Annotated in this window: 48 protein-coding genes and 1 pseudogene; 16 read left to right on the top strand and 33 right to left on the bottom strand. The window is 41.0% G+C overall.

Features of this window, described 5'->3' with window-relative positions; all coding sequences use genetic code 11:
• Nucleotides 1-294: 294 nt before the first annotated feature.
• A complete protein-coding gene (locus tag RMY00_RS31520) occupies nt 295-1125 on the bottom strand; it encodes a peptidoglycan-binding domain-containing protein (RefSeq protein ID WP_322651295.1) in 831 nt (276 codons plus the stop codon).
• A gap of 320 nt (nt 1126-1445) precedes the next feature.
• On the opposite strand from RMY00_RS31520, the gene RMY00_RS31515 reads away from it, so the two are divergent.
• Nucleotides 1446-1982 carry a Uma2 family endonuclease gene (locus RMY00_RS31515; protein ID WP_322651294.1) on the top strand — a complete coding sequence of 179 codons (537 nt, stop codon included), beginning with the start codon at nt 1446-1448 and terminating at the stop codon, nt 1980-1982.
• Nucleotides 1983-2014: 32 nt separating this feature from the next.
• Here the strand turns inward: RMY00_RS31515 and RMY00_RS31510 are convergent, their stop codons facing one another.
• The 3 genes from RMY00_RS31510 to RMY00_RS31500 form a co-directional block, all read right to left on the bottom strand.
• The gene (locus tag RMY00_RS31510) at nt 2015-2563 is read right to left on the bottom strand and encodes a 2'-5' RNA ligase family protein (RefSeq protein WP_322651293.1); all 549 of its coding nucleotides are present in this window, start codon (nt 2561-2563) and stop codon (nt 2015-2017) included.
• Nucleotides 2564-2579: 16 nt separating this feature from the next.
• Complete coding sequence (locus tag RMY00_RS31505) at nt 2580-3059, bottom strand: hypothetical protein (RefSeq protein WP_322651292.1); 480 nt, start codon at nt 3057-3059, stop codon at nt 2580-2582.
• A gap of 607 nt (nt 3060-3666) precedes the next feature.
• Nucleotides 3667-4626 (bottom strand): aldo/keto reductase, encoded by a 960-nt coding sequence (locus RMY00_RS31500; protein WP_322651291.1) that lies wholly within the window; start codon nt 4624-4626, stop codon nt 3667-3669.
• Nucleotides 4627-4715: 89 nt separating this feature from the next.
• Here RMY00_RS31500 and RMY00_RS31495 point away from each other — a divergent pair, with 89 nt between their 5' ends.
• Entirely contained in the window at nt 4716-5306 is a 591-nt protein-coding gene (locus RMY00_RS31495) for a DUF1802 family protein (RefSeq protein WP_322651290.1), read from the top strand.
• Nucleotides 5307-5448: 142 nt separating this feature from the next.
• Here the strand turns inward: RMY00_RS31495 and RMY00_RS31490 are convergent, their stop codons facing one another.
• A complete protein-coding gene (locus tag RMY00_RS31490; RefSeq protein ID WP_322651289.1) occupies nt 5449-6135 on the bottom strand; it encodes a hypothetical protein in 687 nt (228 codons plus the stop codon).
• Between the two features lie 558 nt (nt 6136-6693).
• Here RMY00_RS31490 and RMY00_RS31485 point away from each other — a divergent pair.
• Nucleotides 6694-6957 (top strand): hypothetical protein, encoded by a 264-nt coding sequence (locus tag RMY00_RS31485; RefSeq protein WP_109010888.1) that lies wholly within the window; start codon nt 6694-6696, stop codon nt 6955-6957.
• 55 nt (nt 6958-7012) lie between these two features.
• Here the strand turns inward: RMY00_RS31485 and ggt are convergent, their stop codons facing one another.
• Entirely contained in the window at nt 7013-8821 is a 1809-nt protein-coding gene (gene ggt / locus RMY00_RS31480) for a gamma-glutamyltransferase (RefSeq protein WP_322651288.1), read from the bottom strand.
• A gap of 100 nt (nt 8822-8921) precedes the next feature.
• On the opposite strand from ggt, the gene RMY00_RS31475 reads away from it, so the two are divergent.
• Together RMY00_RS31475 and RMY00_RS31470 are read left to right on the top strand one after the other, a co-directional pair.
• Nucleotides 8922-9653, top strand: a complete 732-nt coding sequence (locus tag RMY00_RS31475) for a phytochelatin synthase family protein (RefSeq protein ID WP_322651287.1) — start codon at nt 8922-8924, stop codon at nt 9651-9653.
• Between the two features lie 72 nt (nt 9654-9725).
• Nucleotides 9726-10355 carry a Uma2 family endonuclease gene (locus tag RMY00_RS31470; RefSeq protein ID WP_322651286.1) on the top strand — a complete coding sequence of 210 codons (630 nt, stop codon included), beginning with the start codon at nt 9726-9728 and terminating at the stop codon, nt 10353-10355.
• Between the two features lie 652 nt (nt 10356-11007).
• Here the strand turns inward: RMY00_RS31470 and RMY00_RS31465 are convergent.
• Nucleotides 11008-12657, bottom strand: a complete 1650-nt coding sequence (locus RMY00_RS31465; RefSeq protein ID WP_322651285.1) for a Ppx/GppA phosphatase family protein — start codon at nt 12655-12657, stop codon at nt 11008-11010.
• Nucleotides 12658-13150: 493 nt separating this feature from the next.
• Here RMY00_RS31465 and RMY00_RS31460 point away from each other — a divergent pair, with 493 nt between their 5' ends.
• Together RMY00_RS31460 and RMY00_RS31455 are read left to right on the top strand one after the other, a co-directional pair.
• A complete protein-coding gene (locus RMY00_RS31460; protein WP_322651284.1) occupies nt 13151-14032 on the top strand; it encodes a 4-hydroxybenzoate solanesyltransferase in 882 nt (293 codons plus the stop codon).
• Between the two features lie 173 nt (nt 14033-14205).
• Nucleotides 14206-14973 carry a DsbA family protein gene (locus RMY00_RS31455; protein ID WP_322651283.1) on the top strand — a complete coding sequence of 256 codons (768 nt, stop codon included), beginning with the start codon at nt 14206-14208 and terminating at the stop codon, nt 14971-14973.
• Between the two features lie 376 nt (nt 14974-15349).
• Here the strand turns inward: RMY00_RS31455 and RMY00_RS31450 are convergent, their stop codons facing one another.
• Nucleotides 15350-15799 carry a thioesterase family protein gene (locus tag RMY00_RS31450; RefSeq protein ID WP_322651282.1) on the bottom strand — a complete coding sequence of 150 codons (450 nt, stop codon included), beginning with the start codon at nt 15797-15799 and terminating at the stop codon, nt 15350-15352.
• A 13-nt stretch (nt 15800-15812) separates the two neighbouring features.
• Nucleotides 15813-16418 carry a TetR/AcrR family transcriptional regulator gene (locus tag RMY00_RS31445; RefSeq protein WP_322651281.1) on the bottom strand — a complete coding sequence of 202 codons (606 nt, stop codon included), beginning with the start codon at nt 16416-16418 and terminating at the stop codon, nt 15813-15815.
• 825 nt (nt 16419-17243) lie between these two features.
• Here RMY00_RS31445 and RMY00_RS31440 point away from each other — a divergent pair.
• Complete coding sequence (locus RMY00_RS31440) at nt 17244-18041, top strand: sulfite exporter TauE/SafE family protein (protein WP_322651280.1); 798 nt, start codon at nt 17244-17246, stop codon at nt 18039-18041.
• 50 nt (nt 18042-18091) lie between these two features.
• Here RMY00_RS31440 and RMY00_RS31435 read toward each other — a convergent pair whose 3' ends face one another.
• Nucleotides 18092-18754: a cadmium resistance transporter gene (locus RMY00_RS31435; RefSeq protein WP_322651279.1), complete on the bottom strand. Its 663-nt coding sequence runs from the start codon at nt 18752-18754 to the stop codon at nt 18092-18094.
• Between the two features lie 211 nt (nt 18755-18965).
• Between RMY00_RS31435 and RMY00_RS31430 the strand changes: the two genes are divergently transcribed.
• Together RMY00_RS31430 and RMY00_RS31425 are read left to right on the top strand one after the other, a co-directional pair.
• Nucleotides 18966-20783, top strand: coding sequence for a hypothetical protein (locus tag RMY00_RS31430; protein WP_322651278.1), 1818 nt, complete (start codon nt 18966-18968; stop codon nt 20781-20783).
• A 167-nt stretch (nt 20784-20950) separates the two neighbouring features.
• Nucleotides 20951-21658, top strand: coding sequence for a cadmium resistance transporter (locus RMY00_RS31425; RefSeq protein WP_322651277.1), 708 nt, complete (start codon nt 20951-20953; stop codon nt 21656-21658).
• 470 nt (nt 21659-22128) lie between these two features.
• Here RMY00_RS31425 and pruA read toward each other — a convergent pair whose 3' ends face one another.
• Entirely contained in the window at nt 22129-25131 is a 3003-nt protein-coding gene (pruA, locus tag RMY00_RS31420; protein WP_322651276.1) for an L-glutamate gamma-semialdehyde dehydrogenase, read from the bottom strand.
• Between the two features lie 331 nt (nt 25132-25462).
• Here pruA and RMY00_RS31415 point away from each other — a divergent pair, with 331 nt between their 5' ends.
• The gene (locus tag RMY00_RS31415; RefSeq protein WP_322651318.1) at nt 25463-26125 is read left to right on the top strand and encodes a hypothetical protein; all 663 of its coding nucleotides are present in this window, start codon (nt 25463-25465) and stop codon (nt 26123-26125) included.
• A gap of 95 nt (nt 26126-26220) precedes the next feature.
• Here RMY00_RS31415 and RMY00_RS31410 read toward each other — a convergent pair whose 3' ends face one another.
• The 10 genes and pseudogenes from RMY00_RS31410 to RMY00_RS31365 form a co-directional block, all read right to left on the bottom strand.
• A complete protein-coding gene (locus tag RMY00_RS31410; RefSeq protein ID WP_322651275.1) occupies nt 26221-26949 on the bottom strand; it encodes a HEAT repeat domain-containing protein in 729 nt (242 codons plus the stop codon).
• A 170-nt stretch (nt 26950-27119) separates the two neighbouring features.
• The gene (locus RMY00_RS31405) at nt 27120-27962 is read right to left on the bottom strand and encodes a HEAT repeat domain-containing protein (protein ID WP_322651274.1); all 843 of its coding nucleotides are present in this window, start codon (nt 27960-27962) and stop codon (nt 27120-27122) included.
• 25 nt (nt 27963-27987) lie between these two features.
• A pseudogene (locus RMY00_RS31400) lies at nt 27988-28200 on the bottom strand (phycobilisome linker polypeptide); the annotation flags it as partial.
• An 82-nt stretch (nt 28201-28282) separates the two neighbouring features.
• Complete coding sequence (locus tag RMY00_RS31395; protein WP_322651273.1) at nt 28283-29152, bottom strand: phycobilisome linker polypeptide; 870 nt, start codon at nt 29150-29152, stop codon at nt 28283-28285.
• A 157-nt stretch (nt 29153-29309) separates the two neighbouring features.
• Nucleotides 29310-30122 (bottom strand): phycobilisome linker polypeptide, encoded by an 813-nt coding sequence (locus RMY00_RS31390; RefSeq protein WP_322651272.1) that lies wholly within the window; start codon nt 30120-30122, stop codon nt 29310-29312.
• A 591-nt stretch (nt 30123-30713) separates the two neighbouring features.
• A complete protein-coding gene (gene cpcA, locus RMY00_RS31385) occupies nt 30714-31202 on the bottom strand; it encodes a phycocyanin subunit alpha (protein WP_322651271.1) in 489 nt (162 codons plus the stop codon).
• A gap of 89 nt (nt 31203-31291) precedes the next feature.
• A complete protein-coding gene (locus RMY00_RS31380) occupies nt 31292-31813 on the bottom strand; it encodes a phycocyanin subunit beta (protein WP_229461616.1) in 522 nt (173 codons plus the stop codon).
• A 710-nt stretch (nt 31814-32523) separates the two neighbouring features.
• Nucleotides 32524-33663: a glutamate--cysteine ligase gene (gshA, locus tag RMY00_RS31375; protein WP_322651270.1), complete on the bottom strand. Its 1140-nt coding sequence runs from the start codon at nt 33661-33663 to the stop codon at nt 32524-32526.
• A gap of 311 nt (nt 33664-33974) precedes the next feature.
• Complete coding sequence (locus tag RMY00_RS31370) at nt 33975-35807, bottom strand: hypothetical protein (protein ID WP_322651269.1); 1833 nt, start codon at nt 35805-35807, stop codon at nt 33975-33977.
• Between the two features lie 420 nt (nt 35808-36227).
• Nucleotides 36228-36425, bottom strand: a complete 198-nt coding sequence (locus RMY00_RS31365) for a hypothetical protein (RefSeq protein ID WP_322651268.1) — start codon at nt 36423-36425, stop codon at nt 36228-36230.
• A gap of 422 nt (nt 36426-36847) precedes the next feature.
• On the opposite strand from RMY00_RS31365, the gene RMY00_RS31360 reads away from it, so the two are divergent.
• Nucleotides 36848-38401, top strand: a complete 1554-nt coding sequence (locus RMY00_RS31360; RefSeq protein ID WP_322651267.1) for a sodium:proton antiporter — start codon at nt 36848-36850, stop codon at nt 38399-38401.
• A 202-nt stretch (nt 38402-38603) separates the two neighbouring features.
• Here the strand turns inward: RMY00_RS31360 and RMY00_RS31355 are convergent, their stop codons facing one another.
• From RMY00_RS31355 to RMY00_RS31310, 10 genes are all read right to left on the bottom strand, one after another.
• Nucleotides 38604-39167: a DUF3124 domain-containing protein gene (locus tag RMY00_RS31355; protein WP_322651266.1), complete on the bottom strand. Its 564-nt coding sequence runs from the start codon at nt 39165-39167 to the stop codon at nt 38604-38606.
• 160 nt (nt 39168-39327) lie between these two features.
• Entirely contained in the window at nt 39328-40005 is a 678-nt protein-coding gene (locus RMY00_RS31350; protein ID WP_322651265.1) for a TrkA family potassium uptake protein, read from the bottom strand.
• 45 nt (nt 40006-40050) lie between these two features.
• On the bottom strand, nt 40051-40254 hold the full coding sequence (locus tag RMY00_RS31345; RefSeq protein WP_322651319.1) for a hypothetical protein: 204 nt from the start codon (nt 40252-40254) through the stop codon (nt 40051-40053).
• An 86-nt stretch (nt 40255-40340) separates the two neighbouring features.
• On the bottom strand, nt 40341-40937 hold the full coding sequence (locus tag RMY00_RS31340) for a Uma2 family endonuclease (protein ID WP_322651264.1): 597 nt from the start codon (nt 40935-40937) through the stop codon (nt 40341-40343).
• 156 nt (nt 40938-41093) lie between these two features.
• The gene (locus RMY00_RS31335) at nt 41094-45569 is read right to left on the bottom strand and encodes a translation initiation factor IF-2 N-terminal domain-containing protein (protein WP_322651263.1); all 4476 of its coding nucleotides are present in this window, start codon (nt 45567-45569) and stop codon (nt 41094-41096) included.
• Between the two features lie 165 nt (nt 45570-45734).
• Nucleotides 45735-46652: a histone deacetylase gene (locus tag RMY00_RS31330; protein WP_322651262.1), complete on the bottom strand. Its 918-nt coding sequence runs from the start codon at nt 46650-46652 to the stop codon at nt 45735-45737.
• A gap of 276 nt (nt 46653-46928) precedes the next feature.
• The gene (locus RMY00_RS31325; protein ID WP_322651261.1) at nt 46929-47783 is read right to left on the bottom strand and encodes a metal ABC transporter permease; all 855 of its coding nucleotides are present in this window, start codon (nt 47781-47783) and stop codon (nt 46929-46931) included.
• A gap of 11 nt (nt 47784-47794) precedes the next feature.
• The gene (locus RMY00_RS31320) at nt 47795-48631 is read right to left on the bottom strand and encodes a metal ABC transporter ATP-binding protein (RefSeq protein ID WP_322651260.1); all 837 of its coding nucleotides are present in this window, start codon (nt 48629-48631) and stop codon (nt 47795-47797) included.
• 18 nt (nt 48632-48649) lie between these two features.
• Nucleotides 48650-49630 carry a metal ABC transporter substrate-binding protein gene (locus tag RMY00_RS31315; protein WP_322651259.1) on the bottom strand — a complete coding sequence of 327 codons (981 nt, stop codon included), beginning with the start codon at nt 49628-49630 and terminating at the stop codon, nt 48650-48652.
• A 353-nt stretch (nt 49631-49983) separates the two neighbouring features.
• A complete protein-coding gene (locus RMY00_RS31310; RefSeq protein WP_322651258.1) occupies nt 49984-50763 on the bottom strand; it encodes an MBL fold metallo-hydrolase in 780 nt (259 codons plus the stop codon).
• A gap of 111 nt (nt 50764-50874) precedes the next feature.
• Between RMY00_RS31310 and RMY00_RS31305 the strand changes: the two genes are divergently transcribed.
• The 3 genes from RMY00_RS31305 to RMY00_RS31295 all read left to right on the top strand — a co-directional run bounded on the left by RMY00_RS31305 (nt 50875) and on the right by RMY00_RS31295 (nt 53659).
• A complete protein-coding gene (locus RMY00_RS31305; protein WP_322651257.1) occupies nt 50875-51318 on the top strand; it encodes a VOC family protein in 444 nt (147 codons plus the stop codon).
• A 58-nt stretch (nt 51319-51376) separates the two neighbouring features.
• Nucleotides 51377-52270 carry an alpha/beta fold hydrolase gene (locus RMY00_RS31300; RefSeq protein WP_322651256.1) on the top strand — a complete coding sequence of 298 codons (894 nt, stop codon included), beginning with the start codon at nt 51377-51379 and terminating at the stop codon, nt 52268-52270.
• Nucleotides 52271-52600: 330 nt separating this feature from the next.
• Complete coding sequence (locus tag RMY00_RS31295) at nt 52601-53659, top strand: serine/threonine-protein kinase (protein WP_322651255.1); 1059 nt, start codon at nt 52601-52603, stop codon at nt 53657-53659.
• A gap of 33 nt (nt 53660-53692) precedes the next feature.
• Here RMY00_RS31295 and rimM read toward each other — a convergent pair whose 3' ends face one another.
• Nucleotides 53693-54418 (bottom strand): ribosome maturation factor RimM, encoded by a 726-nt coding sequence (gene rimM / locus RMY00_RS31290; protein WP_322651317.1) that lies wholly within the window; start codon nt 54416-54418, stop codon nt 53693-53695.
• A 121-nt stretch (nt 54419-54539) separates the two neighbouring features.
• Entirely contained in the window at nt 54540-55823 is a 1284-nt protein-coding gene (locus RMY00_RS31285) for a valine--pyruvate transaminase (RefSeq protein WP_322651254.1), read from the bottom strand.
• Between the two features lie 460 nt (nt 55824-56283).
• Between RMY00_RS31285 and RMY00_RS31280 the strand changes: the two genes are divergently transcribed.
• On the top strand, nt 56284-57393 hold the full coding sequence (locus RMY00_RS31280; protein WP_322651316.1) for an S-(hydroxymethyl)glutathione dehydrogenase/class III alcohol dehydrogenase: 1110 nt from the start codon (nt 56284-56286) through the stop codon (nt 57391-57393).
• Nucleotides 57394-57671 lie beyond the last annotated feature (278 nt).

The raw sequence follows: 57671 nt of genomic DNA, 5'->3' as shown, positions 1-57671 counted from the left end.
GAGGCGTGAACAGTTTGAATAGCTTAACTGAAGGCTTGACTCACCCACCTAGAACTTTAGTTCCAGGCGGGACATGACCAGAAGAGGCAGGGGAGCAGGGAGCAGGGAGCAAGGGGGAAAGATTCTAAGTTCTCCTGCTAAGAGGGATTCAGAATAAATAAATTTATTTCGAGGCACGCTGTTCGTGTGAAATAATACGTCCTTGTTCCAGCAGCCCTACATTTATGTATGGGGTTTTCCCCTCGGCCCCCTGCTCCCTGCCTATTTTCCTCTTCATTGACTTTTAGGGTTAGTTTATTTCTTATTCCAGAGATTAATAAATTCTTTATAGATAGCTGGGGTGATCTGACTTTGTAAGTGATTTAGTGCATCACGATGGTTTTGATTATTGTTATCATAATAAGTAAATAGATTTGTCAGCTTGACAATCTCAGGATTTTGATCGTTTGTCCCCCTCCATTTGTTAGTAACTTTGTGCAAAACGTCTTTGGGTAGATTTTGTTGTAAGTTATTTAGAGCTGTACTGTAAGAAGGATTTTGAGGATTCTTTTTGAATTGAGCCAATAAATCTATCAGCTTAATCTGTGATTGTGGCTGCGATTGCGGCTTGTTTGTTAGAGTAGGTTGCTGTAGAATTTGACGCTGTTCAATAGTGGCAATACCATTTTCAGTTAAACCTTGAGATTTCTGAAATTTCTTGACTGCTGTATAAGTGGCTGGCCCATAAAAAGGCTTATCTGAAGGAATTTCGGCATTGGTGGCAAAACCGTGAAACTTCAATCTATTCTGAAGTCCGATGACTGTTTCTTCCATTACACTTCGAGTTGGGGCGTCAGCGTTACCATTAACCTCAAGTTTTTGTGGATACTGTTTCTGAAACTTTTTAATCGCTTCTTCAGTAGGATCATCTGTCAAGGAGTTGTTATTGCGCTTCCAGGGAGCAAATTTAGTCAGATCCGGTTTAGGGTCTATTTCAGGAGCTAAATATCCCAGTCCAATCAATATATGACGGATGACTTCAGGACTACTAACAGCCATACTTTTTGGTTCCTTTGCTACTAAACTACCATTTAATGTATCTTGGTTTACAAAAATTATGTAAGTAGAAATAAAGAAATCTAACATGTTTGTTTACAAATCGTTCCAAACTTTAAGCGATGCGTGACCCAAGGTGCAAGTCTTTGAAGCGTTTAGCTTTGATGAGCGATCGCTTAGGGTTGTTTCTAAATAGCGATCGCATATATTACATGCCATTATAAATTAGGCAGCAATAAGCCGTAAGATCGTCATTTTGGTAGTTTAAGTAGCGCGATCGCACTTGTAGAATTAGTGGTTTGCATATATCGCTGAAGTCTTAAACTTGATAGTAGTGCGATATATTACTAAGTTGAAACTAGTTTAATATTAAATTACGGCAAGAATCTATGCTCTCATAAGTGGTCAAAATGAAGTCAGTTGCAAAGATCCCTTTAGCCGAGTTTCTCTCTCAACCCAACATTGAGGCTTCGCCCGCATGGGAGTTAATTAACGGGCAAGCACTGGAAAAACCAATGCCAACCCTTTTTCACTCACGGCTACAACGCAATTTAGTGAATTACATAAATCGTCATACTGAGCGGTTTGAAGCCGTGCAAGAACTGCGTTGTATCGTACCTCCTTACTCCCCAGTACCAGATATTTCCGTTATAGCTTGCGATCGCCTTGACGATAAAGATGGCCCTCTAGAGGGAGCGCCTGACTGGTTAATTGAAATTCGCTCTCCTGACCAAAGTACCCTAGACTTGCAAAACAAAATTCTCCATTGTCTTAGCAACGGAACGCAATTGGCTTGGCTAATAGATATAACTCGTCAACAGATTTGGGTATGGCTTGGAGATGATCTGCCACTGGTTTGTTCCGCAGAAGACATTTTACCAACTTTGGGGGATTTGCCGGAGCTTATGGTTAACGTGGTGATGGCTATGACTCGCAGGCAAAGCTAAAGTAAAAGTAATGTAACTATACACTTTAGAAGTTACTCATTGCTGAGAAAACCAAACTCCGATTTAATATTCCATCGCTTACCGTCGTGAAGCAGTAATGTTAATTTGTCGGCAGTAAACTCAAAATGCAACTGACGCTTTTCAAATTCTGGCCAAGCAACTCTAAAGTTTTGCTTTGTTAAATCTCGAAATGCAACCGTTATATGGGGAGCAAAAGGGCGAGTTTTAGAAACCTTGTCAACGATTCCCAAGTTGCTTTCTGTATAAGTCATTAAATCAGCTTGCAAAGTCAAAAGCTCTTGGCTTTTAACTACATTAATGTATATAACACGAGGTACAAAGGCATCAAATCCCTTGAGGGTAATTGCTACTGGCTGTTGTCTACTAGCAAATTCCTTCAAAGATGCTTCTAGTAGTGGCAAGTTATCATCTGCCCATTCAAAAGGTGGTTGCAGGGTAATATGAGGCGGAGATTTTAGCGCCCCGCTACTAGCATAGCGATCGGCGAAGTATTGCTTAATCTGACTGGCGTAGTCTTGAATGTCTTGTGGTGGTAAAAGGGCGACAAAAAAACGGCTCATTTAGCTTATCTCCAAATTACAACCAATTCCCAATCAACATATAAGTTCGTTGATCTTCAATGAGTATTCCCAAGTAATTTAGTTGCGCTTGGACTAGTGTTGCTGCCAGTCTGATACTCTCCCCTTGCTGCTTATATACTTTAACAGCCTGTTGTAACAGTTCTACCGCCTTGGTAAAGTTTCCGCTATTGTATAAAACTTTGCCCTGCTCTATTAGTGAGGCTGGGTCAGTGACTACAGCCAGCGACGTAAGATTATGAATTGGTAGTTGAGATGATAAATTAATTGAGCTAGGAACTCTTGCTAGTACGAGTGAACCAAGAATCCATAGCAGAGCTATTAGGAAGTACAAAGGCAAGCGGAAAAACTGAGCCAGTGTGGTTTTTTGCCAATGCCCTGGATGCTTTTGCTTTTTAGCTTTTACAGAATTCGCGCCAAAAACGCTAGTTTTTATAGCCATAAGCATGACAGAGGTAACTAATAACCAGGAACGCACAGGATTAACTGTAGGTATTTAGACTACCAGGGTAATGTTACCATTTGTACCATTTCACTAAAATCCTGATACAAATTCTTTCCCCTCTGCTCCCTTGCTCGCCTAAATGTATAAACCTTAAAGTGAAACGGTATTGCATCCATTGCTCATGCCGTAGCTCTGACAATAAAATGCCAAAAACCTGGTCGAGGTTGACCAGGTTTTATCGAGTTTACAGGGTTCAAATTGTTAAACTAAGTTAAGTAATTGAAACTTAATAACTAAGGTTGACTAAACGACGAACAAACTCAGCATTATTGCCTTTTTCCGCTATAGGATTTGGGTTTGCCTTCTATATTCGGCTTTTTACCACTTCATTTGATATGCTGAAATTTGCTTGGGTTGATGACAGGGGACACTAAGTCATTTACCCTTTGAGTTTGGTTTTTTCTTTTCGTGTCCTAGTATTTAATTTATCACTTAATTTGTGAGTTGCAACCCCTAGTTTACTAAAGTTGACGTTTTGTTAGATTTTGCAATTTAGCTTTAGAGATTTGATCCCCGACTATCTTTTTAAGAGATTTGAGGGGATCTTGGAGAGATAAGCATGACTAACCAAACTGCATTGTTACCAATTCCACATAATTGGACTGTTATCCAGATTGTCGGTAACAATACGTCCAATGGCATCAATTTCTGCCAATTGGGCGGCGGAAAGCTTAATTTGAGCGGCTAATGCGTTGTCTTGTGCTTGTTCGGGATAACGCGCCCCGGCAATAGCATTTGTTTGAGGTTGAGCAATTAACCAGGCTAAAGCTAACTGAGCAAGTGTACAATTATGAAGAAGGGCTATGGGACGAAGTTGTTGTAGCGCCTGTTGAGCACGTTCAAAGTTTTCGCCTTGAAACAGTTTATTTTTAGCACGGTTATCTGCTGGGTCAAATTTATGACCATGAGCAAATTTACCTGTTAACAACCCCTGTGCTAAAGACGAATAAGCAAGGATAGAAATATTATTTTCGATACAATAGGGCAATACATCTTGTTCTACCTGTCTCCAGAATAAAGAATAGGGTGGTTGTAAACTATCAATACGTCCATAACTTGCTGCTTCTGCCAACTGGGCGTGGGAAAAATTGGAAACACCAATAGCTCGAATTTTACCTTGTTCTTTGAGCAGGTTAAGAGCGCTCATAGTTTCCTCAATAGGTACTATTTCACTATTGAAAGCACCGGAGGGCCAATGTATTTGGTAAAGATCAATGTAATCAGTTTTCAGGTTCGTTAAGGAATGATCGCAAGCTTCAATGACTTGTTCATACTTTAGATGGTTAGCAAAAACTTTTGTGGCATACTCCACACGATCGCGTACATCAGATAAAGCTTCAGCGACAATTTGCTCAGAGTGTCCTTGACCATAAGCTTCAGCAGTATCAATTGTCGTTATACCAGCTTCATAAGCGGCTCGAATCGTTTTAATTGAGTCAGCATCTTCAACTCCCACCCACATTCTTTTACCAGCTTGCCAAGTTCCCATAAGGATGGGTGTGATTTGGACTTCAGAAGTACCTAGTGTTCGCTTTTCCATAACTGCTTGCTTTCTAATTCATTCCCCTAGATAGTTTCACACGTTATCGGTCTTAGCTTGAAATTAAACCAGAGTTACAGTAGATACTGATGGAATTGACTACAACTTTTCATGCTCTCAAAGAATGGGCAGTCGCCATAAATGCCTTGGAAAGTGGCGAAACAATTATGTTGCTTCGCAAAGGCGGTATCCATGAACGAAATGGACATTTCCAAGTTGCCCACAAGCAAATTTTGCTTTACCCTACTTATGAACATCAACAAGCTTTCATGCTGAAAGCTGAGTATGCTAATCGTGTTTATCCAGTTACATCAGGTTGGCATCCAGAGAAAGTACCCATCGGTAGTTGGGCTGAAATTACAGATATTTTGCCAGTTAGCGATGAGTCTATTGTCAACACATTGCTTCCCTTCCATATTTGGAACGAGCATTTTATTAGCGATCGCCTCAAATGGAAAGCACGCCAGCCGCTTTATATTCTCCTCTTACGGACATATAAACTACCCCAACAAGAAATTCCCTATCACCCTAAATACGGCGGTTGCAAGTCATGGATTGATTTAGATCAACCAATTAACTTGCAAGGAGCAAAACCAGTTTTATCTGACTTTGCATATACTCAACTAGTAGAGACAATTCGCCAGATTGTCGGCGATAAGTTGTATGCTCCCTCTTTCTGATAACCCAAATTACATGTTATCAAAGACCAATTTCTTATTGAATGCGAAGGTACACTAGGAGATAGCGGTTGCGCTAGGCGCAACTGCAACTCCGGTTTAATGAAAAGTCCTCTTGTCGGTAGCAAAAGTTCTAAATTACTTATTAACTTAACAAAGCTTTAACCTGGCTTTGTTTGCTCAATAAAAGCTTAAAGCCATCAAACATAATTGTGAAAGCTTGATACACACGGTTAACGATGCCACAAATTTTTTCTTCTTCATCTTCAGAAAGATGAATACTATTTAAAAATTTTTGCATTTCCTGCTCAAAAAGTTCGTGATTCTTTTCAACATCTAAATGATGTATTGAGAAGTACTTGAGTTTATTAGAATAACCGACTTGTTTCACCAAGCTTGCAGTGTACTGAAAAAAGATGTGACCTGTAGACTCAAGACTCATTATCAGAGCAACTCTTTCAACATCACTACTTGCTCGAAAAACCTCCGATATTATGGCATAAGTTGCATCACGGGTGAAAACATAATCCCGGCTATATAGCAGTTTAAGATTCGGCTCTTCAACTTTCATCTCTTGAAGATCGCTTAAAAACCATTGCTCGTGCCCCATGTCCTCGACTAAATGATGATGAGCAATTTTACGGATTTTACTATCAGTAATTTGCATCTCGTTTATTCGGATTATGTCTTGAAAAGACATAACCCAGAAGCTCAAGTATTGAGCCAACAATCTCATATTTTCTAAAGAATTTTCTTTAGAAATTTGGATGAAAAGTGGGTGTTTAGCTAGTTTAATTTGTTTTTTAATTATATATTTATCGATGGTTTTCATCTTAAATCCAATATTTCCTTAAAATTTATACTAGTGATATCCAATACCTTTGTCCAAAAAAGAGGACGAAGAGAGAGTGTGCATATAAAGTTAAAAAATCAAGCTATGTGACGAAACGTCAAATCACCCAATAGCTTATGCATTGGTTGTTCCACACTTTTGGCAAAACTAAATATACATGGTTTTACCATACAGACTTATCTAGTTTTATAAGTAATTTCCGAGATTGGCAATAGTCTTTATGTATATAATCAGAAAAATAAATCGTCTAATTGCGAACTCCAGCGAAAATAGTAGTGATTGTTACACCCAATCCCAAAAAACGCGGATACATTAGAAAAATCTCACCCGATAAATAAGGTGAGGCAAAGCTGTTTATCTTAGTGTTCTAGCAGATGTATTCCAAGTTATCGCTTGTTAAGTAACTATCTTGAAATGGATAGAACTTAATTACACTTTGTCTAAAGTGTTAGACAAAAAAGTATCCCACAAGGGTGATAATTAGCTTGACAAAAATCTGCTATTATGCATATTACCTAAAAGAACAAGGAGTTTGCAATGCATCGACAAATGTGCTGGTTACCTAAGTCTGGTGGTGACGGAGAGAAAATTTTGTATTTGCAGACAGAACCTAATCAACCTTGGCGTCCTTACACAGCTTTTAGAGGTTTTACAGTCCCAGATTATCAAATACCAGGTGGATCTAAAGGTTGGGCAACTTATCAAAAACTTCTCAAAGCAGGTTGGACACTAGTACCTAGCGCACGGGCAAATGAGTTTGGCAGCAGCAGCTATGTAGAATCAACAGCCCAAAATCAATAGTCATTGATCATTTACTATTTTTAGTGTCTCTGCGTCTTCTTAGTCTCTGACTCGCTCACAAACCTCTGGGAGAACCTTCACCGCGAGGATCAGCGGCCCCTTCTAGAGTTCCATCAGATGTTGCAGCGATCGCATTACCATTACCCCAAGGAATAGTTTCTTTTATTTTGTGTCCCCGACGGCGTAAGTCTTCTACAGTGAGAGCATCCAAACCCCAGGATTCGACGCGCAACTGATCTGGAAGCCATTGATGATGTATGCGTGGAACAGAAACAGCCGCACCAACATCCATGTTGTACTCCAGCACATTTAGGATCACTTGCAAAACCTGGGTGATGATAGTGCTACCACCAGGCGCACCTGCTGCCATGCGGAAATGACCATTTTCTGTGACAATTGTCGGAGTCATGCTGGATAAGGGAGTCTTACGAGGTGCGATCGCATTGGCATCGTTACCAACCAAACCAAAGGCATTAGGCACTCCTGGCGCAGAAGCAAAGTCATCCATTTCATTGTTGAGGACAATCCCAGTTCCCGGTGTCACGACACCAGCACCAAAACCAAGGTTAATCGTGAAAGTCAGACTTACGGCGTTGCGTTCTTCATCCACAACCGTAAGATGGCTGGTTTCAGTAGATTCATGGCGGCTTGTGTTCGTTTGTAGAGACTGAAGCGATGATGGGATGATATTATTTGCTGATTTCTGATTATTAGCTTGACTAAAACGTTGTAGTGTCTCTTTATCTACTGGCTTGACTTCGGTCGAAGGTCTAGCCACTTGCATATTAATTTCTTGACGGCGTTTTTTGGCGTAACCTGGACTAAGCAGTTCTTGCACAGGAACTTTAACAAAATCAGGATCGCCTAAATATTCTGAGCGATCGGCGTAAGCAATCTTCATTGCTTCAACCATTAAATGTATTGCATCGGGATGATGCCATCCCAAAGATTTCAAATCAGTGTCACCAATAATATTTAAAATCTGCAATAGATGAACGCCTCCTGATGACGGTGGTGGCATTGAGCAAATTTTAGCTTTACGAAAATTGCTACAAACAGGAGTCCGCCAGATTGGTTTGTAGGCTTTGAGGTCTTCTAGAGTAATCAAACCACCATTTTTTACCATATCAGAAGCGATCGCCCGAGCAATACTTCCGGTGTAAAAACTTTGGGGATTTTTGGCAATTTCTGCTAAAGTTCGTGCCAAATCACGCTGCACCAGCTTCTCTCCTGGTTGATAAAACTCACCGTTGCGAGTAAAAATTTCTCGCGCTGCTGGATTTTTGAGAATTGCTTCCTTGCGGTTTTCGTATTCTGGGAGGGAACGCCAAGTAATTTGAGGACTGAGGACAAAGCCATTAGCGAGTGCGATCGCAGGTTTCATTACCTCTTGCCAAGGAAGCTTACCATAGCGACGATGCAGTTCATAAAGTCCCGCCACCGTTCCTGGTGTGCCTACTGCCAAATAACCATTAATACTTGCATTGGGACGCACCTTTCCTTTTGCATCTAGATACATATTTCTTGTAGCTTTCAGGGGTGCGCGTTCGCGGAAATCTAACGCTTTCATCTCGCCAGTTTTCTCAGAATGCATCAGCAAAAATCCGCCGCCGCCGATTCCGGCTGAAAAAGGTTCAACTACTGAGATTGCAAAGGTTGTAGCGACAGCTGCATCCACTGCATTACCACCTTTGCGTAACATCAAAATTCCCGCTTCACTTGCTAAGGGATGGGCCGAAACCACCATTCCCTTTTTGCTGCGTAGAGGTAAAGTTAAGGCAGCTGAGGCGACTTGACTGTAAAGCAAGACACTAAAAGAAAAGATTGCCAGCGCAACTCGCTTGGGTTTAGCAACAGTAAGCATTTTTATACTATTTCTCCTAAAATTTTATACTTATTTAGAATCTTGGCGTGAGATCATTGATATGATCTGATTTGAAAATTTTACAGTACTTATAAATGCTATGTTACGAAAAATAAGTAAAACATTTTTCAAAGCTTTAACTATTGGATTATGTATCTCTAGTGGAAGCGTTCTTTCCCAAACATTACCGCTTTCCTCTAACTTAGTAGGTTTTAATACGCCTGAAGGGGAAAAATTATTGCTTCAGAGTAAATCAAATGAAGATTTTTTTCCACTGAGTATACAATTCACCACTCAAAATAATCAGGCATATTGTGGTGTTGCAAGTATGGTTATGGTACTGAATAGTTTACAAATTCCGGCACCAGAAGCACCGCAGTACAAGCCATATCGAATATTTACTCAAGAAAACTTTTTTAGTAATGATAATACAAAAAAAGTGCTAACTCCTGAAGTTGTGTCTCGCCAAGGTATGACTTTAGATCAGTTAGGGCAATTACTAGCCAGCTATGGCGTTAAAGTTAATGTTTACCACGCTGCCGACACTAGTTTAGAGCAGTTCCGCAAACAAGCGGCAGAAAATTTAAAACAACCGCGAAACTTTGTTTTAGTAAACTATTTACGCAAAGAAATAGGTCAAGAAACAGGTGGACATATTTCTCCTTTAGGAGCATATAATGAGCAAACAGATAGATTTTTAATTCTTGATGTTTCTCGTTACAAATATCCACCAGTATGGGTAAAAACAGCAGATTTATGGAAAGCAATGCTTACAACTGATTCCTCAGTAAATAAGAGCCGTGGCTTTGTATTTGTCAGCAAAAGCCTTTGATATAAGAATCTGTTCATTGAGTTCATGAATTCTGCGATCGCCTATCTTCGATGTAAATAATGCGAGCTAATTATGGATACCGTAATTACACCAGAAAGAATCGAGTTACCACCTGGCGCAGTGTTGAAGCTTTTGGGAGACTGGAAAGACTATCAAGTATTGAGTCAGCAACTAGGCGATCGCTCCTCGCCTCGCATTAAATATCGAAGAGGAGAGATTTTACTAATGGCACCGCTACCAGAGCATGGAAGAGATGCGAGTTTGTTGGCATTGATAGTAATAGCTCTACTTGACCACTTAAACCGCATATACGAGTCATTTACGCCTATCACCATGAGCTTGCCAGAAATTAGTGGCATTGAACCAGACTTTTGCTTTTACATTGAAAATTGCAGAGCAGTAGTAGGCAAAAAAAGAATTAATTGGGAGTCAGATCCACCACCAGATTTAGCAATTGAAATAGATGTGACAAGCTACACCGACGTTAATGATTTTTTGCCTTATCGAGTGCCAGAAGTTTGGATATTAAAGAGTAATCAGTTATTAATTTATCGATTCCAGGAAGAAAGTTATGTGCTTACAGAAAGCAACTACTTTCCTAACGTCACAGGAATTGTGCAGCAATGTCTCAAAATGGCAAATGAGCAAACAACAAGCGAAGTAATTAGGTGGTTAAAGAACTTTTTGCGTGAACAGCAGTAATACAATATCTAAACTAGTAATGAAAAGTTTGTAGTAAGGGTTAGGGTGGGGTAAAAACCAGCTTTTTAACTTATTGACGAGCCTGAATCAGAGTAGAAATTACCAAAACCACTATAAGAGAAAGCTTTCAATAAATTAAATATTCATTTAGATGGCAATGATAATCATTATAATTTTCAACCATTCTTTAGTTTTTAACTATTTTAGCCGGGGAAGCTGTCACAGATAAATTCATCAGAGTTTTTTACCTCAAGCTTTGATATCGATCATACCTCTCAAAGCTGAGGAATTATTACAATAATGTAACACAAGCTGTATGCTCAAGTCTGAGTATTCTTCACTGCATAAAACTGAACAATTTACTTGTTTAATTAAAATTTTATATAAGGATATCTAAGTTTTCCCAGCTTAGATATCCAATAGCAACATAACCTAAAGTAAATAGACTATTAACTATATATATCATTTTAAGTCTAATTTTTGTTTTTGAACTATTTCTTTAGGTAGTTTATTTATTCATCCTTAAGTAGGATGAAAATTTAAATGTTATTTTGAAAGCAAATGCATAAATTAGATATGATTTGTAATAGCGCATATATGTGCGTTTATACATTAAGCGGGCGCGTTAAACTGCGTTAACGCACCTTACTTTCTAGGACAATTTAGCAACGCTAGACTTTTCTAAAGTCGCTACTAATTTCACTCCAAATTCTTCCTCAAATACTCCTTTTTTATAGTCTAAGCTCCAAAGTTCTAATGCACAATCATCATCAGGTTGAGATGGAAAAATCAGTAAATTCACCTGCTGAAATTGTTCATAATACTCACATTGGACTTGCGCGATCGCACCAATTTGTCGCCTATCTAATGCTACAGCTAATCTTAAAATTGCACTCAATTGACTGACCATATGTCGCTGGTGTTTATTCAGCAAAATCTGGGAATTTTCATGTTTTTTCTTAGGCGGCGATTTGCGATGATAACGCGCTAAATTGGCTATGATTTCAATCTCAGTTTCTGTATAACCGAGTAATTCACCATTGCGAATTAGATAGTAAGAGTGCTTGTGGTGAGACGAATGGCTGACATAATGACCGCAATTGTGTAATATCGCAGCTGCCCACAGCAATTGTCGCTCGTCTGATCCCCAGTGGTGTAACGTACCTTGAGTTTGGTCAAATAAACTCTCGGCAAATTTTGCCACGCGATCGCTATATTCTAAATTGACGTGGTATTTATTAGCAAGTTTTAAAACATTCCGTTCCCGAACTGAACTTTGGTAGCGCAGCTTATCTTCAATTAAACCGTGGGTTAGCATCCAGTCTACGATTACACCTTCTCGCAGTGAACGCTCACAAACTGTAACCGATTCCGTACCCAAAAGGGTCATTGCTTCCTGTATTATGACTGCACCAGCGAGTATAACTTCAGCCCGCTTCTCTGGCATACCAGGAATTGCAGCTCTTTCTGAGTAACTCAGTTTCCGCAAGCGATTTACCAACTCTTGCAAGTCTTTAAGACTGAACTGGTAGCCATTAAGAATCGAAGGAATAACATCCGATTTTTCTCGTGCATGAATCATCGCCAGTGTTTCAATTGTGCCAGCCGTACCCACCAAACGGGGAGACTCCCCAGACTCTAAATTTGCTAGTACCTCATCCACAGAACGTTCTAACATCCCGCGTGCGTAGGCTTGCAGGTATTGAAACTCAGTGTTGCTGATGGGGTCGGTGTTGATTAACTCGCTAGTTAGTCGCACTGCACCAACTTTGGTACTGGTGAGAGTGCGTGCTTGGTGACTATCGCCCAAAATTAACTCTGTGGAACCACCGCCAATATCAATAATCATGTGGGGTTGGTTGTTAAATTCCATCCCCGACAGCACACCAAGGTAGATTCGTCGCGCTTCTTCTTGACCAGAAATCAAGTCAACGCTTAAACCCAATTCCGTTTTTACTCTGTGCAAAAAATCTTTACCATTGGGTGCTTCTCGCACAGCGCTAGTTGCCACAGCAATGGTACTTTCAGCATTGATAGTTTTGGCAACTTCTTGAAAGCGTCCTAAGGCTGCGATCGCTTTTTCAATGATCTCTGGTTTTAGTTCCCCAGTCTTAAGATTGCGATCGCCTAGTCTGACAGTTTCTTTTTCTCTAGCGATAATGCTGAAAGCTGGTAATGTGGGATCAATCTTGACTACTACCATGTGTAGAGAATTTGTTCCCATGTCAATGGCAGCAATAATCCGGTCTTGCTTAGGTGGTTGAGTTGGAGCACTCTCCCAGCTAGAAGCTAAATTCAGCATCTAGTTTCTCTCTTTATAAGAAATAATGGCAAACGGTGGTATGTCGGGGTAGCTAGCACTGATATTTGTTGCAACACATTAGTACCGAAAGGCGGAAGTCACCCATTTAAAAGTCAAAAAGCTTTAATTTTGGGCTTTCTGGCTGTAATGAAATAGTAGGTTTATTTCCGCCGACCTGTACTAGCTCAAACTAAGTAGTGAGTAATAAGTACTCAGCACACTTCATCTTTGATCGAGGGTAACTGAGCTAAGTATATGCACCCTACTGCTCCTAACCTAGTGACTATTTAAAAATATTTAAAGTTGCCACTTGAGGTTATGTTTTTACAAATAACAAATAACGTTATTCTATAGATGTAAAGAAGTGTAAATTAGGGAATAGAGAATAGGAACTAGAGAAAAGTTTTCTTAATAGGCAATCCCAAATAAACAATGCCCTCTTTGCACTCCCTATACCCTACTCCCCATTCCCCACTCCCCACTCTCCATTCTTATGTTAAGGACGCCAGAACGCCCCCAGAAACCAGTTTGGCTTGTAATTGTCCGGCTTTTGCGCTGGCATAAACCAGAAGGACGGTTAATTTTAATGATTCCTGCCCTTTGGGCTGTTTTTTTGGCAGCTTCTGGGAAACCGCCTTTACCTCTGGTTGGTGTGATTATATTAGGTACTCTGGCTACGAGTGCCGCCGGATGTGTAGTCAATGATTTGTGGGATCGGGATATAGATCCAGAAGTGGAGAGAACACGCGATCGCCCTCTCGCTTCTCGCGCCTTATCCGTGAAAGTTGGCATTGTAGTTGCGATCGTCTCCCTAGCATGTGCAGCTATTTTGGCATTTTATCTTAACCCCCTGAGTTTCTGGTTATGCGTGGCAGCAGTGCCGGTAATTTTGCTTTATCCAGGTGCAAAGCGGGTGTTTCCTGTACCGCAACTGGTACTTTCAATTGCTTGGGGTTTCGGCGTGTTGATTAGCTGGAGTGCAGTCACACAAACCATTTCCCAAGCAACTTGGTTACTTTGGGGCGCGACTGTACTATGGACATTGGGATTTGATACAGTTTATGCTATGAGCGACAAGGAAGACGATCGCCGCATTGGTATTAATTCTAGCGCCCTCTTTTTTGGGAATTATGCCCCTGTAGCTATTGGAATTTTCTTTGCTGGCACAATCTTGTTATTGGCTTGGTTGGGTGTACTCATACATCTGCACTTAGCCTTCTGGATTAGCCTTGCAGTTGCTACTATCGGATGGGTTTGGCAATCTGTGCGATTAACACAGCGAGACTTACCTAATCCTGTTTATGGTCAAATGTTCCGCCAAAACGTCTGGATTGGTTTTATTTTACTTGCTGGGATGATTGCTGGCTCTTTTTAAATTGAAGCTTATATCAAGTTCGCGTAATTAGTTATACCCCACCCCTAACCTCTCCCCGGAGGCGGGGTGGGGTTCTTAAGGTTTAATAAGTAATCAAGCGGACATGATATTACTCTTAAGTAGAAGCGAATGCGTGTCTATAGCTGAAACAAAAAATATTTATGAGTTTTTGTATGCGTACATTCTTTGATTGTTTTACTCTCTTATTTCAGTATCTACGTACTTGGACAGCAATAAGTTTACTAGTTTTGGTTGTTACCTGGTCATTTCCTGCACAAGCTGCTAGCCGCATTGATCCACAATTTGAACAGCAAGTATTACAAGTTATCCGTGACCATCCAGAGGCAATTATCGAATCTGTTCAAGCCTATCAACAGCTACAACAACAGAAAGTCAAGCAAGAACAGCAAGGATTTTTACAGGATTTAAAGACAAATCCTCAAACCGTGATTGGTGACTCTCCCACTACAGGTTCAACTAAATCAAAAACTTTGCTAATAGAATTTTCAGATTTTCAATGTCCTTACTGTGCTGAGGCGCATAAAACATTGAAAGAATTGTTAGCAAAATATCCAGATAAGATAAGATTAGTTTATAAGAATTTACCATTAGTTTCAATTCATGCTGAAGCATTACCAGCTGCAACAGCAGCTTGGGCGGCATATCAGCAAGGCAAATTCTGGGAATATCATGATGCGCTATTTACTAATCAAAAGCAACTAGGTAAGGCATTATATTTAGATATTGCTAAAAAGCTCAACCTAGATTTGGGTAAATTTAAACGCGACCTGACTCTTGCTAATACCGCAATTACAAAAGATATTCAACTAGCTGAGAAATTGGCTGTTTCTGGCACACCTTTTTTTGTAATTAATAGTCCAAATTTTTCAGGAGTGGTGCAGCTAGCAGATATCGAAAGTATATTGAATAGTGCTAAGTAAATTGGTGTGTTTGAAAATAGCCCTCATCGTTTCAACAGCTAGACGCAAATAAATTGAAGTTTGTAGTAAGGATTTTAGTCCTGATAAATCCTATGAGCTATTCATCGCTCACTACGAACTAGAATTTTATTGTATTACCTTAAAAAGGCTTGCTCTAGTTCCCTCCTTTTTAAGGAGGGTTAGGGAGGATAAAGTCTTAATACCATTTCTTTGTGAGGCTGCGCCAAACCCTCTTAAATTCTTTCTTTTTTTGTGTCCTACCCTGCGGGAAGCCACTTCGTGTCTATGCGTCCTTTGTGGTTCGTTTTTCTTTCTTGTACTTAAATATGGTTGAGCGCATCTTCATGCAAAATTGGTATAACTCAAGCGTATTACTTTATAAAGAGTCTTTCAAATTCTCTTTTTGATGCTCGAAATATTTATTCTGTAATTCCTCTGGAATAGGAATAGGACGACTATTTTGTAAACTAACAAAAGCGCCTTTTTGGGTAGCTACTGCTGCTAACTTATTGTTAGATAAAATCTCCGCTTGTACAGTCCACTTTAACCGTCCTAAATTACTCAACCATAAACGTCCAATTACTTGATCGATAATCTTTATCGGACGTTTATATTCAATTTCAGTTCCAGCTAAAACAGGCGCATATCCTTGCTCCATTTGTTGATTGAGTTGCCAGTGTTCATCTAAAAACTTTAAACGTAAATCCTCTAGCCATCTGATATAAACAATATTACTGACGATTCCCATAAAATCAATGTCGTATGTTTTTACAGGAATTTCTAATATTACTTCTAATGGTCTATGCAAGTTATTATTTAGCAGCATTATTTTCTATACCTTAATTTTTGGCATACATTATTAGGTGAGTCTCTAAATATTCATTCAAGTGATTAATGACCCTGTGCATGTGAATTGAATCTCCATAAAGCTTGCTCATCATTACTGCTCCTTCCAATGTTGCAATTATGATAGTAGCGATTTCATCAACACTAACTTCAGGGCGAACTTCACCCTTTTTAATTCCCGTTTCAACAATTCGACGAATCAGATGCAGCCAAGAATTCATCGCTTGTTGAGCGCGTTCCCGCAACGCCGGATGAGCATCATCACTCTCCACAGCAGTATTCAGAAGTGGACATCCTCCCTTGATAGGTGGATTTTCTGTAAAGGTACTAAATATGCCAATGATTGCTTGTAGACGTTCTACAGCGTGGCGTTTGCTTCGTAATGCTAATCTAGTATGCTGATGGATACGAGCGATCGCAAAGTCAAAAGCTTGTAACGCGAGATCATCTTTGCTTTGGAAGTGATTGTAAATTCCTCCTTTCTGCAATCCCGTCACACGCATGATGTCTGACATTGATGAGCCTGCATATCCCTGTTGGTTAAACAGTTCGGCTGCTTGGTGGAGAATTCTGCTTTTTGTCTCTTCGCCTTTGGACATTACAGCGATTTCTAGATGAATGGACTATGAGAAGTGGGAATTAAATTGAAAATTGCTGTAAATAAAATATTACCGACCGAATGGTTTGTTTTAACTTAGCGCGATAAGTCCTTTAAAGTCAAGTATTTTTCAGTACTGAGTTATTAACTACGCATTGGGCATGGGAAAGAGGACTTGGGGACTCTTGAGAATTGGGGACAAGGGGAAAGACTTGTTGGAAGCTCTAAACTTTTGTTACCTTGTCCCCTTGTCCCCTTGTCCCCCTGCTCCCCACTCCCCACTCCCCATTCCCTCTTTATCCAGATATTTCGCAAGATACAACACAAATACGCTGGACGTTTGCTCATGCTTACAAGTAAAATACGGTAAGTGCATCGCCTTACCGGCTTTTACATGTAAAACCGCAAAAAACCAGTTATAAGTTGAATTTAGCAGAGCAACTGACCCATAAGCAGTTATCACAGCCTGTTTCAGCTAAGTGCCAGTTCTCATGCTACCAAAAACTTCCAGCCAGGTTTTAAGTTGTCCAGGAATCCTCTGCTCTAACTTTTAGCTGGATAAACTTTGTGTAACTCATCCCTAGAGAAACACAGTAACTTGCCATCACTAGCTCTATATACGACTGGGCTATAGTTTGGCACAATTACTGCTCTTTCGCAGTGAAGCTTTAGCTGATTTTCAGTTATAGCTGCTCCTAGTTAAGTCAGTGAACAGTTATTAAGGCTTTGTTTGGAGATTTAAACCCTATGTTGCTCACTTAATAGAAGTGGGAGACTCAACAGGACTTTGATAACTCATAACTGATTGTTGAAACCCCCGAAGAGTATGGAATATTTATTACTACCGTTCTTGAGCTTTTTTGTTGGCATCATAGTTGGTTTGACGGGAATTGGTGGAGCCTCTCTCATCACCCCAATGTTGATTTTTGTTTTTCAGGTTCCGCCTTCTATCGCTGTAAGTTCTGATGTTGTAGCTGCCACATTGATGAAAATTGTTGGTAGCGTCAAGCATTGGGAACAGAAAACCCTTGACACAACAGTTGTTAAATGGCTGGCTTTTGGGAGTGTTCCAGGCTCACTGTTCGGCGTGGGGATTTTGCACTTTCTTAAACGTACAGGTGAATATAGCCTGGATAACATCTTGCTGCGTTTGCTTGGTGTGATGATTTTGCTAGTCACAGTATTAGCACTAGTGCAATTGCTACTATTAACTTTTTTCCCCAAATTTAATTTACCTGAACTGCCAAAATTAGACTTAGAAACTAACTCTGGTAGGTGTATAACAATCACTTTGGGAGCAATTTTAGGCTGTTTAGTTGGTTTAACTAGTGTCTCATCAGGTTCAATGTTTGCCCTGGTGCTGATTGGGTTTTTCCGGCTTGATGCACGGAAGTTGGTAGGTACAGATATTTCACACGCAGCAATTTTACTACTGTTTACTGCCCTCGGCCACCTCAGCCTGGGAACAGTTGATTGGAGTCTGGTAGTACCTATATGGCTAGGCTCTGTTCCAGGGGTGTTAGTAGGCGCTAAAATCTGCCAGGTAGCTCCGCAACGCCCACTACGGTTTATAATTTATACCATCTTAATGATGGTGAGTTGGAAATTAGTTCATCAAGTGTAACCAATTTTAGATTTTCAATCCCAAATCCAGCATCCAACATCCAACATTGATTAACTTTTCACCCAAGGTAGTAGAGTGAATGTACCTCGCTCATACATAATGAACAGACCCAAGCCAATTAATACAAAAGGTACGACAGCTTTGCCGTAGCGACTTAAAATATTAGCAATGGTAGGTTGACGGCTTAAAAAATAAGCGATCGCACACCAAACCCCTACCATGATAAAAAATATACTTAGAATAACTCCCAAGCTGGTAATATCGTGACCAGCGAATAAAGGGATATATATACTAATATTGTCACCACCATTAGCGATCGTTACTGCCGCTACTTTATAGGTTTGGGGGTGTAAAATACTCAAAATAAAAGATAATACAGGATTACTAGGTGTAGACTGCGTAAAATCACTACTGACTGTCTGAACTGTTGTAGTTTCTTCTTTTCTAGATACTAATTGTTGAATTCCAATTACTATTGGTAGCAGTCCCAGCAATCCTATCCATTCTCGCTGTACGACTAAGCCACCAAAAAATCCTGGTAAGCTAGCGATGATAATGGCTGTGAAACCCAGATATTGACCGAGTAAGATATGCCGTCGCCGAAAATTAACATCTACCTGTGAAAAAAATATTAACAATATAATGATGTCATCTATGTTAGTGGCGATGAAGGCAATTATCCCTTCACTGAAGGCTGTACCTATCTTACTCATCCTGGATTTTTAGAACTTATGATTTATCACCATATCAAATTCACTAATCGGTAATTCAGTTTAAATCCCCCACCAAATTATATTTTTTGGTGGTTTATAAGAAAGTTGGCATCTAAATTCCCAACTCATTTCATTACGAATTATTTTAACCTTCTGACACAACTAAGCTTTAAGATGACAAAGTAATTATTTTCAATGAGAAAAGTTGTCAATGCCTAGACTTACGGTTCCATTTAATTTCATCGGGACTTCTAGTATCGATACTATTGTCGCAGAAGAGTCAAATGCATCTGTGGCGATTGGTATTGATATTTTAAATGGAGGTGTGATTAGTACATTTTCAGGAAACGACAGTATTACTGGTACTGGTAAGCCTAACACAGGTGGTAAGCCTAAGAAACCTGTTACTGGCATCGGCATCAATAATAGTGGTACTCTCAATGCAGGGGATGGAAGTGACATTATCACTGGCATCGGCACTGGCTTGAAATTTATAGGCACTGGCATCAATAACAGTAGTAGTCTCAATGCAGGGAGTGGAATTGGCATTAGCAACAGTGGCAGTTTTGATGCAGGGAACGGAAATGACACTATCACTGGTACTAACGCTACTACAATCGGCATCAGCAACAGTGGCAGTTTTGATGCAGGGGACGGAAATGATACTATCACAGGCATTGCTACTAGTAGCATTCGCATCCGTATACTGGGTATTGTAAAGGATGTTAAAGACGGTAAAGGCGCTACTAGAACGGGCATCAGCAACAGTGGCAGTTTTGATGCAGGGCATGGAAATGACACTATCACAGGCATTGGTACTGGCGGTATTGGTGTCACGGACGGCTATCAGGCAGGCGATGTTTCTAATGTTTCTAAAGCTGGCGACGGCGGTGCTGGAATCGGTATCAGCAACAGTAGTAGTTTTGATGCAGGGCATGGAAATGACACTATCACAGGCATTGGTACTGGTGGTAATGGTCGCCAAGGTAGCCCCTATATCGGTGTTGGTTTTTTAAGTTACAGCACCAAAAGTGGCGATGGCGGTGCTGGAATCGGCATCAGCAACAGTGGCAGTTTTGATGTAGGGGACGGAAATGATACTATCAGTGGCACTGGTACTGGTGGTACTGGTGGTACTGGTTCTGCCTATGGCACTACTTCTGATTACATTATCAATGGCGAAAACGGCGACGGCGGTGCTGGAATCGGTATCAGCAACAGTGGCAAACTAAATACTGGCACAGGAGAAGATACGCTCATTGGTATTGCTACTGTCGGCAGCAGGGGCAAATATACAATTTATCCTATACCTGGGCTTATTAATCTTGGGTCTGGCCAGCTTATTAAAGATGACACTATCCCCATTGCACAGAGCATCAGCCCTACTAGCATTAGCAGCCAGAACAAGAACATCGAAAACGCCACCATCATCACAGAACCGAGCAAAAGCAGCATAGGCACTACTACCATCGGTATCCAGAACATTAAAAAAGCTGTTATCACAACTGGTGAAAACAAGGACACGATTAAGGGTTCTGCAAACAGCTTGGAAGCAAACACCCTAGCCTATGGCATCTTCAATGACGGCATCATTGATACTGGTAATGACCATGACATCCTCACCGGACAAGCAACAACCACAATTGGTGGTACTGCTTATGGCATTTATGGGCAAGGAATCATCAGAACTGGCGATGGAAATGACAAAGTTATCGCTACCAGTCATATTGATAAAGTTCAACAAAAAGTCACTATTGGTGGCGGTATCCGCTTTGAACTAGGGACTGGAAATGACTATTTCAAAGGATTCGGGTCAGCAATTGTTGATGGCGGGAGTGGTTTTGACACCCTTAATGTGAAGGCTTTCAAGCGTTCTGAAGTTAGTGTATCTGGTATTATTTCTGGCAAGAGTCTAAACCCTGCCAACATTACCTTCAACAACAATGGAAATCTGATTACCCTTTTGACAACTGGCTTTGAAAATTTTATCTTTGCAGATAGCTCTTTTTCTTACAGCAGTTTGGCCTGAAACAAGAATTACCACAATTCAATTACACATCTAGTAAAAAAGAATGTAGAGAGGCAGCAGTGCTACGTCTCTACAAGCGTTCTGGATAATGTATATTTAATTTCTAGAAATGTCTAGAGTGAGATGCTCCCTGCAAGATAAAAGCATATCTATGTTTATCTTAAAATATGAACGAGTTAGTTACTGCAATTACTACTGGGACAATTGCGTTCATTGCCACTAATATTGATGATATTGTCATTCTATTGTTGCTTTTTTCTCAAATAAATGCTACCTTCCGCCGTAGGCATGTAGTTGTCGGTCAGTTTCTAGGTTTTACAGTTTTGTTAATTCTTAGCCTTTCGGGTTTATTTGGTGGGTTAGTTTTATCAAAAAACTGGATTGGATTACTTGGTTTACTACCAATTGCTATAGGTATCAGCAGCTTAGTTAATAAAGAAGAAGATGCATCGGAGGAGGTTGTAGCTACAACTGAAGAATCTGAGGCATCAAACATTACTATCCTATCTCCTCAAACTTACAGCGTAGCAGCCATTACAGTTGCAAATGGTAGTGACAATATTAGTGTCTATGTGCCGTTATTTGCTAGCAGTAACTTAGAGAGTTTTGTGATAATTATTGGATTATTTTTTCTACTGCTAGGAGTATGGTGTTATGCGGCATACAAATTAATTAACTACAAAGTAATAGCCGATGTATTAACTCGCTATGGTAATAATATTGTACCTTTTGTTCTTATAGGATTAGGCGCTTTTATTGTATTAAAAAGCGGAGCTATGAACTTAATAAAGCTAGCTGCTAGTTGTTTCTGTTTGATGATTTTGGTGAAAAATAATGAAAGTACTGATGAAATTGGCGAAAATTCTAGTAGATAATCAAGCCAATTTTAGACTTTTCATCAAAATCTAAAAAATCGGTTTCACGAAAAACGATTGCTCCTTGGGTAATATAAGGTGGGCATTACCCACCTTACAAGCTTTAACAAGTGGTGGGGGTTTAATATCATGTCCGCACAATTAGTTATGCTAATCATAGTCACTACACCCCATCCCCAATCCCTCCCCGCTTGCGGGGAAGGGAGACAAAGCGTAGCTTTGGCGGGGTGAGGTTATTCGAGTTTAATAAGCAATTAAGCGGACATGATATAAGTTCCTAGCAATACCGTTTCACTTTAAGGTTGATACATTTAGGCAAGCAGGGGAGCAGAGGGGAAAGAATTTGTATCAGGATTTTAGTGAAATGGTACAAGACAGGTAGTAGGTTTTGTGTCGCGGTTAAATCTCCATTACAAAAGGTAATTGCGTTCGCTTTTAGCGTCTCGTAGAGAGCATTATTACGAATTAGTTCACTCAGCACCTTCAATTGGTGCAAAACCTTGGCGTTGAATATTTTCTGTTACCGCGCGTGGTTCGAGGAATTGCAAGAGGTAATCAGGGCCGCCTGCTTTAGAACCGACTCCAGAAAGTTTGAATCCACCAAAGGGTTGCCGCCCCACGATCGCTCCTGTAATATTGCGGTTAATGTACAAATTCCCAACTTCAAACTCTTCCTGCGCCTGCTGAATGTGCGAAGGTGTTCTAGAATAAAGTCCTCCAGTTAAGGCGAAGTTTGTCCCGTTGGCGACTGCTAACGCTTCTTGGAAATCTTTGACTCTAATTACCGCCAGCACAGGGCCAAAAATTTCTTCCTGGGAAATTACCGCATTTGGCGATATTTCACTAAAGATTACAGGGCCGATAAAATATCCTTGTTCGGGTGCTGGCAATTCCAAGGCTAATTGTGCTTCTGCCTTACCCTTCTCAATATACTCGCGGATGCGATCGCGGGCATTAGCATCAATCACTGGCCCAACTTGTGTACTCGGTAACTCTGCTTCCCCAATATTCAACGATTTTGTCGCTTCTACCAACCGTTGCACAAAGGCATCATAAATCGGTTGCAGCACAATCACCCTAGAAGCAGCAGAACATTTTTGTCCACTGTAACCAAATGCCGACTGCACTACGCCCACAACAGCTTGGTCTAAATCAGCACTTTCATCCACAATAATTGCATTCTTGCCACCCATTTCAGCAATCACTCGTTTCATGTGCTTTTGTCCGGGTTTTAAGATTGCTGCCTCTGCGTAAATTCTACAGCCGACTTCTTGGGAACCCGTAAAAGCGATTACATGAGTATCTGGATGATTTACCAAATAAGCGCCGACTTGTGAACCCTTGCCAGGTACGTATTGAAATACACCTTTAGGAAAACCAGCATCTACCAAAATTTCTGTGAGTTTTGCCGCAATTACAGAAGATGTTTCCGCAGGTTTTAGGAGAGTACAATTGCCTGAAACCAAAGCTGCAACAGTCATTCCACAAGCGATCGCTAGCGGAAAATTCCAAGGGGAAATCACTACAGCAATACCGCGTGGTTGATAGATATAATGATTAGTTTCGCCAGGTATGTCATAATTCACACCTTTATCTAACCGTTCTATCTCATCAGCGTAGTACCGACAGAAATCTATCGCTTCCGAAACCTCTCCATCAGCTTCCTTAACAGGTTTCCCAACTTCCAACACTATCCAAGCTGAAAGTTCGGCGCGGCGGAGTTCCATTAAATCACCCGCTTTCCGCAAAATATCAGCGCGTTGTTTAGCTGGTGTTTTCCGCCACCCAGGAAAAGCAGCTTTAGCTGCTTGCATCGCCTGTTCTGCTTGTTCAACGCTAATCAACCCAACCTTACCAACTACCTCACTGAAATTAGAAGGATTGAGAGAATCAACAAATTCCGGTGGATTAACATACTCGCCATTAATTAGGGGTAAATAAGTTTTACCAAGTTGTTGACGAACACTTTGAAAAGCTTGCGCCATCTTTGTTCTTACCTCTTCTTCAGCATAATCGGTATCAGCAGCACCGAGGAAATGAGAGTTGGGAATGGAGTTAGGAGTTAGGAGTGAGGAGTTAGGAGTTAAAGAGTTTTCTTCTTTAATAATTGGCGGCGCTAATAATTCTTCAATTGGTCGATTTTCGAGATTTTGCCGTAAAAAAGAACTATTAGCTGTATTTTCTAACAATCGACGAATTAAATACGCCATTCCAGGTAATAATTCACCGTAGGGACAGTAAACTCTGACTCGATAACCCTTGTCAACCAATGCCTTGGCAACTTTATCACCCATGCCGTAGAGGACTTGCAATTCAAAGCGACGGCGGGGGACATTTAAACTTTCAGCGATGGCAATGGCGCGAGAGTGCGATCGCACGTTATGGCTACCAATGGCAGAATACACATATTGATGATTTTCTAACAACAACTGAGTGATGGTTTCAAAATTAGCATCAGTTGCCGCTTTGTCGTTGTAAACTGGCTGTGGCCAATGCTTCTGTGCTGCTTTGATAGTTTCTTGATCCCAATATGCGCCTTTTACTAAGCGGATTGTCAGGGGACAACCACGTTCTTTCAACCAGGAAATTACGTCTTTAGTATCTTGCTCACTATCACGCAGATATGCTTGAATAGTTATCCCAATGTCTGTGCGTTGCCGAAACTCTTCTTCTAAGAGCAGTTTTTTCAGGATGCTAAGAGTTATGTCTTTATAGGCATACTGTTCCATATCAAAATGGACAGCCGCGCCCAATTCTTTAGCACGACGTAAGAGAATCCGAATGCGATCGCTAACTCGCTCTTCACTACCTTTAGCATCTAATGGGTCAAATTGGGAATAAAACGCCGTTAACTTAACAGAAACCTGAACTTTTGGGATTGCTTCGCCATCAGCCTCATCAATAGCCGGGATAGCTGCCCAATTCTTCGATGCTTCCACCAATTGTTGCATTAATTCTAGATAGCGTTCTAGATAAGACTGCGCTTCGGGTTCAGTAATTACTGCTTCACCAAGTAAATCGATGGTGAAAGCCATTTTCTCTTTTCGCAGTCGTTCAACTGTTTTGATGACTTGTTTAATATTTTCCCCAGAAATATATTTATGAGCAAGAGTTTCAACGGCTGTACCAACGGTTGTAGCAGCAACTTGTCCTGGCATTGAGTCGGGATTAGCAAAGTTTAGCATTCCCTTTAAAGCTGCCGGTAATTCTACAGACTCATCTCCTAAATATTCTTGTAAATGTGAGGCAATTTCTGATTTACTGTGTAAAGCAGGTAGCGTATCTATAAACCGAAATAGTTGCACCCGTAACCCAGGATTACTCATCGCCCAAGCTAGTAATTTATCATCCCAGCGCATTTGATCCCGCAGGGAAGAAAAAAACGAACGATTTTCCTGCGTTGCTGCTAGAAGTTGTTTAGCAATTTCTTGGGTTTTAGCTTCGTAGGTGCTTGTCTGTACTTGTAATACCACTGATATAAACTCCTTAATTAAGGCAAGGCTTTTGTACAAAGCCTGTGTCTTCTATTTTGACGCTTTCATATATCTAGTGGGGAGTGGAGAGTGGGGAGTGAGAGCAGGGGAGCAGGGGAACAAGGGGACAAGGGGACAAAAGTTTAGAGCTTCCAACAAGTCTTTCTCCTTGTCCCCAATTCTCAAGAGTCCCCAAGTCCTCTTTCCCATGCCCAATGCCCAATTCAATAACAAGTGTTATCCTTTTGTTGATCTATTTCTAACTTGATTAGACAGATGTTGCAGTACAAGAGATTAGCTCAGTCATACTAAGAGTGTGAATACTACATTTATGCCTACAGAAAACCTCACGCATATCTTATTTTCTAACTGGCAACACACACTCCAACCCTTTGGTGTTGACCAGGTAGCGGCTGAGAAAGCTTTTGATGATTTGATTGCAGCTTACTCTACCCCTGGTCGCTATTACCATACACTCAAACACATTGATCGCGTTTTCAAAACAATTGAGATTTTGCAAGGCTACACTACCAATCTAGCTGCTGTTCAACTAGCTGCCTGGTTTCATGATGTAGTATACGACACTCAAGCTCAAGATAATGAACAACGAAGCGCAGACTATGCTTTTGATCTGCTGAGTAATTTGGGTATTCCAGAAAGTACCATAACTATTGTCACTCGTATAATTCTGAACACTAAAGACCACCAAGCTGCGGTAGATGACTATGATAGCCAAGTTCTACTTGATGCCGATTTAGCGATTTTGGCTACTAACCAAGTGCACTATGGAGAATACGCCCATGCCATTCGCCAGGAATATGGCTGGATGGCAGAGGCGGATTATATTACAGGTCGTCAGCAGGTTTTAGAACGATTTTTACAGCGATCGCATATCTACTTTACGCCTTTAATGTCAGAGTTCGCTGAACCATGTGCCCGTGGCAATATCCAGGGAGAAATTCAAAGTCTCTCTGCTTTTGAAAGAGAGAAATAAAAGTGAGGTTTTCCAGATACTGTGAAAAGTCAGCTATGCACTCTACGACAGACTTGTATTCCATCAATTAGAATCGGCTATAAATTTTGAATTTTTTACCGTCTGCTATCGCCACGATGAGCTACTTCAGTATCTTGTAGTTTCATTTTAGGTGCAAAGACTTCTTGATGTTGTTGCAGCTGTTGCGGCTGAATTTTTTCTTGTGCAAACTTGACACGGGTGCGAACTCCAAGATCAACATCTGTATCGAGCATGTGTTGAAGTTGATTTTTAATCCGCGACGCTTGATCGGGTAAAGTAGCTGCTATGGCGATGGCTAGTGTTTCTAAACTTGTCACTGCTGCATAGCGCACCACCCACTCTGGATCTTGAGAAATTAGTAATAGCGCCTCTAATACCTGAGTTTGAGTAGATTCTAGTTTCTCAGGCGGTACTTGCTGCCAACGCAAAGTGCCTAATCCCCTAGCCGCTGCCCGCCGCACACTCAAAGAAAAATCGGTCTTTGCTGCCTCTAACAAGGTATCGAGCGCCCGGACATCGCCAATTCCCGCTAAGGCACGAATAGCCCAGGCTCTAGCACCATAGTTGTAGCCATCAATTAGTTGTAATAGTGGCTGCACTGCGGCTTCCCCGATCGCAATCAGCCCATCTACCGCCGCCACTGCTGCCCCTGGATTGTTGTAGCCCAAAGCTGCAATTAGTGTAGGAACACCTTCTTCCATACCAGATGCTGCTAACTCCTGAACTGCGTCTAATAACCGATCCGAGGAATCTGCTTCTTCTACAGCACGGATCAATATTTGGGCCAGATCGCTGTTATTCATAATAATTTTTCTTCAGTAATGAGTCGTCAGCCAATTGTAGCTTAAGCTATCCGTAGTTGACATCATACATAAACCCCCTAGCCATGATTTTACAGTTAGCTTGGGGGTTGATTTGTAGTAAAAATTTGGTTTTAACGTATTAATAACAACCGATTATGTAGAATTTATGACTACAACAGCGAGTCCATCAAATTCATCACTTTAATTGCACCTTCTGAGAAAGTGCTTGGCGTTATGTGATTTACTTGATGTTCTAGTAATCCTTTAAGAGAAATTAGCTTGAGACTATTTTCAGCAAGAGTCTGTGCGATCGCATCTGCTGCGGGTAGATATCCAATCGCTCCCAAATCTGCTAACACTGCTCGACGCAACTGCAATTTCTCTCCAACCAGAGCTTGTACCAGCCGTTCTCCATAAAGTGGCTCTTGGGTTAATTGATACATGGCTCGTGCAGCCGAATATTGCACCAATTCAATCGGATGTTCTAAGAATGCCTTTACCAAAGGGGCAAATTCAGTCGCCCTCAATGTTCCCAAGGCTTCTAAGATGGCGTCGTAGGGTTGAGATAAATCAGGCCGTGATATGAGCTGCTCTCCCTGCAAGCCGACTGCTAGTAGCTTGATTAGCGCCGGAATACAAACCGGATCACCCAGCATCTCTAAGGATTGTACCGCCGCTTCCCGTACATAAAAATCTGAGCAGTCTAAACACTTAATCAGAGGTGATACTGCCTGGCGATCGCCAAGTTTCCCTAATGCTCTAGCTGCGTTTCGCCGCAGAGGATATCCGCCTTCTGGTGTCCTGTCGGCTTCATCCTCTAAGGCTTTGATCAGTGCTGTAACCGCAGCTGGTTCATTTATACGAAACCTGCCCAACCACCAGGCAGCATAAAATCGCAGACCTAAATCTGCACTTTCAAGATTAGCTAGAGCCTGCTCTACAGTTAAAGATCCACTGTCGGCATTGTCAACTGTCACTGACAAATCTTTAATGTTCTCCAGACTGGGATTCATGGTTGTGTTTGCTATGTGTTGTATCAGCGTTCAATGCCTGAATGCTGACTATTTTGCCACCTAAGCGAGTAATGCGCTGCATTTCCTGATTCATTCGGTTCTCAGGCACTGTGTAAAACACACTAGCACTCGAACGAATGGGATAGGCGACTTTTTCTGTTTCTTCGCTTTGGCGCAGACCGACTACTTCATAGCGGAAGGAACGGTTACTAGTTATACCATTAATTTGTCCTAGCATAAATCAATTCCAAATTTATAAATTAAAGTTTTCATTAGTCCTTGGTCTATAATTAATGACCAATGACTAATGACCAATGACACTAAAGTGGCTTCACACTAGCGATTTTGCCACCTTGTTTTACCACTCTCTGGAAGTAAGCAGATAGTCCTTCATAAGGTACAATCACAGCTTGATTGACCCGGCGTGTGCTAGGATACCCAGCTCCAAAAACGCCTGCCACCTCAATGCGGTAGAGTCTGCCTTCTTGTCCGAAAGTTCCTGCACCTCCGAAAGTGCTGTTGGGGGTAACGCCTTTTTCAGGAGCAACATAGGAAAAGCCGGAAGGGCCACCAGATGGAGGAACAACAACAGATGCACTGTTGCGACCTAGTTCAACGGCAAGGCGAGGGGAATTACCTTTAAGTTGGGAGGTATCGCTACTGGCATAGCCGCGATAAAGTTGGAATATCCGGCTAAATCCGACAGTTTTTTGACCTGTTTGGGTTTCAAAGCCGCGATAGAAAGGCACAATATTTTCACCAAAGCTACTTTGATATTCTGCCGAATCAATATATGAATCAATATCGGCTTCATATCCTTTGGTTTGATATAAGTCTAAGTGATACACGACCTCAGACTCATCATAGGGAGCGCGACCCAACAAATGTTTATAGTTCAGTTCAATAACGCGAGTTTGAAAACTGTTGTAGAAAAACTTGGATTTGTACAGTTCTGATTTAGCTACTTGACGCACAAACTCTTGTACTGTACTTTTCCCATCGCGCAGAATAGATTCAGCACTTGTGAGCCGCTCAGATTTCATTAAGTAATCGTTGCCCAACAGCTGACGATAGACGGCACTAATTACCCGCTCTATGTCTTCTTTAGTTGCATTTGGGCGCAATTCTACAGGAGCATTATCACTAAAAGCTTCTGTTCCCAAACGGGATGCTGCTGTTGTAATAGCCATTGGTAATTTTCCTTTTGTAATTGGTATTTGGGAAAAGTTAGGAGTTAAGAGTTAAGAGTAGGGGTAGAGTTAGGAATTGCAAACTCATAACTCCTGCACAGACGCGATTAATCGCGTCTCTACTCCTAACTCCTCACTTAATTCCCGATTCCCTAATTTATACGGCTGTGATACTAATCACCTTGCTGCCTTTACGATTAAGCTGCTGCAACTTGCTAGAAAGTTGCTCGTAGGGTACGAGAAATTCTGCACTACTGCGTCGCACTACAGATGAGTTTGGAGAAGCTGCTTGTAGTACCCTAATGCGGTATGTTTCTCCTCTGCCACCTGATGAGAGACCCGTCAAGGCTCCTGAAGAGACTGGGTAGATGGGTGAAGCTAGATTTTTAGCTATTTCCCAAGTTAGGCGTCCTTGTTTTTTCCCTTGAGCGCGATCGCTATTGGCATAACCCCGATACAGTTGGAAAAGTCGGCCATAGCCAACGTTTTTCTGTCCTACTGGGCTATTAAAACCACGATAGTATGGTACTATGTTTTCGCCAAAGTTTTCTTGATATTCTAGTGAGTCAATGTATGAGTTAATCTCAGCTTCGTAACCTTGTGAACTGTAAAGCTCAACGTGGTACGAAATCTCTGACTCATCTTCTGGGGCGCGACCCAACAAATGCTTATAATTCAACTCAATAAAGCGAGTTTGCGAGTTGGAATGGAAAAACTTATTCCGATAGAGTTCCGACTGAGCAATGGCTAACACAAATCCCCTAACTGAAATATCGCCTTGCTGCAACAGTGATTCAGCACTGACAAGACGCTCTGATTCCATTAGGTATGCATTACCCAAAACCTGACGGTAAGCTGCCCGGATGATCACTTCCACATCCATTTGCGTTCTATCGGGACGTAGTTCTGCCAGTCCTGAGTTTTCAAAGGCTCCAATTCCTAGCCTTGTTGTTTGTCCCAAAGCTGCCATCTTTAAACCTCCTCAGTTTTAACTGGAAAACTGAAAACTTTTTAGAAAATTTTTTTCTAGTTTTTTAAAAGAAAGAACTTAGGAGCCAGGAGCCAGAATTTAGAATTTAAATCTATGCGACTGGTGAGGCAGTGCGCCCTTGCGGTTCCCCGACTTGTTCGCGCAGCGTCTCCCCTTGGGAGAAGCAACTGTCGAACCCGAAGGGTGGATAACACAGCGCAAAAGAGTCCAGAAATGTCTGAATCAACGGTGAAACACCACCCTAAATATGCAATAGTAGTTGATTTTAGTAGTGGTGGGTCTGAATCCCACACTCAAATATTTCTAAATTCTGTGTTCCTAATTCTGCATTCTTCTTTAACGAACTTGGGGGGTTTAAGCCCCCTGCCTAAGAAGGGCAGCCCGTTTTGGTTCGGGATCTAAATCCCCGTTGCAAAATCGTAATTGCGTTAGCGTAGCGGTAGCGAGTCCGCGAGCGTCATTGCGAATTGTTTTAACAGTCTTTTGAAAATAAAACTGCCCAGAAAGGTAAACCAACTCCTAGCTATTTGCTAACAGAGCTTGTTTTCCTTTCCGGGCTAAATACACTCTCTAGCTTAGAGAGTTAATTGCATAGTCGATGTAGGAATTAGCTTCTACAGCAGGGTCGCCACTTAGACCGTGGTTAGCCTTGATGTACTTGAGAGCTTCAACGTACCAGCTAGGAGATAGATCAAAGGTGCGGTTGATTTCAGCTAAACCAGAAATCAAGAAGTCATCCAAGGGGCCTGTACCACCCACAACTAAAGAGTAGGTAACAATCCGCAGGTAGTAGCCGATGTCACGCGCACACTTTTCTTTACCAGTGTTGGTAGAAGCGAAGTTAGGGCCTTGTTGTTGAGTGGTGTAGGGAAACTTGTTGTATACCGCTTGAGCTGCGCCTTCTGTCAAACGTTGGGCATTGGCAGTCAAGCTTTTTGCTGCTTCCATGCTAGCAGGAGCTTGACGGAAACGACCAAAAGCGACTTGAATTTCGGTGCTGGAGAGAAAGCGACCTTGAGAATCTGCTGCTGCAACTGCTTCGGTAAGAGGTGTCTTCATCGGTTTGGTATCTCCCTATTTACAATCTTGTTGAAATTTGTTTTGTTTAACTGACAGTTGTCAGTCAATACTCTTAAAGCGGGTTTAGTTTAACCTACTGCTGCGGCTGCACGATCAAAGTAGCTAGCAACTTCAGATGATATAGCACTGCAATCGCCTCTGGTGATACCGTTGGGGTCGTTAACAAGAGCCAAAGCTGCGTCCTTCATTTTTTGTACGCCAACTGCTACAGAAGCACCAGGAGTTCCTAGAGCCAAGTAGGTTTCGCGCAGACCGTTCAAACAACGATCATCTAACACACTTGCATCACCAGCAAAGATTGCGTATGTAACATAGCGTAAGATGATTTCCATGTCACGCAAGCAAGCAGCATTTCGGCGGCTGGTGTAAGCATTACCACCAGGAGCAATCAACTGAGGTTGTTCTGCGAACAAAGCGCGAGCTGCATTGGCAACAATTGCTGAGGAGTTGCTGGTAATCCGGTTTACGGTATCTGCACGCTTGTTGCCATCTTTAACGAGGGCAGTTAGAGCGTCCAACTGAGCAGCGCTGAGATATTCACCGCGTGCATCAGCTTGGGTGATTACTTTTGCAAATGCATCTAAAACCATTGCTTTTGTCTCCTAGTTTGCTTGGTTAAGAATAATTGGACTCAAAACTGAATGGTTCAGTTTATTTTTGATGTCAGTACTGCCTGACGAGTTACGAAAGGTTTAAAACAGACATCCACGGAATAAGTTTACGATCTCCAGGCTTTCAGATTAAAACTTTTGTTAAAAAACTTAAAACTTCTGTAAACGACTGGAAAACCTGATTAAGATGTTGTTTTTTCCTTCTAAGTTATCTTTATACAATGCTGTTGCGTCATTATTTATTACAAATTATTGTTATGTTTGTTAATTTCGTTTACATAACTTTACATTTTTTGGTAAATCTAGGAAATCCGTTTAAGCGTGCGTAGGCGTGACCTGCCGCAGGCATCACACATTTAAGTTCGGTATTATTGGCTACTTTCTAGCGCGTATCTTTGGTAGTAGTTAACTATGCAACCGACAGACTTGGGAGCCTTGCAAAAATAACTTGAACAATTTTGATGGGGAAGTTAAGCTCACAAGTCGTTCCAGATTAAATTTGTACAACTTATTTTTACATGATGCCTTAGGATTATTAGTCCGGCGAAGCTATAGGTTTGCAATAGATATCTCCAGAAATTAATTATGCGTTAACTAAAACCCTTATAGAGATGTTGCAATGCAACATCTCTACATTCATTTTCACTCCTATGTCTAATTTCTCTTCACCATGCCCAATGCCTCTTGAGTTAAGTCAGTAGGGATGAACACAATTTGTTTTCAAGTTCGATTTCGCGTTCTTGGGTGGCGACAATAGCCTGAGTGATGACGCGCTGGCTGTCAAAACCGACTGCGTGTAATTGCAACCACTGTTGAGCTTCATTGCCTTCGCGGAGGATTTTGTGCAAAGGAGAAAGGAAACAACTAAAGCCTTGTTGTTTAGCGATCGCCCAAACATCCTGATACATTTCAGAAATCCAATCTCTGGCTAGGATACTTCTACCATCTTGCCAATGCCTCAAATGAGCATCGAGACTACCAGTAGCAGCAGCAGCTTCGTTCTCAGCAGTCAGGGTGACGAGTTCTTGAGGAGAGAAGGTACTCTGAGTTAAGGGATCGATGCTGGGATTTTCGATTATTTGTAACAAACGCGCTTCTAATAAGGCAGTAATGGCTAGCAAAGCAATTGGATCTGTGACTAAATCGCAAATTCTCAATTCTAGGCGATTTAGATCGTAAGGACGGCGATCGCCATTTGGTCGTACTGATGCCCACAAATGCCGCACGTTTTGCATGGTTCCGGCAAGGAGTTGATCTTCCACCCACTGAATATGTTCGGCGTGGCTGGCAAATAAAGGTACATGGCTAGGCGTTTGCGGAAATACGCCCCAACGAGTGGAGTGATAGCCAGTAGCTTTGCCATCTAGGAAGGGAGAAGAGGCGCTGAGGGCGAGAAATAGAGGTGCTTCCATACGGATGACTCGACAGGCCCGCATCAATACTTCTGGGTCGCTGATGCCGACATTGATGTGTACGCTGGCGGTGACTACTTTTGTTCCGTAGGTATTCTCAATGTAGTCATGATAGGGGTTTGCTGGGTCGGAGCGGAGAAAGCGATCGCTCCCACCCAAAGATAAAGTACTCCCCGGTATCAGGGTATAATCGCCCAAACGATTGAGGTAGTTTCGCAATACCCGCCTCGGACGTAGTAAGGCACATAATAAATTTTCGTAATTATGGGATGGTTCGGTTATATATTCCACGTTGCGGCTATCTGGCTCTCGCATAAATCCATCCAAATCCGCAACAATTTTATCGGAGAGACCAACGATTTCACCTTGAGGCGTGCCAGTGTAAATCTCAATCTCAAAGCCTTTTAATAAAACCACCTTGTTCTCCTCGGCTTTCTCTGCTTATAAATTGTATCGAATAACACGAATCTCTGGATCTATCTTTAAGCTAATCAAAAGTTAAGAATCATTTTGTTGATAATTCATACCAAATCAGGACGACGGATTGATTCGCTGTCTTTTGGAGAATTATTACTTCCTACTAAAGCATGAAAAATATGCTAGTACTGCAAGGCGGAAGTTAAAAGGAAAAATTAAACCAATTCGCAATTACGTGTTGTACTGTTAAAATATTCTCACCTTAAACCTCTATCCTTTTATAGATAGAGTATTCTGACTCCTGGTTTATTTTAGGTATATTGCGAAATAAACTGATCAGGTGAATCACTCTTTTGGGTAATACTGAGGCGGATAAACTGCACCCAGACTTCATCACTAAGTAAATTGAAAGCAGTTTTGGGATTATTAATTGCGATCGCACCTATAACTTTACGCCAGCCCTGTTGCAATTCCTCAATAAAAGGTTCTTCAACAGAAATCTGATTCAGCAATGAAAGTGCAGTTTTAAAACTTTTTGATTCACCTGCCAAATTTTCCGATTTTAATCCCTGTAGTGCTACATTCAACCATATAGGCAAAAGTTCCAACCAATTATTTTTCTCTATCTCTTTGAGTGCAATATCTTCCATACCTAGCGCACCCCATACACATAAAGACTCTGTAGCCAGTTGAGAATTATGGTTTTCTAAAGCATTTTCCCATAATTTTTGAGCGTGATTTTGGAAGCGATTAGCAAGAAATTCATAAGCTTCTTGAACTTGGTGTGGAATTGTAACTTTATAAACTGACTCACCTTGTGGTAGGTAATCGCCGCGATAGGATAACCAGTTATGAGAGCCGCAAAGATGGATTTGTTTATCAGCTATTACTTCTTTTACATGGGAGTCTCCCAACCAAAAAACCTGTACAGATGGTAAACCATCAGGTGTTTTTATCGCTCGAAGTTTTTTCTCTACCTCTGGTGGAATTGGTTTATTTTCATCTTCTTGTCGCCGCCCAATTCCATGTCCAATTAAAATCCGAACTCCGCGATTAGCTAATTTCTGTAATAAATTTATAAATTTTTCATTGACAACTGCCTGATTAATCCAAGGAGCATAGATTAGAATCTGATTTTCAGCCGAATTTAAAACTTCTGAAAAAGCTAGGCTAATTTGTCCATCGCGTAACTGTACAGCTTCACCTAACGCTTTATGGTTATCTCCATCACCAGTAGCTTTTGTAGCAGCTTCTAGCGCCTTTTGGCGAATCTTTTCAAGTCTAGCTTCTATTTCAGTATTTTTCTGCTTCAGAATGGCTTCACGTTGAAAATTGATGGTTTCAGTTGACAATTTACATAATACTTGCAAAGATATTTTACCTTCATTATGTAGCAGTTCTAACCAATTTGATGCTGACTCTAAAATTTGCTTTCCATTTCTTATTTGAATAGTCAATTTATCTTCAAGAGCATCAAAGATAACGAAAAGTGATATTTTTCTCCAGATTTTTTGAGTCGAAGCTAGTACCTTATAGGAAGTGACAATTTTTCCCTCTTCTGGTACATGAAGTGCTAAACCTGAAACTTGAATACTTTTTTGGATTTCCTCAAGGGGTAAGGAAGCAATATCAGCAATTGTATGATCAATAGTGATAAAGTCTGCCAAATCAGGCAAACTTATCGTTGTCTCATTTAAGGATTCAGATTGGAAAGTTATCTTGTCACTTAAAGGATCTGTAATAGCATAAATTTGTATAGGATATGGCGGCTGTGGTACAGACCCTTTTTCATAAAATGAGCGACCTTCAGCAGTAACAGTAAGTGGTGATGTTGGTGATAGAGTTTGTAAGGAACGAAGAGTTGTAGTAGTAGTTTTAATAAAAACAGAATCAAGCCCAAGTACAAAGGCTAATTCATCCTCTGTTGGCGGAGGTTGAAATTCAATAGCGGCGCGGATAATAAATTCTTCGAGTACGTTAAACTGGCGAGGTTCCTTGATATTTACTTCTATAGGAGTTTGGCGCAAACTATAACGGAATTCACGCGCTGCTAAAACTGATAAACTAGGACTTTGCGCTTCTATTTCGTCTACCAATTTTTTGAGATTGTCATCAATTGGTTTAGCTGAAGAGGCGAGAAACATCAACGAAACCTCCATGTAGACGCACGATATCTGAATAAAGTCTTCGTGTCGAGCATGGGTGGTAATTAGAATATCCGTATAGCATTGGTGTCAATTTAAGCTTAAATGCTTACCCGACATACGTTTTACCTCCCTTAATCCCCCCGTTTATTGGGGGAAAAGAAATACAGTTCCCTCCCCTTTATAAGGGCAGGGCTAGAGTGGGGTGACGCCAATCAGCCAGAGAACTGAATATCACGTCTTGACAAGGGTTTCACGTTAAGTTTACACCTATGAGCCGTATAGTCACCCCTACAATTAGCAAGTAATCATCGCTAATAAATTTAACTTTTTCTGATCTTCTTTAAAAATTGGGATGCTCCCTCAAAAAACAAACCCTCAGATCATCACTGGGGGTTTTTGCATTATTCTGGTTTACTTTTAGAATTGGTTTAGCTCAAATCCCGTAATTTTCACTGGTGGGGTTCCTACGTCATTACCATTACCCCCCCAGACTACATTACCCCCATTCACCTGCATAATTTCTTCGTCTGATAAATCGACCAACTCTATTTCCTCTGCCAGGTTTGTTATTGACTGGATTTTGGCTCGTTTCTTATCTTCCTTGTTGATTTTCATTTGAGTTCTCGGATTTATTGCTATTAGAAGCTTACATTAAAAGCTTTACAAAAAATCCCAAAGTTCATTATTCTTTGTTATCCATATTCAATTTTATTTTGATGTACAGCCAATAAAGTTTTGAATCACCACGGTTAGCGTCTGACTTTTCACCAATAAGCTTTAAAATTCTCACTACAAAAAAAATCCTTAATGTCACGAACTCAAACCAGTGGCAGTTTTTCAGTCTAAGTGAGCAAGCCAACAGAGAATAGTGATTAGTCAGGAGACGCAAGAATTGGCATTATCTAAATATATATGCCTTAAGTCGTCGCGTAGGCGTAGCCCGCCGCAGGCATCGCCTTCAGTTGGCTTTCTTAATTTTCCTATCCAATCTTGAACAAAATACTGATAAAGTCAAAATAACTTTTCAGAAGTTAATAGTGGATGTAACTCAATTAGTCAAAGTTTCAATTATTCTCTTGCTGCTTGCTACGGGTGTAGCTCTGCTATCCCGGCGGTTGAGAATTCCTTATGTTGTGGGTTTAGTATTAGCAGGTTTGCCCATCACTGAGCTATTGTCTCGTCCGATTGGTTTAAATCCAACTCTTGTTTTGGAGCTTTTCCTGCCAATTCTCCTCTTTGAAGCTGGTATTAATACAGATGTCAGCCGCCTACGCAGCACCTTTAAACCAATTGCTCTACTTGCTGGGCCAGGGGCTGTGCTTTCCAGTGCGATTATTGCAGTACTTTTGAAATTTGGGCTGGGACTGAGTTGGATACCTGCCTTATTTGTAGGAGTAATGCTAGCAAACACTGATACAGTTTCAATGATTGCCGTCTTTAAGGAAATACCAGTACCCTCGCGCCTTTCCACCATCGTTGAAGGAGAAACCCTATTTAACGATGCTGCTGCCCTGGTTATGTTCAACCTGATTGTGCAAGTATATTTAACAGGTTCACTCACATTTATAGAGGGAATCCAACAACTGCTAGTTATCTCTCTAGGAGGCTGCCTGGTGGGGTTAGTCTTGGGCTACTTGAGTATACCTGTCTTCGCCCGTTTAGATGATGCTCTTAGCAGTCTTTTATTGACAGTCGCAGTTGCATTAGGAACTTTTCAGGTTGGACAACTTCTCGGTGTATCAGGTGCGGTGGCTGTAGTCGTCGCAGGATTAATTTTCGGGAATTTAGGGCTTTCTCGCAATACTTCTGCTTCTAATCGCATCACCTTATTGAGTTTTTGGGAATATGCTAGTTTTACCGTCAACACCTTTATTTTTCTACTGATTGGTGTAGAAATAAACTTGGTAACACTGTGGAAAACTTTACCTGCAATTCTACTTGCAGTTTTGGCTTATCAAGTCGGACGAGTTCTTACAGTCTATCCTCTACTAGCAGGCCTTCGGTGGATTGACCGCCCAATTCCCCCACGCTGGCAACATTTACTGTTTTTAGGCAATATCAAAGGTTCACTCTCAATGGCTCTGGCGTTGAGCTTACCTACGACACTGCCAGGGCGAGAAGTTTTGATAGCTATAGTTTTCGGCTGTGTGCTGGTGTCGTTAGTGGGACAGGGTTTAAGTTTGCCCTGGGTGGTAAAACGCTTAAAATTATCTAAATTTTCAGAAGCTCAACAACAGGTTGAAGAATTGCAAGCCCAGTTGATGACGGGTAAAGCAGCACAAGATGAATTAGATAGTCTGTTGAAATCAGGGGTTTTACCAAAAGCTGTTTATGAAGAGATGCGGTCAGCTTATCAGGTGCGAATTGCTGGTGCAGAAAAGATACTGCGAGAATTATATAATCGTCGCCCTGATGAGGTGGAAGGTGGAAGTGGCAAGAGCAGTAAGCTGGAAGCCATTCGTCGGCGTTTACTCTTGGCAGAAAAAGGAGCACTCAATGAGGCAATGCGGAAGCGAATTCTCTCGGAAGAAATTGTGCGCGGACGGATACAAAATCTTGATGAACAATTATTGAAGCTTGAAGATGATTAGGGATTGGGCATATTCTGAGCTTCGTGAGTGAACCTCTGAGTTTTGACTGATTAGAATTTGATGCCTCTAGTTTAGATATTGAGTCTCTGACTCAATGAATGCATTCCCATACTGAGCATGAGAACGAGGAAATTTAATGATTGCATTCCTATGCGAGTATGGGAACAAGAAAACGAAGAAAAACTTAATTACGAATTACGAATTATTTTAAAGGCGATCGCTTATCGTTATTTCGATTTTTAATGGCCCTACCAGGACTGATAAAAGAAATTCCTTGTTGAAAATCAGTACCAATCATGACTGCCTCCACTATCGGTTCGGATATTTCTGTTTGGGCTACCCACTCTACAATAAAGTTTGCACCTAAACCTCCAGTGGTGTCATTTCTATTTATAAAAAAGTCTGTAGAAGCTAGGGCATCAAGTTGAATAGGACGGTCCAAATATTCTTTAACTAGTTTCCCTTCTGAGTTATAGTAGCGCACAGAAGTAATAACGATCGGATTAGTCAAATCTGTATTCCGAATACTTAGCGTAACTGCTAACTCAAAAATCTCCTGCCGATTGTGATGATAGATATGAGAGTAGACAGGAACATAAACAGTTTGACCGCTTGCTATCTTAAAATTCTTATCCAGTGTCACGATTTTTTGGGATGGGGTTGCTGGAATGGCATCGGGTTGTGACTTTGATGGAATTTCGGGTGATTGACAAGATGCAAGAAAAACAACAGCGATCGCTAAATAAATATATCGATACAGTTTCATCAAAACTATTTACACCACTTTTTTATATGTGTAGCTAAGAGACTTCCAGAAAATAAATTATCCAATTTACTCAGATCATATTTTTCTTTTTCCCCTGCCCCCTGCCCATACCACGATAGGATATTTTTTTAGTTGGAAGTCTCTTAGCTAGAAACTACGCTCAACATTTTTGTTCAATAAAATCAATAACTTGATGTAAACATCCTGGTTTAGTCACAATCAGCACAGTTGAATGAGGTTCCAGTATTGTACTACCGTTAGGAATCATCAAATCTTCGTGGGGATGGGGTTGATAGCCAATAATTAGCGAACCACTAGGAAATTGGGAATCCTGAGCAATTTCGGCAACGCTACGACCAGCAACATAGCAATTGTTGGGGATGGAAAGTTTCAGAACCTCAATCTGTCCCTGCTCAAAATGCATCATTGATTCCACTTGCGGATATTCAATGGCATTCACCATTGTTGAAACTGATAGTTCAACAGTACTGACAATATGGTTAGCTCCAGCAATACGTAACGGTTCAGCAAAATCGGGATGGCGCATCCGACTTAAAATATGGGTGACACCGTAGTGTTTTGCAAGAGTCACCATTGCCAAGTTTAAGGCATCACTTCTCAGAACAGCTGCCAAGGAACCGGCTTTGCGAATCCCTGCTTCTAGCAATACTTCTGTACTTACAGCACTACCTTCAAAAGCCATTGCTCCTACTTGTTCACGGGCATAGCGGCAAGCGATAGGGTCAATGTCAATTACGGCAACAGTATGTCCCAGTTCTACCAGTTTTTGCGCCAAACTTAAGCCCACTAAGCCTGCACCACCAATTAGTACGTACATATATATTCTTGATGCTCTCTTCGACTTCCTATTCCACTTTACAAGTTAGTACAGGAATGAAAGTGTAGCTTGTATAGAAATACTTTCAACCACTGGACAATCAGACAGGCTATAAATTGCCCTAGGAATGGCGATTGTAGGACTATTTAGCAGCGTAGGTGTAGAAGCGATCGCCAAAGTCCCATTTGAAATTCCTACTTCTACTGTAATTGCCGTAACAATGGCTTGCTCTAAAGCTCTCTTATACATCCAGTCGCACAGAATCCAGAATGAATTCTAGCTCTTGAATTTTCAATTATTCTTCGGTAATTAATGGGTTTAGCTGAAATCACCAGCTATTTCTGAAGCGCCTGCTGAAAAGTCTTGATAGCATCAACATGATTCACCATATTGATGCAGCGCAACAATAAATCCAGATCGATACCCTTAACCTCCTCACTACTAGAAACCCTTTCATACTGAAGTGCGTTACCTTCTTTTTGCAAGTGATAAACTTCTAACACTCCATCTTCCCAGAACCACACTTCTGGAATCAACAGCCGCTTATATGCCTCCAGTTTGTTGATACCACCACTGGTAAATACTACCTCGATCGCTAAATCGGGACGCACTCGACCAGGGGCAAGTTTATAAGATTTATCTGCTTCTCGCTTGACAGCACCCGATTCACTTTCTAAGGTCATTGACCCAGTTGGAGTAAAGTCAAACCCTGCCATGAGCAAGTAAAGTTCTAACAATGCGCCGAGTCTTTCCTTAACGGTTTCGTGTGGTTCTCCAGGCATTCTTCGGATCTCCAAAACGCCATCCAGGAAAGACAGCCGATATCCTGGACGGTCTAATAATTGCTCAACTACTTTGAATTCTCTCCAAGTAAGTCCTTCAAACAAAAGGGGTGATTCTTTTGTGGGTGTAGCGATCGCTGCTGGGGTCATAAAAGTCTCCAGTCTGTTTCTAAATGAGAAATAATCAGTTTAGGAGGGCAGTTTGTTAATTTTAACTTCTTTCTAGGATCTGAAAAATTACTTTTTCTCACTTTTTTAGATTTGCTGTTTCTCACCTAAGCCTTTAATTCACAACAAAAGCACTTTTTAAATGATTTGAGAAACATCAACGAAACCTCCATGAAGACTGACAATATTTGAAACTTCAGAATACATACTTCCGACTTTACCTGATTGATGGGTAAACAAATTATGACAACCCACAATTATCAGTAGTTCTTGAGCGCGAGAAAATGCAACATTTACTCGTTCTGGCTTCTTAGCAAATCCTACGTCTCCTTTGCTATTGTTGCGAACCATACTAACAATTACAACAGGTCTTTCCATACCTTGAAATCTATCTACTGTACCAGTACGAATTTCTAATGAAGGAAAAAGTTCAGATTGTAGACGTTCATCAATCTTTCTTAATTGAGCGCCATAAAATGTAATTACAGCAATTTCTTTTTTCGGTTCACCATTAGCAACTTTAGAAGCCCAAGTTGTCTCGAACTGCTGACACAGACGTTCAATTGCATCAATTTCTTGAGTATTAAAGTAAGAAGTTCCATTTCTTTGTTCTAAAAACTGATTTTCTATAGGCGTTTTTACCCAAATAAGATGCTGAGATTTTTGGATGATTTCGCCTGCTAGATGATGTGCGCGTTTTGTATCAGGCTCCAAAATACCAGATTCTAGCTTACCATCATAAAACTGATTGATTGCTCCCATAATAAATGGATGCATTCGATATTGTGTCGTTAGCATTTGTTTGATGCTTTCATCAGCAGATTCAAACTGGCTTTTAAATAGTGATTCTTCTAAAAATTGTAATTCATCTCTTGTATTACCCATTGTTTGAGCAACTTCTTCTACAGTGCTAGTATCAAGCATGGGTGGTAATTGCCGATGATCGCCTACCATTACTAACTTTTTGCCTTTCAATGCTGGGATTAGTAACTCTGGTGGAGTACACTTACTAACCTCATCAATGATGACGACATCAAAAGATTTGAATTCTTCCGAAAAACCTTTATTTGCAGCTTGAACGCAGGTGATACCGACGACGTTAGCATTATCTAAATATATTCGCCTTAAATCATCGCGATCGCGTTCATTTGGCTGTCTTAATTTTTCTATCCAATCTTGGACAAAATTCTGATATTTCTTGAGATAAGCTTCATCTTTTTGTAGTTGCTGTTGCCAAGATTCAAAGCTGATATTTATACTGCGTAATAACTCTATATTAAACAAGTCATTAATAAACTTTTCTGGTTTAAATTTATCCGGTATTGTTTGCCACTCTGTCAACCACCAGCTTCTTTCTTCTATTAAGCTTTCAGATGGCTGCGGTTGTGATTTTTGTTCTATTTCGTGTAGGCTAATTTGTAATTTTTGAAGCTGCTGTAGGGAAGTTTCAGTTTCTTGTTGTAGCTTTGATGAATTCTCATGCAGAGAATTTTTAATCATCTCCAACACAGCAAAGGGTTCTAATAATGAAATTAAGGTTTCAAGGTGAATGATACAAGTTTCCCAAGAATGAACTTGATTTGAAAATTCTTGCGGCTGCTGCCAAATCTTTGATTGTGTTGCGAGATATTGTTCAGTTAGAATGCGTAATTGAGCAGTAATATTTTGTTGATTAAGTTCTTGCAAAATATTTATAACTCTTTCAAGCTGCAAATGAGCATCTTGCTGTGCTTTTTCGGCTTCAGCTTGAGTAATGGATATTTGCTGTTGGCTAACTTCATTTTTTTGAAGTTCATTTAATTGGCGTTGCAGATGCTGAAGCTGTTGATCGGTTTCTGTTTTTACTTTTAAAACACATTGACGTGCATTTGCAAGGATTGTATCTAGCAATTCTTGTGTAATTCGGGTGAGAGTAGAGTCGATATTATTCCATTCCCATGATGCGCCATAAATCCGTTGTATTCTAATTAAGAAAACTTGAGTATTTTCAACTAGTAATTTTCGCTGTTTTGGGTTGAGTAGCTGATAATTATTAAACTGCTGATAAGTTTGCTCCCATTGGGTGCGATCGCTTTTTGATAGCACCATTGGAATCTGACTAAAATTTTGTTGTAAAAAATAACTAAAATTATGCTGTTTACCCTGCCGATCAGTAAAATTACCGTCTATTTCATAAGCGATCGCTTTTGTCAATAATTCCCATTCTGGCAGGTTAATTTTGTAAATTCTTGGTACTATTGGTAACTTTAATGTATTAGCAAACATCAACAAACCTAGCGGCAAGTCCACTAAATTCTCTGTTAGTGTTAAACCTGATTGATGACATTCTTTTAAAGTTTGATAGAGAAAAGAAGGTGCTGTAGATTTCCATTCCTTAACTGCTGAGATAATATAATCTATTTCGCGTTTGCGATTTTCCCATATCTGGATTGTTTGCTGGATGTTTTGCAGTTTAGCAATATATTTCTGATAATCTGGTTGTAGCTGATTTAATGAGGCAAAATTTTGTTGGACAATCTCTACTGATGCTGCAACTTCTAATATAGCTTTACTTGCATTTTTAGCAGAACTCAAAGCTGTTTTAAATCCAGAAATTTCTCTTGCTACAGTTTCACGCAACCAAACCGCTAAACCAAAAGCACCAAGCGCCGGACGTACAAACCCAAGTTCATCAGTATATTTAATAGTTTGACGAACATTTGCTAAAAATTCTTCTACTAAGCTATTACCTTCTGTGTATGGCTTAAGAAGCGGCAAAAACTCTGTAACTTCTGGAGCTTCCCAGTTTATATTTGGTGCAGTATTTAGTATATTTTCTAGTCCTACAATTAGAGATTCAACTTCGTTCTGTTGTTCTAAAGTTTCTTTGTAAGATTTCTCTTGATTTTTGAAGTCAATCTCTAATTTTAACTTATTTTTATTGAATTTAATTTGTTGCTGATTGAATTCTTCCTCTGCTTGAAAGTAGGCTGTAAATCTTTGTGATGATGCGAGTAATTGACTGAAAATTTGGATATTTTCAAGCCGTTGAGTAAGATTGTTTTCACAATCAGAAGCTGTATTTTCTAGCCATCTACCAATTACTTGGTCTTCTAAAAATGGCTGTCCTTCCTCCCCAACTTTCTCGGCTCTACCTTTTCGTACAGCACGAATCACAGGGTTGTGAACTAATCGACTTAAAGCGTTATCTACTGCTAAATTGGCTTGAGATGCAATTAAGGTACGTCCACCGCGAAGTGCAATTTGATAGCAAATCTCGGCAATTACGGTAGTTTTACCAGTACCTGGTGGCCCTTGAATAAGAACAAGATCCTTAGCGGCAAGTACCTTTTCTACTGCTGATTTCTGACCAGGATTTGCAGAAGATAGTAACAAATCATGTGGTTGAAGTTCAACAGTTGTTTTGATTTTTCTAGCCTGAGAAGCATCGAATAAAAAGTTACCCAAATATGGATTTTGGGTGTAACCATTATTCAAATCATCTAAAGCTTTTTTCTTGCGCTGAATCTGCTGAATATCACCAACTGCTTCAAAACACAAAAATCCTGTATCTGGCAACTTATAACGCTCTGTTGCCATGAATTCAGCTAAGTCACGTTCTAATCTAAGGCTAATAATACAACGGTTGGGATCAACTTCTTCAACAGTGCCTAATTGACGACCACTAATCCAATTTTTGCCGACGGGAGCAGTTTCAAAAAGCTTTAAATCTTCGTTTTTTGTGTGTCTTGCTCGCTCCCAAAAGTTTTCTACATCGAGGGAATTTTGATAAAAACCATCAAGAGTGGCTGAAGCTACATCTATTTCAAAACTGATTCGTCTTTTGAAATTATAGTTATGACTTACGTAACGCACACAAAACTGACGTGCTTTAGCGATTTTTTCCTCAATCTGCAAAAATGCTTTCCAAGCTTTAAGCTGATCTTCTGTAGGCACATTTTCGCCACAAACTGGCGCGGCTGCGATGCGTTTTAATGTTGCGGGTGGAATGTCGAGATGATGCTGATGATTAGGTAGCAAACGCAAGCGACAAGGTATAGCATAGCTATCAGCGTGTCCCCGTGAGGGTTGTAACAACTGAGCCGAAAGTATTTTTATCCCGTCGCGTCCATCTTTTGGTACAGCTGCTCTAAATCCTAATGTTTTTCTTAGCTTCTCAAGTCTTGCAGGTAATGGAAAATCATCGGAGTCTGTTGCTATTGTCAAATCCCAAATTTCTTCTCTTGCTTCTTTCCCTGCGCCTTTGCGACGCACATAAAATAGAGAAGGTTTTTTACCGACACATTCCAACATTAACTGATTGGCGCGATCGCGCCGTTCCCTAAATTCAGGATATGTTTTTAAAACAGCTTCACCTTCAAGATGGCGGACGAAACTATCAATTGCTGAAGCTATAAACATATAGCCCCAATCCTCAGAGTTTGTTTTAGCTTTTGAGGATTTTGCTGTTAGTTTATTTGCTACTGCACGAATACGTTCTGCATCGGATTCTGAGATTGAACTGGTATGGCTTTTAACTAAAATTTTGAGCTTTTCGCAAATTAATAATAGCTTTTTGCTATCCAAATTCAATTCTTTTGCTAGTTCGTATAATCTGAGTTTACCGTTGTTCATCCAGTTAACTATTGAAGGTTGAAATTTAAACGCAAAAGGGCATAGAGGGAAGCGCAGAGGAGCGCAAAGTTTATTTTAATCCCATTTGCTACTAATTAAATTTGGCAATACTCTGCGTACCTTTGCGTTTACTTTACGTTCCTCTGCCTTTAAAAACTGATATGACTATAATTTGTACTGACGGTAAACTTCGCTAGCGGCACGATGCAACAGAGAATGCCGCCAAACTAAAGATTTCATATCATCAGCATAACCACCACCAATGACGCAGGCGACTGGATAACCACTACTCATACAGGTACTCAAAACCTGCATTTCTCGGCGAAAAATCCCAGCATCTGTTAAGGCTAATTTGCCCAAGCGATCGCCTATATGAGGGTCAACTCCTGCATCATAAAATACTAGGTCTGGCTTGACTTTAGATAATAAATCTGCTAGATAATTCGCTAAAGTTTGTAAATAAGCATCATCTTCCATTCCCACCGGCAAAGGAACATCCAAATCGCTGTTTTGTTTAGTACCGGGAAAATTGACTTCGCAGTGCATAGAAAAAGTAAAAACGCTGTCGTCGTCTTTAAAGATAAAAGCGGTGCCGTCTCCTTGATGCACATCCAAATCTACAATTAGGATTTTTTGGACAAGTCCGAATTTCTGTAAAACGCGACAGGCGATCGCTAAATCGTTGAAAATACAAAAACCAGATCCATAACTAGGAAAAGCATGATGAGTTCCACCAGCCGTATTACAAGCTAAACCCTGACTTAGTGCCAGTTTCGCAGTGAGTATCGTACCACCTACAGCTACACAAGTACGATTTGCTAATGCTGGACTCCAAGGCAAACCAATGCGACGCTGTGCTTTGGGATCTAAGGTTCCTTCACAGTAAGCTTTAACGTAGTTTGGGGTGTGGACTAATTCTATCAACTCTAACGGTGGACGTTTGGGGCTGTGAAATTGTTCTTGATTGGCTACACCATCAGCTAACAGCAATTCGTAGAGTTGCCGGAATTTAGACATCGGGAAACGATGTCCTTCAGGTAGTGGGGCAACGTAATCTGGGTGGTAAATAATTGGCAAGTCCATAAGGAAAGAAAATCTCAATCAGCAAGCACGGATTACAATTCCCTTTCCCATCAGAGAACTTTATCAGATTGGTAGCTTATATTATATTAATAAAAATTTGGACTAACTCTTTTAGGACTTACGCAAAATATCTCTTAAACTCTTATTTCTCCGTGTCGCGCCAGTTGCTACCCTGCGGGTTCCGTTTTAGCAGTACAAGTCGGGGAACCGCAAGGGCGCACTGGCTTCTTTGCGCCTCTGTGGTTGGTTATTCCGTAACTCTTACGTAATATCTTTCTAAGGAAGATGCTTTGTAGAAACGAGAGGGAGACGGCGTTTATACCGTCCTTGCAGGTTCTTGGTGAGCAAGACACAGGCAAATATAGCGGTTGAAAGTAGCACCACACTGGCTCCAGAGGCAATATCGAGGTAGTAGCTGAAATAGATACCCACAAAGGAAATCGCAGTTCCTAAAATCCCGGAAATAATCATCAGATAACCAAAGCGATCGCTGATTAATCGCGCAACTGATGCCGGAATCACCACTGCTGAAATAATCAAAGTCACCCCCAATACATTCAATGTAGCCACCAATAAAGTTGCTAACATCAAAGCAAATAAAGTATCCATTGCAAAAACGGGTACGCCATGAACTTGAGCAACTTCCCGGTCAAAACACCAAAATAGCAACGGGCGATAAAACAAGAAAACGAGACTGAGTAAGACAATCGTTACACCAGTCACCACCCATAAATCATTAGGGGAAACCCCCAACACATTACCAAACAAAGCAGCTTCAAAGTTTTGGCTAAACTTGCGATAGCTACTGATCACAGCTACTCCTAAAGCAAAGCTAGCAGTTGTCACAATCCCAATAGCTGCATCCGAGTAAATTTTCCGTCCGGTCAAATATTGAATCAACAGAGCAGCTGCAAAACCCCAAATTCCAGAGCCAATATAGAAATTCAAGCCCAGTACATAACTCAACACGGCTCCCCCTAAAATCGCATGAGATAAACCGTGGGCTATGTAACTCATTCTGCGAGTTGTAATATAAACTCCCATAATGCCGCATAATAGCCCCGCCATCATGCCTACTAGAATCGCACGGCTAAAAAATTCGTAGCGAAAGGGTGCTAGTAAAAGATCCATATACAGTTAAATTAAGCAGATTTCGACGAGTTGGAGGGGCGCAATATTTGGGGCAAGTTATCTTGCATTTGATGGCGTAGAGATGTACCACCGCTAGCAATCAAAATTCGGTCTTGTTGGTAGAAAACTACCATTTCTCCACCAAAAGTTTGCTCAAGATTTGCGGGAGTGAAGACATCAATAGGTTGACCTTGACAAATTAAACCGTGGTTGAAACACACTACCCAAGGTAAATGAGTCGCCACCGAATTGAGGTCATGGGTAGAGAGAATAATTGTCAAGCCCTGTTGATTCAAATCAGCCAATAGGTGCAATAGTTCGTGTTGAACGTGCAAGTCGGAACTGCTGGTAGGTTCATCTAGAAGAACAATTTCCGGCTCTCCTACTAAAGCACGAGCAATAAAAACCCTTTGCTGTTGTCCACCAGATAGATTACCAATGGGTTGATGGGCAACATGGGCAACTCCAACGCGCTCTAGGAGTTCCCTAGCAACTTGGCGATCGCGCCGCGAAGACCAAGGCAACATCTTTTGCTTTTGGTAACGCCCCATCATCACTACTTCCAATGCCGTAACTGGAAAAGTCCAATCTACCGTTTCCACCTGGGGCACATAGCCAACCAAAGGCGGTGCTACTCCTGGCTTTAAACGCCTTCCTCGAAACCAAATCTCTCCAGTCCAAGGACGAACCAGCCCTAAAATAGCTCTGATTAAAGTGCTTTTACCACTACCAGAAGGCCCCACCAAACCAGTAAGTTGACCTGGATAAAGCGTCAGATTGAGATCGGTAAACACTGGCTGGGTTTGATAACCACAGGTTAAATTTCTAACTTCGAGTATTGGTTGCATGTACTTATTCTATTGATCCTATTTGGTTGCTGTTGGCCCAACAACATTACCAGTGTTTAAATTCTTCACCAAATCAGGATTTCCTCCCAAATTAGAGGCGATAATCTGCATATTGTTAGCCATCATGCCAATATAGGTATGCTCAGGATTAGTATTATCCATTGCATTAGCTGAACCTTTACCTGGTAATTCATCGTCGGCAGTGTTGGCTGTTTTTACCTTCGCTTCGCGGGCAATTTGTTCTTCTACTTTGCTGGGGTAAACCTCAGAACCAAAAATGGCTGGAACACCTACTTTCCGAATTTGGTCAATTAGCTTTGCCACATCTTGAGCGGATGGTTCTTTGAAATCTGAAGGTTGAATCGCACCAATTACTTGGAAACCATACTCTCTAGCCCAATACGCCCAAGAATCGTGGTATGTCAATAGTTTACGGTTTTTAGCGGGAATACTGGCTACGATTTCTCGTGTTGCCTTGTCTAGGGCATCCAGACGTTGTAAATAATTTTTGAGATTAGTCGCGTAGTAGTCTTTGCCAGCAGGATCTAAGGCGGTTAACTGTTGGGCGGCTAGTTTGGCGTAAGCTTCAGCATATTTGGGATTGACCCACAGATGAGGATTGGGATCGCCCTTTTCTTTAGGAAAGCTGAAGTCGAAAAGCCATTGGTCTTGGGTAATGGTATTACTGCCTAGTTCAAAGATTTTAGTTTCTTTGGGAATTGAAGCTTTAGCTAGTTTTTCTGTCGGGGATTCTAAATGTAACCCATTGGCAACGATCAGATTAGCTTTGGATAGGATATCGGCATCGCTGGGACGAGGCTCAAAGGTATGAGAGTCGGTTCCCTCTGGAATAATGCCTTTGACTTCTAAGCGATCGCCTGCAATGTTACTTACAATATTTGTTAAAGGAGCAACTGTCGTTACAACTAAAAGCTTATTCTGTGTCTTTTGCTCTCCTGCTTGAACCGGAGTACTAGTTACTTCGGGATTAGAAGACACCGTTTTATCCTGAGAGGGACTGCAAGCTCCTACCATGAAGCTCAGTATAAATAGCAATCCAAGGAGGGTCTTCATTAAAGTCAAGCCTTCTAAATTCAAGAATCAATCTTTGATTAGACCTTTTCGTATTATTAAAATGCAATGCCCCCTCAGGGTATTTTCGGTTGATTTTTAGATTTTTTTACCTAATATCTCACTTAAGTGATATTGGGATAGTTGGGGAGTATAGCAATTATCAGCATTGCTAAATTGAAGGATAAATTCTTTGCATCTTTGCGCCTACCCTACAAATTGCCTTGAGGCGCTGTAGAGGAGTAGTTACTGCGCGTCGATACGTGAATTCATATTCAGATTTAAATTGCTAATGCTCGTTTTTCTAATGGTAGTTCAAAGCGATCGCCTGGTTTTGGCTCAAGTATCCGCGTCGAAAGATTGTTTTTCTCAAGTAACGAACGAAATTCTTCAGCACTTCCTTTAGTCTGAATCAATTTCATCAGCAATCCCTCAAACGCCACATCACCACCAGCCGCCGTAGGTAATATTACTTGAGGTTGTAACGATTTTACTACTTCTAAAGCGCTATTTTGTCCCTTAATAATCGACCCAAGCAAAGGCAATGTCATGTCAATAAACGGTGTAATTACTACATCTATAGGTGCAGCTTGTTTAAGTTCTGGGGAATGATACCCATGAGGCTCGTAGTATACAGTTAAACCACTCTCCAACTCTTTGAGGAGATAACTATTTTCTACCAGAGTGGGGCCAATTGGAGAGCCAGGGAAAGCCTTAATTTCAACTTGATTATTTAAAGTGAAAGTTTCACCATGAGCCAATACTGTTACTTGGGTGTAACCTAACTGCTGTACAACCTTGGCAGCATTGGGAGAAGCTACAACCTTGATGTTGCGATCAAGTAATTTAAGCGTTGGTGGATGAGCGTGGTCTTCTAAACCTTGAGATAGCAGAATCAGATCAATGTTATCTGGTATTGGGCGATTTTGCGATCGCGAACCTTTGAATAACCAATCCAAATTGCTGAAAATCAACGAACCAACCAACCAAGGGTCAATTAGTATTCGTTTTGTACCGATTTCCAGCAGCCAAGAGTTACTGTCTAACCAAGTTAAAAACATAAATTTTGTGAAGATAACGCCTACCTTCATTATCAATGGTGTCACCTTTCTTAGTAAGCACTAAGGCCAGCACCTACATTTGTCCTGTCAAGTTTACCACGGAGTTTTTTTATGTCTGATCTTGGTTTTACTCACATTGCACTTGCAGTCAGTGATGTTGATGCAAGTATCTCATTTTATGCAAAGTATGCCCAGATGACAGTTGTGCATCATCGCATTGATCAAGCGACTCAATCAGATGTTGCTTGGATTAGTGACCTAACTAGACCTTTTATAATTGTCCTTATTAAAGTACCTAAAGTAGAAAGCGCACTATTACCACAATCCCATCTTGGGGTAGCTTATCAGAATCGTGGGGAAATTGATCGCCTGTGCAATGAAGCACGCACTGAGGGAATACTGTCAGCTGGGCCAAATGACTGGGGTCATCCGGTCGGTTACTGGGCTTATCTGCGAGACCCAGATGGTCATACACTGGAAATTTCCTATGGTCAGGAAATTAGTTTTACAGTTGAGCAAGCTAGAGACGCGATTAATCACGTCTGTACGGATTAGGGAGTTATGAAGTCAGAGACCTTACTATATTTGAAGAAACACTTTATGAATCTTATTAATGACTGTAACTACACAACAGCTTCCAACTCAAGACGCCTTTGAAAAATTCATTTGGACTTGGCGGGGCTATAAAATCCAGTACACTGTCATGGGCACAGGACGCCCTCTGGTACTGGTTCACGGCTTCGGTGCTTCCATTGGACACTGGCGTAAAAATATCCCAGTTTTAGCTAATGCTGGCTACCAGGTATTTGCTATAGACCTTTTAGGTTTTGGTGGTTCTGATAAAGCAACCATTGATTACACTGTGGAAGTTTGGGTGGAACTGCTAAAAGATTTCTGCACAGCACACATACACGAACCTGCTGTATTTATTGGCAACTCAATCGGCGCACTTTTGAGCTTGATTGTACTGGTAGAACATCCAGAAATTGCTGCTGGTGGTATTTTAATTAACTCTGCGGGTGGCTTGAGTCATCGTCCCCACGAATTGAACCCACCGCTACGGATGGTGATGGCAGCTTTTAATCGGTTTGTGCGATCGCCAATTACAGGTAAATTTGTCTATAACCGCATCCGTCAAAAAGCCCAAATTCGCCGCACCCTCTACCAAGTTTACAAAAAGCGTGAAGCCGTCACTGATGAATTAGTTGATTTACTTTATACTCCCTCTTGCGACCCAGGAGCGCAACAAGTTTTCGCTTCCATTCTCACCGCCCCTCCTGGCCCAAGTCCAGAGGAACTTTTGCCCAAAGTAGAACGTCCTCTATTAGTAATTTGGGGTGCTGATGATCCTTGGACACCAATTACTGGGGCAAAGATTTACGAAAAGGCGCGTGAGAATGGCAAAGAAATCAAAATTGTTCCCATTCCCAATGCCGGTCATTGTCCCCACGATGAAGTTCCAGATATTGTTAATGCTCAGATTGTCGATTGGCTAGCGCAAAGTTAAGAATTTCCCGCCAAGACGCAAATGCAAAGACACTTTCAGCCAATGCGCCTTGGCTTATGCCGGGTAAAAATGGCGCTAGCAATCTGGGTGACTCAAATTTTGGATTTTAAATTTTAGATTTTAGATTAATTATTAGCACGCCAATTGCTCTACTTGGGAGATACCTTAACACTAAACTTTTCCTTTCGGAGAAGACTACAGTGGGTTATAAATGCAGGGCTGCTCGAGCAAAAATTTTTAGTTTTGCATCTTTTAATCCAAAATCCAAAATTTAAAATTCGTTAATCTTTATAATTGCACCTTAACAGAATCAAACTCGTATGGTATTCAATGGAGCTTGATGTGCGTAATGGACATAAAGGGGTAATTCCCTTAAATCACCATCCAGATTTTTCCAAACAAGGCTATCAAGTGATTAGCGAACTAGGACGCAACCAAGAAGGAGGACGCATTACTTACTTAGCTAATGTCCTTAATTCTAAGCAACAAGTAGTGATTAAAGAATTTTGTTTTGCTCGTGCGGATGCTGATTTATCAGGTGTGAAAGCATATCAGCGCGAAATCGAGATTTTGCAGCAACTCAATCATTCTCGCATCCCTCGCTATGTAGATTCTTTTGAAATACCAGGGGCTTTTTATCTAGTTCAGGAATATAAAAAGGCCCCACCTTTAAGCTTAACGAACAGCTTTAATCCAGAAGAAATAAAGCAAATTGCTTTGTCACTTTTAGAGATTTTGGTTTATCTACAAAAGCAAATTCCGCCAATTATTCATCGTGATATTAAGCCAGAGAATATTTTAATTGATGAGCAACTAAATGCTTATCTAGTTGATTTTGGTTTGGCTAGGATACAGGGTGCAAAAGTAGCTCTGAGTAGCTTTGTAGCAGGAACTCCAGGTTTTATGCCACCAGAAGAACAGTTTGGTCATTCTCTAACTGAGGCATCAGATTTATATAGTTTAGGAGCAACATTGATTTGCTTACTTACTAATACCCGTTCTGTTGATATTGGAAAATTAATTGATGAAAACTATCGCTTTAATTTTCAGCAATTAGTTCCTCAAATTAGTCCGCGTTTTCGGTCGTGGTTGATGAAAATGGTAGAACGGAAACGGAAACGTCGTTATGCTAATGCGGCTATTGCTTTGGAAGCACTTAGACCAATTCAGGTTGTTGGTACTGCCACCAGGATAGATACTTTAATCAGGACAATAATAATTAGAAAAAGAGCTACTTTGTTGGGATTAGCTACTGTTGTTACACTGGCTGCAATGGAGGTCACTTTGATTAGTTGTCAGTCTAATAATCCGGTTAGGCAATTACTAGAAGCTACAGAATGTCAAAATTTTCATTTAAATGCAAGTTGCCAAGAAAAAACCGGAGATTAAATTAAGATTAATTAGGGTAGCTTAAGGAATGACCTAATTATTAATTTCTAGTAACCCAGGCGGCGGCGTAATTTCAATCCGATTGAATTTTAAGTCTACTACTGGTGCGATCGCTTCCACAAATGGAATTAAAACAGTCTTTTGTTTTTTGTCATTTGTTGTTTGTTCGTCAGTGTCAAAAGATGGGTGCAATTTTACTTCTAACAAATCATTGCCAGCCGGGATGATGTCTACCACCGTACCCACGAGTTCGCCAGATGTTTGCATGAAGACTTCCAAGCCAATCAAATCGAGGACATGATATTCATCTTCGCCTAGTTGGGGGCGATCGCTTGCTGGAACCATTAACTTACAACCGCGCAACACCTCGGCCTGATCGCAATTTTCTACGCCAGCTAATTTGATCACATACAAGTTTTTATTACTGATGTAACGTCCTCTTAATAATTCGATTGGTTGCGGTTCTGTGTCACTTGAACGCAACAACCAACGTTTCCCCGCCACCTCAAATCTTTCGGGGAAGTCAGATACAGGATAAACCCGTAATTCTCCAGATAACCCTTGAGGGGAAACAATCGTACCAATTTCTAGCCAATTATCGAGATTGGGGGCTGGTGATTGGGTACTCGGAACTACGGGCTGGGCATTAGGGGCTGGAGATTGGACATTTTGAATTTTTGAATTTCCTCCTACTCTCTTGCCCCTTTGCCTCTCTGCTCCTTTACCTCCAATGTCTTTATTAGCTTCTTCGTGTTTCATTTCCATTTTTACTACTAGTACAACACGGCGGAAATAAACCACCTATTCCAAATCAATGAAATGCTTACACTGTATTCATTTTTAATTTTTAGTTTTTAATTTTCAATTCCGTCTTGCGGTACTAGGCAGTCACCGCCGCACCTTTATAAGCTTCCTCAGCCACTTTTGCTAAACGTTGCATAGCAGTGGCAATCTCTTCATCGGTGCCTGTAAGGCTGATGCGGAAGCATTGGTGTTTGTGGGCCCACTCTTCCTCTAAACCGGGGAAGAAGGTACTTCCAGGGACAATAATCACACCTACTTGCTTGAGTTGCTGGTAAAATTCCCAGTCACTGATGGGTAAATCTTGTAACCACAACCAAGCAAAAATTGCTCCTTCACCACGATGGAGGAACCAAGGCAAATTCTTGGGCATCGCTTGTTCTAAGCTGGTTTCTAAAACAGTAAACTTATTTTGGTAAAAGGGACGGATGACAGTGTGAGAAATTTCCACTAAAGCGCCAGAGTTAATTGCAAGAGCTGCGATCGCTTGGCCATAACGTGAAGAATGAAGACCAATATTTGCTTGAAAACACTCCAGCACTTCAATCCACTTTTCATCCCCAATGGCAATACCAACTCTTTCTCCCGGTAATCCTGCTTTTGATAAACTCATGCAGTGTAAGATATTATCGCCAAACACTGGTGTCATTTCGGTAAAATTCAATGCCGGGAAAGGAGGCGCATAAGCGGAATCAATTAATACGGGCAGATTGTAAGGCGCAGCTAGGGCGGCAATCTTTTTCACCTCATCATCAGTGAGGACATTACCAGTTGGATTACAAGGGCGAGAGAACAGGACACAACCTGTATCTTCTGTAATCGACAGTTGGCTGAAGTCGGGGCGATATTTAAATCGGTGGGCGGCTTCATCAATATCAAGAGTCGGTTTGTAAGCAATTAAAGCTTTTGGAACTAAGCAGATACCGCCGTAACCCGTGTAGTCAGGGCTGAGAGGCAAAACGATTTGTTTTAACTTGCCGCTAGGGGTGTAGCCACCGTAGCTATTCACAGCGTAGAAGTAGAGGGTTTGACTACCGGGGGTAATGAGGATATTGCGTTCGCTTAAGTTTAACCCGTAGCGTTTGTTAAAGTCGTTAGCGATCGCTTCAACTAAGGGTGCATAGCCCTGACTTGAGCCGTAGCGACAAACTACCTCACCATATTCTGGGCTAGCCAAAAGCTGTGCAGTACAATCCCGCCATAATTGTTCTACCTCTGGCAAAATCAACGGATTACCAGCACTCAAATTAATAAACTGCTGCCCTGCACCCGCTCGTAATGTTTCGATAATATCCTTCATGATTGCTCTTACGCCAGTCAGGTTGGACATTTGAGCGCCAATTTGAGTTAGGGCAGGGTTCATAAGCTGTGACAAAATATATTAATTGAGGGTGGACAAATTATTTGGGGATTGCTGCTGACATCCAGTTTACATCGTTGTCAAAACAGCTGTTGCCGCCTTTAACCAATCTAGCTAGAGAATGATATTTTAACAAAGTAATATTTATCGTTATAGGGACGATCATCCTTAGTAAATAGGATTAAGTGAGACAAAAGTGTATCATACGCTCAATGGCTAAAGGGTACTAGTAGTGTACTAACCCAAAATTGCTACGTGGAGGTAAGCAAGGGAGCAGGGGAGAACAATTGCAGTAAGTCTTTCCCCCCTGCCCCTCTGCCCCTCCGCTCCTCTGCTGACCACAATGCTTGCGTTTCCTTGGCAGACTACTAGGGAAAAACCAGAGAGCATGGGAGGATGAGGGAGATAAGGCGAATAACCAATGCCCAATGCCCAATAACAAAACTATACAGGAGGGCTGATGTTGCAAGTTAAAGCAGCAGTAGCTTACAGCGCAGGTAAGCCATTGACAATTGAAACCGTTCAACTATCTGGGCCAAAAGCAGGCGAAGTGTTAGTTGAGGTGAAAGCTACCGGAGTTTGTCATACTGACGCTTTTACTCTATCTGGTGACGATCCTGAAGGTTTGTTTCCGGCAATTTTGGGGCATGAAGGTGCTGGTGTCGTAGTGGAGGTAGGCGCTGGTGTCACCAGTCTCAAACCAGGGGATCATGTAATTCCCCTATACACTCCCGAATGCCGTCAGTGCGAATATTGTTTGAGCTTCAAAACAAATCTTTGTCAAGCAATTCGTTTAACTCAAGGACGCGGTGTAATGCCCGATGGCACTAGTCGCTTTAGCATTGATGGACAAATGATTCATCATTATATGGGTACATCAACTTTTGCTAACTATACGGTGCTTCCAGAAATCGCCCTAGCAAAAATTCGGGAAGATGCCCCATTTGATAAGGTTTGTTACATTGGCTGTGGTGTGACTACTGGTGTTGGTGCAGTCATAAATACTGCCAAAGTGGAACCGGGAGCAAATGTTGTGGTTTTTGGCTTGGGTGGTATTGGTTTAAATGTCATCCAAGCGGCGCGGATGGTAGGGGCAAACATGATTGTCGGGGTGGATATTAATGCCAACAAACGCGCTTTAGCAGAAAAGTTTGGCATGACGCACTTTGTCAATCCCCAGGAAGTAGAGGGGGATTTAGTTCCCTATTTGGTTGATTTAACAAAAGGCGGTGCTGATTACAGTTTTGAATGTATCGGTAATGTCAAAATTATGCGTCAAGCATTAGAATGCTGCCATAAAGGTTGGGGTGTTAGTGTGATTATTGGTGTTGCTGGTGCTGGACAGGAAATCAGTACTCGTCCTTTTCAATTAGTAACTGGGCGCGTTTGGAAAGGTTCAGCATTCGGTGGTGCTAGAGGACGTACAGATGTGCCAAAAATTGTTGATTGGTATATGGAAGGTAAGATAAACATTGATGATTTAATTACCCATGTAATGCCCATTGAGCAAATTAATGATGCTTTTGAATTAATGCACAAAGGTGAATCAATTCGGAGTGTGCTGACTTTTTAGCTAATTGTCTTGGGAACATTGCACACACTTGGATCAATTAAGTAAGACACAAGCTCAAACAGGTTCTTGATTCTATTTCTGTCGAAGCGATGCCTACGGCGGTAAACTACGCATCAATTTGTAGATGGGATTACATCATCTCCTCATTTAAGTGCAACTTCATAGAGAATTGGTATAACCTCGTTTTACCTTTAAATAATAAAAACTAATAACGTATATCAGATTTACTGAAGTAATAAAACTTGATTAAAAAATGTAAAGCATTGTAAAGTAGTTTC

Source organism: Nostoc sp. ChiVER01 (assembly GCF_034531155.1).
Taxonomy (GTDB): Bacteria; Cyanobacteriota; Cyanobacteriia; order Cyanobacteriales; family Nostocaceae; genus Nostoc.
This window is presented reverse-complemented; position numbering and strand designations above follow the sequence as displayed.

Coding starts and splice junctions, on each gene's coding strand:
- RMY00_RS31520 (WP_322651295.1), bottom strand. CDS start 1,125: ATGTTAGATTTCTTTATTTCTACTTACATAATTTTTGTAAACCAAGAT.
- RMY00_RS31515 (WP_322651294.1), top strand. CDS start 1,446: ATGAAGTCAGTTGCAAAGATCCCTTTAGCCGAGTTTCTCTCTCAACCC.
- RMY00_RS31510 (WP_322651293.1), bottom strand. CDS start 2,563: ATGAGCCGTTTTTTTGTCGCCCTTTTACCACCACAAGACATTCAAGAC.
- RMY00_RS31500 (WP_322651291.1), bottom strand. CDS start 4,626: ATGGAAAAGCGAACACTAGGTACTTCTGAAGTCCAAATCACACCCATC.
- RMY00_RS31495 (WP_322651290.1), top strand. CDS start 4,716: ATGGAATTGACTACAACTTTTCATGCTCTCAAAGAATGGGCAGTCGCC.
- RMY00_RS31490 (WP_322651289.1), bottom strand. CDS start 6,135: ATGAAAACCATCGATAAATATATAATTAAAAAACAAATTAAACTAGCT.
- RMY00_RS31485 (WP_109010888.1), top strand. CDS start 6,694: ATGCATCGACAAATGTGCTGGTTACCTAAGTCTGGTGGTGACGGAGAG.
- ggt (WP_322651288.1), bottom strand. CDS start 8,821: ATGCTTACTGTTGCTAAACCCAAGCGAGTTGCGCTGGCAATCTTTTCT.
- RMY00_RS31475 (WP_322651287.1), top strand. CDS start 8,922: ATGTTACGAAAAATAAGTAAAACATTTTTCAAAGCTTTAACTATTGGA.
- RMY00_RS31470 (WP_322651286.1), top strand. CDS start 9,726: ATGGATACCGTAATTACACCAGAAAGAATCGAGTTACCACCTGGCGCA.
- RMY00_RS31465 (WP_322651285.1), bottom strand. CDS start 12,657: ATGCTGAATTTAGCTTCTAGCTGGGAGAGTGCTCCAACTCAACCACCT.
- RMY00_RS31460 (WP_322651284.1), top strand. CDS start 13,151: ATGTTAAGGACGCCAGAACGCCCCCAGAAACCAGTTTGGCTTGTAATT.
- RMY00_RS31455 (WP_322651283.1), top strand. CDS start 14,206: ATGCGTACATTCTTTGATTGTTTTACTCTCTTATTTCAGTATCTACGT.
- RMY00_RS31450 (WP_322651282.1), bottom strand. CDS start 15,799: ATGCTGCTAAATAATAACTTGCATAGACCATTAGAAGTAATATTAGAA.
- RMY00_RS31445 (WP_322651281.1), bottom strand. CDS start 16,418: ATGTCCAAAGGCGAAGAGACAAAAAGCAGAATTCTCCACCAAGCAGCC.
- RMY00_RS31440 (WP_322651280.1), top strand. CDS start 17,244: ATGGAATATTTATTACTACCGTTCTTGAGCTTTTTTGTTGGCATCATA.
- RMY00_RS31435 (WP_322651279.1), bottom strand. CDS start 18,754: ATGAGTAAGATAGGTACAGCCTTCAGTGAAGGGATAATTGCCTTCATC.
- RMY00_RS31430 (WP_322651278.1), top strand. CDS start 18,966: ATGCCTAGACTTACGGTTCCATTTAATTTCATCGGGACTTCTAGTATC.
- RMY00_RS31425 (WP_322651277.1), top strand. CDS start 20,951: ATGAACGAGTTAGTTACTGCAATTACTACTGGGACAATTGCGTTCATT.
- RMY00_RS31415 (WP_322651318.1), top strand. CDS start 25,463: ATGCCTACAGAAAACCTCACGCATATCTTATTTTCTAACTGGCAACAC.
- RMY00_RS31410 (WP_322651275.1), bottom strand. CDS start 26,949: ATGAATAACAGCGATCTGGCCCAAATATTGATCCGTGCTGTAGAAGAA.
- RMY00_RS31405 (WP_322651274.1), bottom strand. CDS start 27,962: ATGAATCCCAGTCTGGAGAACATTAAAGATTTGTCAGTGACAGTTGAC.
- RMY00_RS31395 (WP_322651273.1), bottom strand. CDS start 29,152: ATGGCTATTACAACAGCAGCATCCCGTTTGGGAACAGAAGCTTTTAGT.
- RMY00_RS31390 (WP_322651272.1), bottom strand. CDS start 30,122: ATGGCAGCTTTGGGACAAACAACAAGGCTAGGAATTGGAGCCTTTGAA.
- cpcA (WP_322651271.1), bottom strand. CDS start 31,202: ATGAAGACACCTCTTACCGAAGCAGTTGCAGCAGCAGATTCTCAAGGT.
- RMY00_RS31380 (WP_229461616.1), bottom strand. CDS start 31,813: ATGGTTTTAGATGCATTTGCAAAAGTAATCACCCAAGCTGATGCACGC.
- RMY00_RS31370 (WP_322651269.1), bottom strand. CDS start 35,807: ATGTTTCTCGCCTCTTCAGCTAAACCAATTGATGACAATCTCAAAAAA.
- RMY00_RS31365 (WP_322651268.1), bottom strand. CDS start 36,425: ATGAAAATCAACAAGGAAGATAAGAAACGAGCCAAAATCCAGTCAATA.
- RMY00_RS31355 (WP_322651266.1), bottom strand. CDS start 39,167: ATGAAACTGTATCGATATATTTATTTAGCGATCGCTGTTGTTTTTCTT.
- RMY00_RS31350 (WP_322651265.1), bottom strand. CDS start 40,005: ATGTACGTACTAATTGGTGGTGCAGGCTTAGTGGGCTTAAGTTTGGCG.
- RMY00_RS31345 (WP_322651319.1), bottom strand. CDS start 40,254: ATGTATAAGAGAGCTTTAGAGCAAGCCATTGTTACGGCAATTACAGTA.
- RMY00_RS31340 (WP_322651264.1), bottom strand. CDS start 40,937: ATGACCCCAGCAGCGATCGCTACACCCACAAAAGAATCACCCCTTTTG.
- RMY00_RS31335 (WP_322651263.1), bottom strand. CDS start 45,569: ATGAACAACGGTAAACTCAGATTATACGAACTAGCAAAAGAATTGAAT.
- RMY00_RS31330 (WP_322651262.1), bottom strand. CDS start 46,652: ATGGACTTGCCAATTATTTACCACCCAGATTACGTTGCCCCACTACCT.
- RMY00_RS31325 (WP_322651261.1), bottom strand. CDS start 47,783: ATGGATCTTTTACTAGCACCCTTTCGCTACGAATTTTTTAGCCGTGCG.
- RMY00_RS31320 (WP_322651260.1), bottom strand. CDS start 48,631: ATGCAACCAATACTCGAAGTTAGAAATTTAACCTGTGGTTATCAAACC.
- RMY00_RS31310 (WP_322651258.1), bottom strand. CDS start 50,763: ATGTTTTTAACTTGGTTAGACAGTAACTCTTGGCTGCTGGAAATCGGT.
- RMY00_RS31305 (WP_322651257.1), top strand. CDS start 50,875: ATGTCTGATCTTGGTTTTACTCACATTGCACTTGCAGTCAGTGATGTT.
- RMY00_RS31300 (WP_322651256.1), top strand. CDS start 51,377: ATGACTGTAACTACACAACAGCTTCCAACTCAAGACGCCTTTGAAAAA.
- RMY00_RS31295 (WP_322651255.1), top strand. CDS start 52,601: ATGGAGCTTGATGTGCGTAATGGACATAAAGGGGTAATTCCCTTAAAT.
- rimM (WP_322651317.1), bottom strand. CDS start 54,418: ATGAAACACGAAGAAGCTAATAAAGACATTGGAGGTAAAGGAGCAGAG.
- RMY00_RS31285 (WP_322651254.1), bottom strand. CDS start 55,823: ATGAACCCTGCCCTAACTCAAATTGGCGCTCAAATGTCCAACCTGACT.